Raw genomic sequence first — 57,398 nt, 5'->3', positions numbered from 1 at the left:
CGGCCCGGCTCTGGCGAACACCACCCATGTTGCCTCCATGCCGAAGGGCAAGGCCGAGCACTGCATCTTCATCTGGCTCGGCGGTGGCATGTCCCAGATCGACACCTTCGACCCGAAACGCCGCGGCACCGGCAAGAAGCCGATGGTCGCCGGCTCCGACTATGAGTCGATCCCGACGGTCGTTCCCGGCGTGAACGTGACGGAGCATCTGGGCAACTGCGCGAAGCTGATGGACCGCATGACCGCCGTGCGCACCGTCCACCACGGTTCCGGCCAGGAGCACGCCATCGCCACCAACTTCGTCCACACCGGCCGGCCGATCAGCGGCAGCACCATCTATCCGTCCATCGGCTCGATCGTGGCGCACCAGCGCGGCTCCGCGAACCCGAAGGTGCCCGCCTACATGCTCATCGGCTTCCCCAGCGTCAGCCGCGGCCCGGGCTTCCTTGGCTCGAAGTATGGGAACATCTACCTCACGGACGTGAAGGCCGGCCCCGCCGGGTTCACCCGTCCGGAATACCTCGACACGAAGCGGATGGACGCGCGCAAGCAACTGCTGGAGCCGATCACCGCCGGTGTGCCGAAGGACTCCACCATCGCCGACTATGAATCCGCCCAGGTCGAGGCGCTGCGTCTCGCCGGGCCGGAGTTCATCCGCAACTTCGACCTGTCGAATGAACCGTCCGACATCCGCAACGGCTACGCCGGTGAGTTCGGCGAGCGCTGCCTCGTCGCCCGCCGCCTGATCCAGGACGGCGTGCGTTTCGTGGAGGTCTCCCACAACCCGGGCTGGGTGAACGGCACCGGCTGGGACACCCACAACGCGGGCCAGCTCCAGCAGCACGTCCTCATCCGTGAACTCGACCAGGTGCTTGCCACACTGATCAAGGACCTGGAGCAGAAGAAGCTCCTGGACAAGACGTTGGTCGTGGTCGCCACGGAGTTCGGCCGTCCGCCGGAGTTCGATGGCGGCGGCGGCCGCGGCCACCAGGCAGCCGCCTTCACCATGGTCCTCGCCGGCGGCGGACTCAACCACAAGGGCGCCTACGGCACCACGGACGACCTTTCAAAGAAGATCGCCGAGAAACCGGTCTCCACCCCCGACTTCCACGCCACCATCCACGCCGCGCTCGGCATCAATCCGAGCCACGAGCTGATGGACTCCACGCGCCCGGTGCCCATCACCGATGGCGGTGTGCCCATCGCCGCGTTGTTCACCTAAGCTGTGGCTGGGCCAACCCGGCCCAAGCTGTTACCGAATCCCAATGGAATGCTCCGGACGAAAGTCCGGAGCATTTTTTTGGGGAGCCTGTGATTCTACGGGGGCGGGACCTATCAGACAGCACCCTGAAAAGACGGGGCTGGAAGTCCCGGCATCGGCTTGGGCCAGGATGACCCAGCCACATCCACGTAAAGCCCGCCCCTTCAGATCGCCCTCACTGAAAGATTCTCTCCGTCTTCCACGAATAGCTTCCCCTTCCCGCAAAATCTCCCAGACTGACGCCTGAACCCATGATCCGCCGACTTTCCCCGCTGCTCGCCCTCACCCTCGCCGCCCACGCGCAGGACAAGAAAGCCTATGACAAGGCGAACGATCCGTTCGCCCAGGAGGGCAATCCGCCGCCTTCCATCACGAAGCTCACCCCGGAGCAGGAGGCGGAGATCCTGAAAGGGGTCACCGTGCCGGAGGATTTCGACGTTTCCCTGTTCGCCACGGCTTCCGCCGCGAACTATCCGGTGTTCCTCGCTGCCGCCCCGAACGGCGATCTCTACGTCGCCAGCGACGGCAACGGCGCGCAGGGCAAGGCACCGAAACGCGGACGGGTCATCCGCCTGCGTGACACGGACGGCGACGGCCGTGCGGATGAGACAAAGGTTTTCTGCGAGATCGACTCCCCGCGCGGCGTGCTGTGGGACAACGACCGCCTGTATGTGATCCACCCGCCGCACCTGACGGCCTTCATCGACAAGGACGGCGACGGAGTTGCGGAAGAAAGCAAGCGCCTGGTCAGCGACATCGCCTTCGGCTTCCCGGACCGCCCGGCGGACCACACCACCAACGGCATCAGCATGGGGGTGGACGGCTGGCTCTACATCGCGGGCGGTGACTTCGCCTTCATAAAGGCGACCGGTTCCGATGGAAAGACGCTCCAGCACCGCAACGGCGGCGTCATCCGCGTGAGGCCTGACGGCTCCGACATCCAGATCTACGCGACCGGCACACGGAACATCCTGGAGGTGGCCATCAGCCCGGAGATGGACATGTTCACCCGGGACAATACGAACGACGGCGGCGGCTGGAACGTGCGCTTCCACCAGTTCACCGGCATCGGCGACCACGGCTATCCACGGCTCTATAAGAACTTCGGCGACGAGATCATCCAGCCCATCGCGGACTACGGCGGTGGCTCCGGCTGCGGCGCGGTGTACATCGACGAGCCGGGCTTCGGGGAGTGGAACAATGCGCCGTTCACCGCGGACTGGGGCACCGGCGCGCTGTGGCGCCACAGCCTGAAAATCAAGAGCGCCGCCTTCACTGAGACCGAACCGCCGAAGCCGTTCATCAAGCTCTACCGCCCGACCGATGGTGACGTGGACGCCATGAGCCGCGTCTATCTGGCGAGCTGGAAAGGCGCGACTTTCAACTGGGAAGGTCCGGAAGTCGGCTTCATCGTGCAGGTGAAGCCGAAGGGCTTCACGCCCGAACCGCTGCCGGATTTCCGCAAGGCATCCGACGCGGACCTGGTGAAGCTTTGCGAATCCGAAAGCTATCGCCGCCGGATTGAGGCGCAGCGTGAGCTGATGCGCCGGGGACTGCCAGACGCCGCGGTCAGCGGGCTCACCGCGCTCGCCGCGGATCCCGCGAAGCCCATCGCCGCGCGTGCCGCCGCCCTTCTGGCCTTCACTCATTTCCCGGAAAAGGGCAAGGCACTCTCTGAGGCTATCGCAAAGCTCCCCGCCGATCCCGCGTTTGATGCCTTGGTCGCCCGCGGTACCGCCGAAGACGCGGACTGGGTGGCGAAGAAACATGATGGCAGCTTCACCATCCCGAAGGGTTGGAAAAACCAGCCCTCCACCCTGGTGCAGCTCAACCGGATGATCTCCGCCTCCCCGGCGTGGAACCGCGCCACACGGAAAGCGGTCTTCAATCTCACGCTGGGCAACTCCGACACGCTCGTCCGCCACACCGCCGTCCAGGCGCTGGCAAAGATGCAGGACCATGAGTTGGCCTTCAGCTATCTGGCGGATGCCGCCGGTGACACCACGGAGCCGGGCAACACCACGGGCGGACCGCAACACGATCCGGAATCCCGCGGTCGACCGGACGCCCTGCAGGCCCTCGCCCGCATGCACAAGCCGGAGGTTGTCACCGGTCTGATCGGATGGCTGGGCAAGACCAAGGACCTGGAAGAACGCCAGGGCATCCTCTCCGCCCTCTGCCGCCTTTATTTCCACGACGGCGAATGGAAGGGCGACTCCTGGGGCACCCGTCCGGACACGCGCGGACCGTACTACCAACCGGAGGCATGGAGCGAGACGCCACGCGTGGCGGAAGCGCTCAAGGAAGCCCTCGCCGGTGCCGGTGCGGAGGAATCCGCCTTCCTGGTGAAGGAAATGAACCGCAACCGCATCCAGTCCAACGACGCGCTGGAGAAGGTTCTCTCGCTGGCCGAAAAAGACCCGAAACTGATGCCGGATGCCGCCGCCCAGCTCGCCACCGCCGAGACCATCCCGGTCAAGGCCATCCCCCTGCTCATCACCGCCGCCAACACGGACCCGGCCTCCATGGAGCCGACCGCCGCCGCCACCCTGCTGATGAACGTCATCATTTCCCTGTCGAAGACGGACAGCACCGAGGGCATCGTCGCATGCCTCCAGACGCTGGAGACACTCTCGAAGGTGTCCGGCGCGCGGAAGGAAAATGAGGCCGCGCAGAACGCCTTCCTCGACTCCCAGAAGCTGGAGAACCACCACCACGCACTGGAGGAAGAGGCCGCGAAGGTCGGGACGCCCGCCGCACGCTGGGCGGATGCCGCGCTCCTCAAGCTCAGCGCGCGCAAGGACGGAACGCCGGAATCCCGCGCCGCCGCCACCAACGCGCTGGACGAGGGATGGAAGGACACGAAGCGCCGCGTGCAGATCCTCCGCGCCGTCGCCCAGCTCAAGCACAACCATTATGCGGACAAGGTGCTCGCCGCCCTGGACGATCCTGACAAGGAGGTGGCCAAGGTCGCGCAGAACGCCGCCAAGGGCATGAAACTGGAGAAGAAAACCGCCGCCAGCGGCCCGCTCGTCGGCTCGCTGAAAAACGAGGAGGTCATCAAACGGATCATGAAAACGAAGGGTGACGCCGCCGCCGGTGAGCAGATCTTCAACCGCGTCTCCTGCAACACCTGCCACACCACGGAAGAGAGCCAGCCGCAGAAAGGCCCCTACCTTGGCAACATCGCCCAGACCTACAAGCGGGCCGAACTGGCCGAGGCCATCCTTGATCCGAACAAGACGGTTTCCCAAGGCTTCGCCACCAACGCCATCACCACCAAGGACGGCCACAGCCACGTCGGCTTTGTGACGTTCGAAAGCGCGGAGAAAGTGACCCTGCGGGACATCACCGGAAAGGAAACCAACATCGACGCCAAGAACATCGCCAGCCGCGAGAAGCCGCCGATCTCGATGATGCCGCCCGGCCTCGCCGCCAGCCTCACCATCAAGGAATTCGCCGGCCTGCTCGACTATCTGGAAGCGCTGTCGAAGAAGTGATCCTCGGTGAAGCGAGGATGCCAGCCCCACTTGTCACGCATCCATGAATCCCCGGCTCCCCATCCTCTACCTCACCGTGCCCGCGCTGGCCGTGTGGGTGGGATGGGCCACCGCCGGACGCGGAGAAGGAGGAACGGAGAAAGGAAAGGCATCCCGCTCGTCCCATCACCGGGAGAGTGATTCCCGCGCATCCGGCAAGCCATGGACGTCCGATGATTTCCTCCGCGCCATCCGTGCGCGGACCCCGGATCCCGCCGAGCCGCCGCCGGATCCCCTCCTCGCCGTACTGGCGGACTGGACGGATGAAGAAATCCGCGCCGCGCTGGAGGAAAGCCTGCTCCACCCGGAGTTGCTCCTCCACAGTGCGGGCAAGCTGGGACTCACCCCGCTGCTGTTCAGCGGACTCATCGGCAGGGATTTCGATTCCGCGATGGGTTTTTTCGACGGACTGACGCCGGAAAAGGCATCCAACCTTTCCTGGATCCTCCTTTGCCGTTGGCCTGCGGAACGCGCCGCGGAAGGGATGGAATTCCTCCGCACGAAACGCGGATTGTACGATGCCGGACTGCACCAGCACATCATCGACATCAACCTGACCACTGCGGCTTCAAAAGGTGTGGGAGAGATGACGGCCCTCATGCGCGGACTGAGGGCGGATGGATTCGAAGTGGGTTTCCACACCCTCCACATCGGCGGCCTGGGTGTGCTTCCCGGCGTCACCTTTCCGGAGGGATTCGACTTTCCCGGACTGCTGTCCTCGGCGGAGGTCGCCTTCACCACAGAGGGATCGGCGGCGGCGGCAGGTTCCATCTTCGGCAGTTGGATGAAGCGTGACCGGGAAGCCGCTTTCCAGTGGCTGCAGGAGAACCACGGCGACAAGGCGCTTACCTATGTTTCCAGCCGTCTGGGCATCGAGCCGGAAACCCAGGCATGGTTCAATGGAAAAATGGTCGCCATGGAGCCCGGTCCGCGTGCGGAACTGCTCAACCTCAGATCATCCTCCTGGATCGATGAACCCGCCTTCGCCGTCCGCACCCTGAACGCCGCCAAAGATACCCCCATCCACCGGGAGGTCCTGGGTTACGCCGTGCAGGGTTTATTTTACGGAAAGCACCGCCAGACACTCCGGCTGCTGGAGCAGATCCCGGAGCCGGAGGAACGCCTCCGCTTTCTGGAAACCGTGCAGCCCATCAATCCCAGCCGCCCCATCTACACGGATCCTGATGCGGCGAAGGATGATACCTTCCGCGAGAAACTCCGCGAGTGGGGCGCTGGTGACGCGCGTGTGGATGCCATCCTGAAACGCTTCGAGAAGGAGGAACAGGAATGAAACACGGCATACCGCTGCTCCATCCCGCCCTATTGTCCGTGCTTGCCGCCGGTGGCATCCTCATCGGCAGGCAACTCCATTCCGCCCCGCCTGCATCCGGTGGCACGGAGAGCGCCACAGACATTCCCGCGCCCGTCCGTCCGGGCCGCCCCACAGCAGCAGCGTCCCCCTCCCCCGCTCACGATCTCGCCGGTCTTCGCCGTCTGCGGGAAAACCAATCAAAAGGAGAATTCCCGGAAAGTCTTGCACTCGCCCGCATTCCCACGCCCGCGCTGAAGGAGATGATCCTCGCCCAGCACGCCTTCCTGTCCGCTGCGGTACCGTCCAGGGAACTGATGGCGCATTGGGACCTGATCGGACTCGCCGCTGTGGAACTCTACCGCCGGGATGACGCCGCCACTCATGAGTGGGCATCCGCCATCCCATCGGAAATTCTCCGCGAGTATCTCCTCCGTGCGATCATCACAGGTGCAGCGAAAGACCAGCCGCTGCTCGCGAAGACATGGCTCGACACCTATCAATCCACGGAAAAGGACTACCTCCGGCGGGTGGTTGGCGAGAACGTCCTGAAGGGGGCGCTGGAGCGCGGGGATCCGGCGGAGGCCCTCCGCCTCATCGCCTTGTTCGATCTCAAGGAACCTTCTTTCCACGGCGTCACCTACCCGGATGGCTTCGATTTCGCCGGTCTGTTCACCACCCTCTCCGGAAAGGCCAATCTCTCGGCCCCGCTTTACCAATGGGCGATACGGAATCCGGACGCAGCATGGGCGGCCACCCGAAACCGACTCCAGGACAAGAGCCTCGGGCCGGATTCCCACGGAGGGCCATTCCCTTCCATCTTCAATGCCCATCTGCTGCGGGACGGCACGGAGCTAGGCACAGCCTGGGCCACCGCCCGCCTCGCGGAACTCCCGCCTTCGGACCGTGCAGCCTGCCTGGCGGATATCGCCACCTCCGCCCGCAGCATCTCCGTGGGTGCCGTCGCCGCGCTCGCCGGCGCACTCCCTCCCGCGGACCGGAAGATCCTCGCCTCTGCCCTGACGAAGAACATCCATGAAAGGGACAAGGCCTTCGCGGTCATGGAAGTCATCCCCCGCGGGGACATGCTCCGCCAACTGGCCACCGTCTATGACGGAAACCGTAGGACGCTCGAACCCGATCCGCCCGATCCCGGGGAAGATCCTCTTCCTGACTACGCCATCCAGCAGCTGAACCGTCTCCGCCTCTTCTTCACCGATGCGGAAAAGCGCTTCTCCCTCACGCCGGAGGAAGTCACCCGGATGAAGGCCGTTCCGGAGAAGTGACGGAAGACACGCTCAGGCATCGCTTCAGAACTCAGGAGGGCCGTTCAGCTTCTCGCACTTCTCCGGCTGGCCTTCGATGAAGTCCACCACCTGCTTCTGCGCGCGGAGCTTTTCCTGGAGTGCTTTGATCGGAACGTTGCGGACGGCCACGCCGTCCTTGGAGGCCATGGCTGCGGCCACGCCTGCCGCGTGGCCGGTGATCATCCAGACACTTTCCAACCGCAGCGTACAGAAGGCCACATGGGTGAAGCTCGCCGCGCCGGGCACCAGCAGATTGTCCGCCTGCCCTGCCTTGGGGGTCAGGGAACGGTAGGGAATCTGGAAGGCGTAGCCCATCCGCCAGATCCGCCCTTCATTGACAAACTCCGTCTCTGAAACCGCGAGACGCTGAACGTGGTGGCTGTCGATGAAATGGCTGCTGATGCCGATGCTGTCTTCCTTCCTCCGGTCATCCTGCACATCCTGCTGGCGGACGACGTATTCGCCGCGCATGCGCCGTGCCTCGCGGACATACAACTGGTAGGGAAGGTTCCCGTTGTCCGTGAACTCATCCTTGTGGAGGCCGATGGTCTTCGCCTCCGCACGGATGTTCTCCGGGACGGATGCGTCGTTGCCCAGGAAGTGGATGAGGCCGAGCGAGTAGTCCATGTGATCATCGAAGATCTCCTTACGCTTCTCGTAGCTGGCGTCCGCCCACTCGAACTGACCGCCGAAGTGACCCAGCGAAAAGATCGCCGCCTGGCTGTTGTTCATCTCGAACTTGCCGTTGCGCCGGGCGTAGAGATCGATGACGTCCTCGAACCTGGTCTTCTGCCCCTGTGTGGTCCGGGATTTCAACCAGGCCGCAAGCATGGCGTAGCGCTTCGGATCGTAGTTTTCCGGAGCGGGGAAAGGAACCCGCAGCGCCGGGTCCTTGGCCACCGTGAAGCGGAAGTTGTAGTTCATCGGCGCCGGATGGGCGTCACCTTCCTTGAGGTCCTTCGCCCAGGCCGTGATGCCGGGAAGGAGCTTGCCGTCGGCATCGACGGTCGGCGCCTTGCGCGGGGTCTTGTCGAAGCGGACGCCCGCGGCCTCCTCGCCGAACTCCGCCTTCGCTTCCCGGCCGATGCGGTAGTCCACACCGGCACGGGCCATGAGGTCACCTTCGTAGCTGGCATCGATGAAAACCTTTCCATGCACGACGGATCCGTCGGCGAGGGTGATGGAGGTGATGCGGCCCCCTTCCTTGGCTACCTTCTCGACACGTGCCCCCTGGTGGATGCCGACTCCGGACTTCGCCAGCATGGCGTCATACGCCTTCTGCGCCACGCTCGATTCAAAGTAGTATTCGGGGCTGTCGCCCTTTCCGTAGTGCTTGCCCAGTTCGCGGTAGAACTCGTCGGCGAATCCACCGATGGTCCATTTCAGCATGTGCTCGGACTCCGCGGTGTTGATGCCGCTGGTGGAGAGTCCGCCGACATGCTTTTCAGGCTCGATGAGGATGACATCCGCGCCTTCACGGGCGGCGGTGATGGCGGCGGCGATGCCGCATGGAACACCGCTGTAGACGACGATGTCCGTGCGGATTTCCCGGGCGGATGCACCGGCGATGGTGCCACTGAGCAGGAGTGTCAGGTACTTGTTCATGAATGTTCAGTCTGGGTGGAGAATGCCGCGGCGGAGCGCTTCGGAGGTGGCTTCCGCCCGGGTGGAGACTCCGAGCTTCTGGTAGATCTGCTGGAGGTGATGTTTCGTACCCTCGCTCGTCAGGCCCAGGATCACGGCCATTTCCTTGGTGCTGAGGCCTTTTGAAACAAGATCGAGGACCTCCACCTGACGCGCGGTCAGCTCGGGTTGCTTGGCACGCTCCGCGGCGAGACGGGCGACAGGAGCGGAAAGCCAGCGCTTCCCTTCGAACACCGCACGGATGGCCGCGACCAGTTCGGGGCGCTTCGAGCCCTTGAGAAGGTAGCCGCCGACACCTGCCTGCAGCGCGCGGTGGATGTCCTCTTCGCTCTCAAAGGTGGAAATGATCAGGATGCGTGCACCCGGGTGCCGGGAGATGATGCGCCGGGCGGCTTCGATGCCTCCCATCCCCGGCATCCGCAGATCGATCAGCGCCACGTCCGGACGGTGTTCGTCGTACTTCCTGACCGCTTCCTCACCGTCCTCCGCCGTCGCCACGACTTCAAACCCCGGCTCAAGCCCCAGGAGCGCGGTCAGCCCCGCGATGACAATCGCGTGATCATCGGCAAGCAGGAGACGGACGGGATTTTTCATGCGCAATCAGGAACGGGAGCGATGGGGACGGTGACACTGACAACGGTGCCGGCCGGGGATGTATCGACACCGAACGCCCCCCCGAGACGAAGGACACGGTTCCTCATGGAACTGAGGCCGAAATGGCCATCCGTCGGCCCGGGTATCTTTCCCGGATCAAAGCCGCGGCCATTGTCCCTGATGACGAGCAGCATGCTGTCCTCCACCTGCTTGAGGGAAACGCGGATCTCTGACGCGGCGCCGTGCCGGATCGCATTGTGGATGGCTTCCTGGCAGATGCGGAGGAGGTGCGAGCGCGACCGCTCGGGGAGGCCCGGCAGATCCTCCCCGGCTTCGATGGTGATTCCGCAGTTGTGGTCCGCGGACTGTTCTCCGGCGACGGAGCGGAGCGCGGAGGGGAGATCCTGATTGAGCAGGACACTGGGGGTCAGATCCCACACCGCGCGGCGGAGATCCTCATAGCTGCGGTTGATCAGACGCCGGGCGAGCAGGCGGTGGGTTTCCGCCGCTGGCGATGCGTCGAGCGAATCAGCGAGTTCCATCTGCACGACGGCTCCGGACAACGATTGGGAAAGGGTGTCGTGGAGATCCCCGGCCAGCCGGGCACGTTCCTCCAGCAGGACCCGCTGTTCATGGCGGGCGCGGATCTCCCTCACCAGCAGGGCGCTGCGCGCAGCCACGCGGCGACGCAGGGAGATGACCCAGAGCAAGGAAAGCAGGAGGCAGAAGAGGATCACCCCGGCGACCACCGCGAAACGCCGCGGAGTCCACCACGAAGGGGCCGACAGCACCTTGATCCCCGCCATGGTGGGAAGATGGATCTCAAACCGGTCGAGCGCCCGCCCCCCCGCCGTGGTGGACCGTCCGGTGAAGACGAACTTCGCCACTCCGGTGACCTCGATCAAGCTACCGGGAAGCACCTCCGGGGAAAGCGCTCCCCCGGGAGGAAACACCACATCGAACATCACACCTTCGGACTCAACCTGGATGAGACCATGGGTGCCGCTGCGCCCGGAACTCCTGAACACGCCGGTGGTGCTGACCAGAAGCGCGTCCCGGTCTTTGATCGGAGCCTCGTTCAGCAGGAGATCCGCGGAGACCAGCTCCGGAAGTGGTGGCGCACCGGGACGGAAATCACCGTAGGACGATTCATCGAGGATCACCCGGCCGCGGTCCGGACTGAGAAAGCCCACACAATCCACCCGGTCACCGATGGCGGGCATCTCCCCCGCGGCCGGATAGGAAAGGATGCCGCCGGTATCATCCTGGATCACCACCGCTTCATCGGACCACCGCAGGGTGACCGTTCCGGAAATCCGCTGCCTGCGGTTTTCAAATCCCTCCGGCACGGTGGACAGGAGCTGCCCGATGGGAGTGACCGGCAGTTTCCCCGTGTCGGAGGGAGGAGAAAGGACCTCGATCTGTGTGGGGTCCTGGACAACCACGAAGGTCGAGTAGGGTTGGAGATTCGCACTGGTCCAGGACATCGAGACACCGTGGACCCGCACACGGGTATCCGGCTTCAACGCGGCCATGGAGACGTCGTCAAACCTCGCCAGCCACACCGCCAGCCGGCTCCCTGGAGGCCCGAGGGAAAGGATGAGCCGGGGCGGCTCCAGTTTCGTGTCAACATGCGCTTCACGGATCACGCCGGAGAACTCGACATGGCAAAGCCGGCCCGCACCTCCCAGCAATGCCTCCGGTGTGAACGGGAGCGGCGCGGGAAGACCTGCCATCCTGCCGGGAATGAGTTTCTCCACCTTTACCCTCGGGGTGGGTGGAGGGTTCACCATCGTGACACCTTCGATCACCACCTCCTGCCCGGGCACCAGGCCGATCATCAGTTGGTTGGCGGTGCCGGGGGCATCCGCCACCAGACCGCCGGTTTCGTCCTGCATGGTGAAGTCGTTGAACTCGTCGCCGCGGTTGTAGGTGACGACGCCCCGGATGCGCACCGGCGTGGGGTACAGCATTTCCGCGCGGTTCAGCCGGTAGAGATCCTTCGCCTGCGTGACCACCGGGATCTCCTGCCCCTGGCAGGTCATCGCCAGGGTGAGCAGTGATATCCATGATCGGGACAAGGGCATGTCCCCCTATCTAGCACGGCCACGACCCACCGGGGGAAGCCGCAAATACCAACCGTTCGGGGGGTGGACGATCCGGAGCCAGACATGATCCAATCCATCCGAATAAATCCAAAAGCCGCTCCTTCATGAAAATTCCCACCGCCACCATCCTCCTTTCCGTTATCCTCTCCGGAACCTCCGCCACTCTCCATGGGGCCACCGTCAATGCCTTCTGGTCCGCCCAGACCGAACAGGATGCAATCGCCAATGGGGGATCCTTCAACCCCGACGCAACGGCCTCCACCTTTCCGGTGACCCCGGGCATCTCGCTCGCCGGCACCCATGTGATCGCGGGCGGCGGCATGCCCGGCGGTGCGGCGACATTCCAGGATTTCCAGGGCAATACATGGAATGGCGTCGCCAACGCAACCGGTGCTGGATTCGCATTCGGCTGGAACGGCACCACCACCGTGGGCTCGGATGCACTTACGATCTCCCTCAATCTCACCAACATCCAGAATCTGATGATACGGATGGACGTCCGCTCCGCGCAGGGCGGAAGCGAACCACGCGCCTCCGCATTCAGCGCGATCGAGTACAGCATCGGAGGGGGCGCCTTCACATCCGTACCGGGAGCGAATCTGGGGAACTTCACGAACAACAGCTATGTTGCGATGAACTACAACCTGTCGTCCCTCGATGCGATCGAAGGACAATCAGACGTCCAGATCCGCTTCACCGTCGGGCACGCAGGGAACACCACCAGCTTCCGCTTCGACAACATCCAGCTCACCGCGGACGCCGTTCCGGAGCCTGCATTCCTCAGCTCCCTCCTGATGGGTGCCGGGCTCCTCACGTTCCGCAGAAAGCGTTTGTGAGAAGGCTGGCAGGCGGGGCTTCTTTCCGCCGATCCACCCGGGGCCGGGCCCTATTCCAGACCAGACGGAAGGCGCATTGCATCATGTGGAATGATACCCCGTGCGCCGGGAGAAATCAGCTTTACTTTCAAGGCATGCGGAATTAGCGAACGGATGGCTCCGAAAAACCCATTCCATGCCGCCTTCAAAACTTCTCCTGCCCTCATTGACGGCCGCCATGAGTGTCGCCCCGGCACTTGCGCTGGATCTTGACGCGAATGGCTTGGGTGACGTCTGGGAAGCGCGCTACCATGCCACCGGTCTCGCCGCGTCCGATGACACGGACGGGGACGGCCAGAGCAACGCCGCCGAATCCGCCGCAGGCACGGATCCCCGTGACGCCTCCTCCCGCCACACGGTGACCATCACCATGGATGGCACCGCCATCTCCCTCACCGCGCTGACCCAGCCCGGAAAGAAATATCAGGTTGTGTCCGGACCAAGCCCGGCCGGTCCGTGGGATCCCGTCGGTGAACCCCACATTGCGACAAGCGCAGGCAGCCACGTTTTCACACCGGCCGCCGGAGACACCCAGGGGTTCTACCGTGTGGTGGCCAGCGACACCGACTCTGACAACGACGGCGTGGACAACTGGTCGGAGATCCAGCTATCAGGGTTCGATCCGGATAACGGCACCTCCTTCCCGTCGGCATCCGCCGGGAATGACCTGGCGGTTGCCACGGCGATGGTGCAGGCATGGCGCGGCAACGCGCTGACGGTGACAGCCACCGCAGCGGCGGCCTATGAGAAGGAGAATGAGCTGGCGGTGATCACGTACACCCTGCCCGGCGCCACGCCGTATCCATTCACCATTTTCCTGCGTACCGACGGCGAAGCGGATTCAACGAAGTCCTCCGCATCCGCCGCGGATTTCACCCTCCGGGATGGGAACGACCAGCCCGTCACCCATCGTCTGGTCATCCACGCCGGAGCCACCAGCGCCACGTTGAGCGTGAAGCCGCTGCCCGATGCCCTGACCGAGGTCCCGGAGCATCTCAACATCACCGTCGCAGGAACCCCGCAGAGTGCGGCGGTATCCATCCGGGACGCGAAACCCACCCTTGCGAACCAACGCCTGCTCATCGCCTACCTGCGCCCGCTCGATGGCGTCGATTCCAAAGGCAGCGGCATCGCGACCGTGCGGCTTCCCGGTGACAACGACGTGGCGACCGTCACCGTCAGCTTCTCCAACCTGAACTCACCGGTCAACTCGACCCAGGTGCTCAACGCGGCCTCCTCCATCCTGCAGTCCGTGCAGCCGGTGAACTACGGTGGCCAGCAGTGGCTGCTGCGTGCGAGCCAGTCCTTCCTCAAGGACCAGGAAGTCCTGGATGCGCTGCTCGCGGGCAATGTGAAGCTGGGCGTCTTCACCCAGGCGCATGTCACCGGCGAGATCGAGGGCAACTTCCAGCCCACCTCCGGCTCCACGGAATTCCAGCCACCCTCCACCCCCGGACCGATCGACCCGCTGGCGGATGCGGAATTGGAACGGGACATCGCACGCTTCCTCACCCAGGCGACCTTCGGTCCGACGTTGGAATCGATCAACGACATGAAGGCCCGCGTGGCCAATGCGGGCGGCGACCGCATCGCCGCCTACAGCCAATGGATCGACGAACAGTTGGGAATGGTTCCGCCGTCGCTCCTGACCTACACCACGGCCGCGAACGCAGAGGAATGGTCGATCCGCGGAGCCGACTATTCCGTCCTCCAGATCAACCGCCGCCGCGGTTGGTGGCTGCTGGCGATGGCCTCCAAGAGCCAGCTCAAGGAGCGCTTCGGGTTCGCGCTGAGTGAAATCTTCGTGATTTCGGAGAACGACGCGATCGTCAACAACCGTGCCTACGGTGCCGCGAACTATTATGACATGCTGCGCGGTGCGGCCTCCGGCGACTTCCGGACGGTCCTCGAGAACGTGTCCAGGAGCCCCATGATGGGCTACTACCTGTCCCACCTGCGGAACTCCAAGGCGACCTATGACAGCGGCGGCAACCTGCTGGTTTCCCCGGACGAAAACTACGCGCGGGAGATCATGCAGTTGTTCTCGATCGGACTGGTCGCCCTGCACCCGGATGGTTCGCTGAAACTGGACGGCAATGGCTCGCCGATCCCGACGTATGACCAGACGGACATCACGGAGATGGCACGGGTGTTCACCGGCTGGTCGTTCTCCAAGCGCAACAGTTCCACAAGTCCCACCCCGGTCGACAACAACACGTTCAACCAGAACAACGGCAGCAGCTACTTCGAGGCCCAGTGGACGAACCCGATGAAGGTGTTCGCCGCTAACCACGATACCGGCGCGAAGTCGATGATCGGCCTTTCGCTCCCTTCCGGACAGACCGGAGATCAGGATCTGGCGGCTGTCCTCAACCACCTGAACGTCCATCCCAACACGGCGCCGTTCATCTGCCGGAGATTGATCCAGCGCCTCGTCACCGCGAATCCGTCCGCCGGTTACCTCTACCGCGTTTCCGAGGAATTCCGCACCACGGGTGGAAATTTCCCCGCCGTGATCCGGAAGATCCTGCTGGATCCGGAAGCGCGCTCACCGCAGGACGCGATCACCCTGGCCAGCTCCGGCAAGGTCAAGGAGCCGATCATCCGCGCCACCGCATTCCTCCGGGCCTTCGGCGCGAAATCCACCATGCCGCTCACCGACCTGCTTGCGTTCGGGTACCCGGAGGACGAAGTGGACAAGTTCACCGCGGGCATCGGCCGTTACCAGCTCAACTCCACGGCGACCACGGTCGGGCAGTCGCCGCTCGCCGCGCCCAATGTCTTCAACTGGTTCCTTCCCGACTACTCCCCTCCCGGTGTCCTGTCCGCCAACGGCCTGTTGTCTCCGGAACTCCAGATCGCGAACGAGACCAGCACGGTGAACGCGACCAATTTCCTCTACAACGGCATCTACGCAAGCGGGGGGCTCTCGACCACCGTCGGATACACCGGCCAGACGTCGCAACGGATCTTCTCGGATTTCACCCCTCTGGAAGCGCTCTACATGGCGGTGATGGACACCAACAACGACGGCACCATCACCAGTCTGGACACGGGAGCGTTCAACAACACCACCGCCATCACCAATGCCTGCGACGCGGTGCTTGAACGCATCGACCTGCTGCTGTGCGCGGGCGAGCTGAAGGCGCGCTTTGGAAACTCCCCCGGCAAGCCGCGGAAGATCATCCACGATGCGATGGTCTCCATCCGCTCGACAAGCAACAACTCGAACAGCGCCTCCAACCAGGCAACCTACATGCGGGACCGCATCAAAACCGGGATCTGGCTGGTCATGTCCTCCCCCGTCTGCGTCACCCAGAAATAACCCGATCTTCCTGCCATGAAAAAACACCAGAAGGAAGACCTCGCCAGCCGCCGGGATTTCATCCGCCAGACGGCCTGCGCGTCGCTCGGCGTCACCGGTCTGGTCAACGCCCTCGCCCAGATGCGCCTCATGACCGCAGCCATGGCCCAAACGCCTCCGGACGGTTCCTACAAGGCGCTGGTCTGCCTGTTCCTGAACGGGGGTCATGATTCGAACAACTTCCTCGTCCCCGCCGGAGATCCCGCGGAAGACGGCATCCGTGCGGATTATGAGACGGGCCGTGGCGTCCTGAAGCTGGACCGCACCACCCTCCGCACCCTGAACGTCCCTGCCACCACCCGCGCCTTCAACCGCTGGCATGGAGGGAGGGTTTCCCCGATGGGCCTCCACCCGGAAGCCAGCCATCTGGCCCAGCTTTTCAATGAAGGCGATCTGGCGGTCATGTGCAACGTGGGCACCCTCGCCTTTCCCGTCGCCAGCCGTGCGGAGTACCTTTCCGGGAACATCCCGCTGCCGCGCCAGCTGTTCTCCCACTCCGACCAGCAGACCCAGTGGCAGTCATCCGTATCCGACAAACCGTTCAGCTCCGGCTGGGGCGGACGGGCTGCGGACCTGCTGCACTCCTCCTACAATGCGGGGACATCGAAGGTTTCGATGTCGATCTCACTGGCGGGCATCAATTCGTTCCAGGTCGGCACGGCCGGGCAGGTTACCCAGTTCGTCGTGAACAGCGGAGGCACGGTCCCGCTCTCCGGATTCGGAACGAACTACACGGACGCGCTCAACACCGACGGCTCCTACAAGACGACGGATTCCGCGAAGCGGCTGAGGGCCTTCGAGGACATCATGCGTCTCACCCATGCGAATCTCCACGAGGAGGAATATAACCGCATCGTGGTGCGGGCGCGCGCCGCCGAAGGAACCATCGGCGCGGCGGTCACCGCGGCCGGGACAACCGGGGTGAACTTCGACTCCATCTTCAGCACCGCCGGGGCGACCACCTCTCTGGGCAACCAGCTCAAGATGATCGCGAAGCTCATCGCCGGCAGGAACGTGCTCGGCAACAACCGGCAGATTTTCTTCTGCCAGATCGGAGGCTTCGACACCCACCAGACGTTGCTCGTTTCCCACGGCAACCTTGTCCGCGAACTGAACAACTCGATCAAGGCATTCTCCCAATCCCTGAAGGAACTTGGCGTGTGGGACAGCGTGGTGACGTTCACCGCTTCCGACTTCAACCGCACCTTCACCCCGAACAACACGGACTCCACCAAGGCGGGGTCCGACCACGGCTGGGGCAGCCATGCCTTTGTCACCGGGGGCGCGGTCAACGGCGGCGACCTCTATGGCAGCTTCCCTTCATTGAAGACGGGCGCGGTGTCCGGCTCGATCGACGCGGGGTCGAACCGCGGCCGGTGGATCCCGGACACTTCGGTGGACCAGTATGCGGCGCGCCTCGCCTCATGGATGGGGGCGGATTCAAACTCGATGGAGGCCGTGTTCCCGAACCTCGGCCGGTTCGACGCCACCACCAGCTCCACCGCCAATCTCGGGTTCCTCTGATGTCCCGCCGGTTCCTCGTTTCCGCTGCCATCGGCGGGCTGCTTCTGGGCGGCTTCCTGTTGACGCGGCAGGCTGACACACCCTCTCCACCACCGGCTCCAAACCAGGAAGCCCGCCGCACCCCGCCACCACCCCGGAGCGCGGAGCCGGAGAAGGTCACCAGGCTTCCCATCGCGGACGGCATCACTCCGCTCAACTCACCTGACTCCCAAGTGGAGGATGATCTGGCCACCATCGAACTGCTGATGTCCGAGTTCAGGAAACACCATGACGGGAACCCCGTCGGCGAGAACGAGGAGATCACCGCCGCCCTGTTGGGCGGAAATCCGAAACGCCTGGCCTATCTTCCCGACAAAGGTCCGCACCTCAATGGGGCGGGACAACTGATCGACCGATGGGGCACCCCCTATTTTTTCCACCAGATATCCGGATCACAGACGGAAATACGCTCCGCGGGCCCGGACAGGGAAATGAACACCGCAGACGATCACCTCCGCTGATCCGACGGCGGGATCAACGCTTCTCAATGACCACCAGGGTGATGTCATCCATCTGCGCGCACTCACCCGTGAATGCCTTGAGTTCCTCCTGCATCCTGAGAAGCACCGCTTCCGCTCCATGAGGAGCCGCGCTCCTGAAAACCTCCGCCATGCGTTCCATGCCGAACTCCTCCTCTTTCGCATCGACGGCTTCCTTCACACCGTCCGTATAGAACAGAACGCAGTCCCCCGCGTGCAGCGGCACCTCCTGATCCTTGGTCACCCGCTCGAAAACCTGACCGCTGTCCACCCCCAGTGCGAGCCCCGGAGAGCGCAGGGACTCGACCGTTCCGGCCGCCGCCCGGTAGCAGAGCGCAGGGTCATGTCCCGCCCTGGACAGCGTGAGGATTCCGGTCATGCCATCGAGGATGCCGTAAGCCATGCTGATGAACATGTCCTCCCGGATGTCCGGGAAAAGCTGGCGGTTCACCAGTCCGAGCGCCTTGGACGGCGAATGCTCGCCCGCCGCCACGGAGCGCAGGGAGCTGCGGCACATGGCCATCAGCAGACCCGCCGGGACACCCTTGCCGGAAACGTCCGCGATGACGATGCCGCACTTCGCATCTCCGAGGTCGATGTAGTCGTAGTAATCACCGCTGATGATGCGGGCAGGCAGGTTGGTTCCGCTGATGCGGAAGCCCGGCACCACCGGGTCCTTCTGCGGGAGCAGCACTTGCTGTACTTCGCGCGCGGTCCGCAGCTCGCTCTCCATCGCCCGTTTTTCACTGGCTTCCCGATGGATGCGCGCGTTGCCGATGGCGAAGGCTGATTGTTCCGCGGCGGATTTGAACACGGCGAAGTCGTTGTCGGAGAAATATCCGTCCTGGTGACGGCGGGCCACCGCCAGCACTCCCATGTCTTTCCCCGCGTGGCGCAGCGGAGCCATCAGCACGGACACGTCCTCCTTGTAAGGAGCATGGATGTCACGGAACGAGGGATGGCCTTTCACATCATCCACCTGGATCACCTCACCCGCCTCCAGGCAATACCCGAGGATCCCGTCCCCGATGCCAACCCGTGACAAACGGATGTAGCTGTCGATCGCGCGCGGATCCTTCTCCGCCTTCTTCCTGACATCCGCCGGAAGACCGATGAGCGGAGGACAGTCCTCCGAAACATAAGACGGGTTCAGGTAGCCACCGTTCTCCTCCGAAACAAAATAGATCGCCCCGCCGGTCGCCTTCACCACCTTGTCGATGCCATCCACGATGATGCGGGAAAGCACGGCCGGGGACGGCTCGTTCTCGATCGACTCCCCCAGGTCATGGAGGAAAGTGAACATCCGGTGCTCCTTCGCATCATGATCCCTGAACCGCACGCGCAACCTGCGGGAATGACGGCGCTGGTTCTGCAGGGCAACCACTAGCACCACGGCCGCGATCACGAACAACAACAGCGCACCTGTGATCGAATGCTGGAGAGGTGTCATCCGTCGCTACGACCCCTCCGTTGCCCCCTGTTTCTCCGCCAGTTCCGCTTCCAGCAGATCCACGACCGTGGAGAATTTCCGGGCATTGCTCTCATTCGCCTGGGAAAGCACTTGGTGGGCTTCCAGCACATGCCGGGCCTGGTTCCCCGCGGAGACACCGTTCTTCGGCGGCTTCAGTGATTTCCGGACCTCCTCCACTTTCCCCCGCCAATCAGCGGAGGGAGGATCGATCTCCATCAAAAAGTCCAATCCAAGATCTTCCAGGGAGCGCCTGTTGCGCTCGCCCGCGTCCGCGATCTGGAGCGTCCCCCCATCAACGACGGAGAGCCTTGCGGCCATCCCTGCGAGAGTCCCCATGAAGGTGGAGTCCATCCCCGTGCAGGCACCGAGGTCAACGACCAGACATCGCTCACCGTTGGAAATCGCGTCGTCACCGAACGCTTTCATTGCCGGACTCGTCAGAAATGAGCCCTTCCCGACACAACGGATCCAACTGAACCGTTCAAAAGTTCCTACCAATATGGGGCATTCGGTGATCACGGGGTGAGTGCGGTACTTCCAACGGCCGGGTGCGGAACACTATAAATCATTCACGCATCCGGTCAACCTTACTTGCGGTTGAATCCAAGGCGGTTTTTCCACCCACCACCTTATTCCCACATGTAGGACTGCTTGCTCGAAAGAGCCTTTCCGTCACGCAGGAGCGTCACCTTCCAACTGATGACCTTGCCACGCTTGAAGTAGTCATCCCCGACCACGGAGAAGACCGCTTTTCCGGAGGATGTCTGCGGGGAAAATTTCTCGGAACGGGTCTTGATCCGGCTGCCGGATGCGCCCTGGCGGTAGTCGAAACGGACCTCAACCGGTCCGGATCCCACGCCATCCGCCTCACTCCAGAGCACGGTGTAGTACTGCCCCAGCCGGTCACGCCTTTCGGCCATGCTCACCGCGCCATGCAGCAGGCGGCTTTTCTCACCGCGCATCATGGGATCATCCAGATCGTCCTCAACCTGATCGCGGAGGTAGAACTGCTTCACGGTCAGTTGGCTGTCCGGCCCCGCACAAGCGCCCAACCCCAACAAGGACAAGAACAGATAGCAGTGTTTCACGCACCCATTCAAGCAGCACGCCCACGGGGATCAAGGATCAAGAACGGAGCAAGCCGGATGATTGACCGGTCCCGGTTCCGGCGTTAGATTATTCACTGCCAATGATCGATACCGCTGCCGACGAGATCAAACTTGAGTTCGATACCCCCCAGTTCCTCCATTCCCTGTTCGCGGATGACGTGCGGAACCTGAACGTGCTGGAAACGATGCTCGAAGTGAAGGCGGTCACCCGCGAAGGATGGATCCTTCTTTCCGGAAAACCGGCTGCATTGGCCAGGGCGAAAGCCGTGTTCGACGACCTGGAAACCGCGCGCCGCAACGGCCGGGAAATAGAGACCCGCGACTTCCGCCTGGCGGTGGAAGCGGCTGCCACGGGCGCTGAAGTCGGCGTGTCCGAGTTGTCCGGAGTGAAGCTGGTCGGCTCGAAGGGACGCAAACCGGTGGTCCCGCGGACGCCCAACCAACTGGCCTACATCCGGGCCATGGAGACCCACGATGTCATCTTCGGGCTCGGCCCCGCGGGAACCGGGAAAACCTACCTGGCGATGGCCATGGCGCTGACCATGCTGAAGAAGAAAGCGATCCAACGCATCGTCCTCACCCGCCCCGCCGTGGAGGCAGGCGAAGCTCTCGGCTTCCTGCCCGGGGACCTCCGTGAAAAGGTGGCTCCCTACCTGCGGCCGCTCTACGACGCCATCCATGACATGCTGGATCCGGAGGAAGCGCAGCGCTACCTGGAGGACGGCACCATTGAAATCGCCCCGCTTGCTTTCATGCGCGGACGCACGCTTTCCCGTTCATTCATCATCCTGGATGAGGCCCAGAACACCACCCGCGAGCAGATGTTCATGACCCTGACCCGTCTTGGAGAGGACTCGCGCATGGTCGTCACCGGCGATGGTTCCCAGGTGGACCTGAAGCCCGGGGTGAGATCCGGCCTTTCGGAAGCGGAACACGCCTTGCAGAGCATCGACGGCATCACCTTCCTGCGCTTCGCGAAGCAGGACATCGTCCGCCACCCGGTCGTCGGACGCATCGTGGAAGCCTACGAGCGCTATCGCGCCTGATCACCTGTCGCGGTCCTTCTCCAAAAAAGAAAAGCCGGTGTCCCTGTGGAGCACCGGCTTTGATGAGGAGATGGTGTGGAACCGCTGGCAGCAGGTTACTCGGATTCTTTCCCCGGGGAAACATCCTCACCGCCCGGAGGGAGCGGAGGCGGGGTGGGTGCTGCAGGGGCCGCAGGAGTGGCGGCGGGTGATGTGCCGGGCGCGGTGGAGGGATCTCCAGTGGCGGCGGGAGCGGGAGGCACCGGTGCGGACGGATCCACGGAAATGACCGGCGGAACGCCTCCCGGAGGCACATCCGTGGGGGTCATGTTCGGCAGCGGCTCGACGATGCCACCTCCCGCAGGGAGCGGTGGATAGACAACCATGCCGCTGGTATCGGTCACCACCGCATTCGGGTCCTGCACCATCACCGCGGGGACAAAGCCCACCTCACCGCTGTCCAGCTCCACCTTCACATAGCTGGAGTCCACTGAGATCACCTTCATCTCCGTGTTCCGGGGAAGAAGTTTGTCGGCATCCGCATCACCTTTCGGGCGCTTGCTGAAAAACGCGGTGTTGTCGATGGCGGCGCGGACGAATTGACCGGCCTTGAAGCTGGAAGCCGTGCTGGTTCCGCTACGGACCGAGCCACCGGCAGCGGAAAGAGGATCGAAGCTCCCGCTGGAGGTGAGCGGGGCGTTCATGGATGCGCACCCCACAAGGGCGAGAGCGGCGGTGGCGGAGAGGACCGGTAAATACTTCATACGCCCGGGAAACCTGCCACGGGAGATATGTCGGGTCAATTTGTTTAAACCATGCCCGATCCGCCGCTATCCCTGAAATTCAGTTCCTGCGGATGATGTGGTTCTCCTCATCAAGGAGGATCTTTTTCGGCACGACCGGGACATCGGAAACAGCGAAGGCCATGATAGCCACCCGCTCGCCTTTCTTGATCCGGTGGGCGGCGCCGCCATTGATGATGATTTCCCTGGAACCGGGAACCCCCGCCTGCACGTAGGTCTCCAGACGGTTGCCGCTGGTGATGGAGGCGACCAGCACCTTCTCACCCTCCCACAGGCCCGCCGCCTCCATGAGCTCGGTGTCGATCTCGATGCTGCCTTCATAGTCCACATCCGAGGACGTGATCATGGCGCGGTGCATCTTTGACTTCAGGACTTGGCGAAGCATGCGCGGAAGGAATCCGCCGATTCCCCGGCAGTCAAGCGATTAGTCCAGACGCACCACCCTCCAGAAGCGCCGGGTTTCCGCCGGATCCGCCGGTGCGGGGAAAATGGTGGTTCCGGAAAGCTGGCTGCCCGCCACCTGATCCACCGGCAGCCATGCCTCCGCAGGGTCCAGCGAGGTGGATGTCTCGATCCGGTAGCTGGTGCCCGGGTTGCTCTCCCACTCCAGCGTGAAAACCGTTTCTCCAGCGACGGCGCGGGTGACGCGGAACGGCCCGTCGTTCTGGTGGATCACCCCGATGGCGTCCAGATCAAACCCGCCGGAGCCTTCGACCGGCCACGGGTCATAAATCGGCTCGCCGCGGCTGTCGCTCGTACTCCCGTCCCCAATGATGTCCACGATCCTGACGAACCGCACGTTCTCCTTGTCCAGAAGCGGCGCATCCAGGATCTCATCCAAATCAAACGGAGTGCCATAGCCGCCCCGGTATTTTCCCGCAAGGTTGTGGATCTCCGTCGCATCGATCCCGCCGAAGCCGCCAGCAGGCTCGACCGTATCCGAAATCGCCGGAAAGCGGTGGTAGTTCACCCCGTCGCTGGAAACTTCCACGAAGGCCAGTTCCAGGAAGGTGTGGTTGAAGGCATTTTCAAAGACGGCGAAGTCCGCGCCCTGTCCGTTGCGGATGGGATGGGGGAAAACGAGGGTCATCCTGCCACCATTCCCAAGGCAGACGATATGCATGGGATCCGTACCTGCCGCTCCCAACGCCAGATCCGGAGTCTTCCAGATCCCATCGACACCCGCGCCATACTGCGGCGGGAGATAACCTTTCGCCCAACCAACGAAGCGGGGGTCCGTATGGCTGATGGCGGTGGAGCCTGGAGCCCCGGCGGGAGGTGGAAAATCACCCGCACCGGCGGCCAGGGGCCACAATGCGGAGAAAATCAGAAGCGCCTTTTTCATGTTCAGAACTCTTTCCGGATGCCGATCTGATACTGCCGGCCCGCCGCAGGATACCAGACTCCATTGTATTTCACCGTCGCATACCGCTCATCGGCGAGGTTGTTCACCCGCCCATAGACGGACCATCCGTCACGACCCTCCCAGCGCACCATGAGGTTCGCAGTGGCATGGGAGGGCAGCTTCGGTTGGTTGTTGGACAGATCGTTCCCCTCGAAGGAACTGCCGGTGTATTGGTATTCCGCCTGTACCAGCCAACGCTCCATGGGACGCCAACCGGCCACGGCGGAGAACTCATGCTGCGGAACAAGGTAGATTTCCTTTCCGGAATATTCGCCGGATCGCTGCCGGGCATCCAGCCAGGTGTGGCGGAACAGAAGATCCCAACGGGCGGAGTTCCAGCCCAGCTCCGTCTCCACCCCGTAGCGGCGGGTTTCCTCGAGGTTCACGTTCAAATTCCGGAGGTAGTCATAGGCGATCTCACCATCGAGCCACTGGACGAATCCATTCAACCGGCACCTCCAGCCGTCCCGCCGCCATTCGCCGCCCAGCTCGACCTGGTGGCCGGTTTCCGCCTCCAGGCGGTCATTGAAAGGCTCCGACATGGGAAAGCCCTGGTAGGAGGCGATCTCATCCGTGGAAGGCAGACGGTAGAGCCGGTCATAGCGCAACCATCCATCCGCGGAATCCCCCTCCCAGCGGAGGCCGAGCTGCAGCGCATGGTTCAGTTCACTACCGCCCCTGTCGAAATTCAAATCCGGGTCCCACGGAAAGCGGATGCTCTCCGCACGGGCGTCCACCCGGGAGCCTTCCAGCCTGCCGGCAAAGCCGAGGTGCCACCCTTGCCATGGTTCCCAGTCCACCGCGGTGGATACCCCATAGACCATGCGTTCGAGGTCCGCGACCGCGGTTTTCCTCTGCCGCTGGATCTCCCGGTATTGGGTGAGATCGAGCGAGTCATGCCGGATGTTCAGCCCGGTCCGGACATCCAGCCCAGCGGTCCGCCAGCTCCATTCCGGGCGGAAGGTGACGGAATCCAGCAGGTTGTCCGTGTGGGATCCGGGGCCGAAGTTCCATGCCTGGTCCCGGCGGGACCACGCCAGCGGCAGGTCCACGCCCATCCCCTGGCCGCCCTTCCAGCCCAGGGTGACATCTGCCTTCCATTGCTCCTGTTCCGAAAAATACTGATCCTCTTGTCCGGCCTGCACGTAGATCGACTGCCGGGGATCGTCCCGGTACCTCGCCTCTGACAATGGTCCGGGAAAGCCGGTGAGTTCATCCGACCAGCCCATGCCCGCATCCACCTCCCATCCGTGGCCGAGCCGCCGGTCCCAACGAAAATGGGCGGACTCCATCTCGCTCATCGCGTTGTCCCGCCAGCCGTCTGAAAAGTTCCTTTCCAGATCGACGCGGATGCCGTCCGCGCCGTACCGGACACCGTAACCCAGGCGCTGGATGGCGAGTCCGTCACTGCCCCCGGCGGCTTCGAGATAACCGCTCCCGTTTCCCGAAGGGGTGCGGGTGACGAGATTGATAACCCCCGCCGCCGCATTGTCTCCGAAACGGGCGGTCTGCGCACCCCGCAGGATCTCCACCCGGACGATCCGGGAAAGGGGCACCTCCAGCAGGGACACCGCCGCCATGTCCGGGCGGTTCACCGGACGCCCATCCACCATCACCAGCACACGGGAAGAGGAATTTTCCCCGAACCCCCGGAGGTGCAGCGCACCCGCCGCAGCATTTCCGGAGGTGCTGGTCAACCGCACGCCGCCCTTCACCGCCAACAATTCCGCCACGGAGCGGACACCGGAGGAGGTGATTTCCTCCTCATCGATGACGGTCGCGTTTCCCGCGAAGTGTGGTGGAAGCACAGCCCCCCGCCATGCTTCCACCACGATTTCAGGCATCACTTCCTCGCCCGTGGCGGAAGCCACGGCGAGCAGGAGCGCCGAAAATACGGCGAGGCTGGAAGATCCCGCCATCGCAAATGGTTGGTTTGGGCTCAGCGCGCCCTGCGGCGGCGCCAGACCAGTGCGCCGCCCATCAACACCATCACGGATGCAACGGGCTCCGGCACGGGATTCACGCTGGGAACGGTCCCATACGCACCATACACCAGACCGTCCCAGGAACCCGGTGCGACCACCCGGAAAGGAGCGGAGACACCGCTGCCTTCCGACCATGAACCATCCGCAACAGGGACACCCGTCGGATATCCGGCCAGTCCACCCGCCACGGACTGCACCCAATACGGCGCGTAGTCAGGGGCCCCGGCGTTCGTTTCCGTCACCCCCATCCAGGTGATGGCGGAGATGAAATAGTTCGGCTCCCCGACCGTGCCGTAGTTGTCCGCGCTGATGGAAAGATCGCTCTCCGCGGAGTCGATGATCTGGAGCAGACCCCAGGTGTCCAACGGAGATCCGCTACTGTAGGTGTAGTAAATTTCGTAGGTGCGGCTCCCGATGTTCGGGGATTCCAGCACGAGGTAGGAAACGTCCGTGCCGGACCCGAGGATGATGTTGGCGGCCCCGGCAAAGCTGGCGGAGAGCAGGGTACACGCAACGGCGAACACCCTGACGATGTTGATTTTCATGTTTTCTCTTCTGATTCTGTGGATGACCCGGACACGAGAAGAGGAAAACCCGCGTGGATGGCACTCGGGCATTCTCCGTCCCAAACCCCTCTTGCGCGGAAGGGCATACACGGCGCCGCATCCGGATGAACGGCACCGGGACGAACGAAACGGGGTGAAGTATTCGGACTCCCGACTGTGGGGGAACGGAATCTCTCCCGCCCTCCCCGCCTCCTTCCCGCCTTCACCCCCGCTCGCGCGGAGATTGGCTGTGTGGGAATTCGTCCATCGGATACCGCAGCGCGACTGTTCCGGGCTCTCACCGGATTCCATGCACCCCGCATCAGGTCATCGGCAGGGAAGACACCAGACCCTGGCGGATCATGCAAGCCCGCAGATTCCGCACGTGCGGAGTACCATGATCAAATCTTCCACGAGCTGAACTCGATCTCGAATCCCTTCCGGTCGGGGGAGAAGGTCGCCTTCATCCCACCGCCATCAGCCTCCCTCTTGTATTCGTCATCGGACACCTTGTGATCCTGCAGGTTCATCCGTTTGATGAATGCCTCGAACTTCTCCCGATCCCCCGGGAACTGCAGGGTATAGTCAAATTCGGAAGGGACCTTGGAGAGATACTTGCTCTCATGGTGACGTGGGACCCAGCCCATCGCCTCAAAAGCGGTGGGTTCCCTGGTGTATCGGCCCATGTATTTGAACGAAGGCAACCAAGCCATCCCGACGACGAACCAGAGGACGCGGCTTCTGAAAAGCCCTCTCATGACAGTGCGTGCGCGATCCATTCCCAAGAGAATGCCCAACCGTCCGATGGAAGCAACTTCCACCAAAACCGGATCCTCCCAACGCGCGAGCGAGGAGAGAAGATCTCGGCATCATGCACCCAATAAGTTTTGATGGACCAACGGGACAGCGAATGGAGCGCCGGCTTCAGCCGGCTTGGCTTCGCTGGCTGGATTCTCCGGAGCCGACTGAAGTCGGCGCTCCATCCCGATGAAGATGCCGGTCTGGAGACCGGCGCTCCCAGCGGGCTTTCTCCAGCAGCCTCAGCGGAACTTCACACCGAGGCCGGTGGCCAGTGCGGCGAGCACTTTCTGGTGCGCGGCATCGACTTCCTCTGCCTTGAGCGTGCGGTCCGCGGCGCGGTAGTGGAAGCGGTAGGCCACGGACTTGCGGTCGGCGGGGAGTTTCACGCCGGTCGGGTCGGTGAAGACGTCGAAGCATTCGGAACCGGTCAGGAGCGGCTCGGCGTGCTTGGCGATCACGGCTTCGATCTGCGCGTTCGCGGTGGCGGCGGGGATTTCCATCGCCGCGTCGCGGGACGAACCCGGGAACTGCGGCAGGTCCTCCACCTGGGTGATGCCGGCCAGGAGCTTGCGCACCTTGGCAAGATCCAGCTCCGCAACATACACGGCGGAGGTGAAGTCGAGCGCGCGTTCCTTCGCCAGCGACAGACGGGCGAAAGCGCCGATGTTCTGGTCATCCGCCTTGATGTCGCTGCCGAGCGCGAAGCCGTCGCGTTCCTTCGGCGTGAAGCGGATGGTCCGGTTCGGCAGGAGGGCGCCGAGGATGCCCTTCAGGTCATAGAGATCCGCGGTGCGGTCGGCCTGTGCCCAGCCGCCGGTGTTGGTGCTGCCGGAGACGAGGATGCCGAGCGTTTCGCTTTCCTGGTCCTTCGCCTTGCCGCCGCCCGCATTGCGGAACACGCGGCCCATTTCGAAGAAGCGGAGCGCCTTCTGCTGCTGGCGCACGTTGCGCGCGGCGCTGGCAACCAGGCCGGGGACGATGCTGGGGCGCATGACGGCGTGGTCCTCGCTGAGCGGGAGTTTCACGCGGATGATGTCGCCATCCTGCAGCGGGCGCAGCGGCAGCCCGTCCGCCACCTGGGCGTCCGAGATGAGCTTGATGGTCTGGCACTCGTAGAGGCCGAGCGCGGCGAGGCGGCGGCGCAAGACCATGTCCGCGTCATACGCCTTGTCCACGGCGCTCTGCGGCACGAAGGCACCGAGAAAACGGGATGGCACGTTGTCCAGGCCATGGACGCGGGCGATCTCCTCGACGAGGTCGATGTGACGCTGGAGGTCCGCACGGAACGACGGGACATCCCAGGTGCCGTCGGTGAGTTTCGACAGGCCCAGACGGGTGAGGATCTCCTCCGCGGCATCCAGTGAGATCGATCCGCCCATGAGCTGGTTGAGCTTCCTTTCATCCAGTGCCACCGGCTTCGTCAGCGCGGGTGCGGTGCCGGAGGCGAAGGTCACGCCGGCATCACCGCCCGCGGTTTCCAGGATGAGCTTCACGGCCAGCGCGGAGGCAGGCAGCACGCCCTGCGGGTCCACCCCACGCTCGAAGCGGTAGGAGGAGTCAGAGGAAAGCGCGGTGCGGCGGGAGGTGCGGCGGATTCCCTGCGGGGTGAACCAGGCGGACTCCAGCAGGATCTCCGTGGTCTCCTCCGTGACGCCGCTCTCCGCGCCACCCATCACGCCGCCGAGGGCTAGCGCGGCTCCGGATTCATCCGAAATGAGCAGGTCGCCGGAGACCAGTTCATGCTCCGATTCATCGAGCGCGCTGAACACCTCGCCGTCGTTGGCGTGGCGGACGACAATCGCGCCGCTGACCTTCGCGGCATCAAAGGCGTGCAGCGGCTGGCCGAGTTCGTGGAGCACGAAGTTCGTGATATCGACGACGTTGTTGATCGGGCGCAGTCCGATGGATTCCAAGCGCTTCTTCAGCCAAGCCGGGCTTTCCTGCACCTTCACACCCTTGATGCGGACAGCGGTGTAGAACGGACAGGCGTCCGTGGCCTCAATGTGGATCACGGCGGCGTCTTCGGAGACCTTTTCCACAGCCGGGATTTCCAGCGGAAGGAAAGGCGTGCGCAGCAGGGTGGCGAGCTCCCGGCCCATGCCACGGTGGCTCAACAGGTCCGGGCGGTTTGGAGTGACCTCCAGCTCCAGCAGGACGTCGGAATCGAACATCTCCTTCACGGGCTTCCCGATGACGGAGTCCTCCGGCAGGATGAGCAGGCCGTCCTCACCCTTCGGCAGGCCGATCTCCTCCGCGGCGCAGAGCATGCCACGGGAATCGACACCGCGCATCTTCGTCTCACCGATAGTGAAACCACCGGGAAGTGCGGCACCGGGCAGGGCGCAGGGCACCTTGTCCCCCACCTTGTAGTTCTTCGCGCCGCAGACGATCTGCCGCAGCGTCCCCTCGCCCACGTCCACCTGAGTGACCTTCAGCTTGTCCGCGTTCGGGTGCTGCACGGCCTCCATGATCTGTGCGACCACGATCTTTTCCGAAGCGATGCCCTTCGTCTCGATGCCTTCGACCTCGACACCCGCGAAGGTGAAGAGGTCATCGATCTCCTTGATCGATTTTCCGGAGAGATTCAGGTGGCTGCCGAGCCAGTTGAGGGACGTTTTCATGACAGGAAGAGGGAAATGCTTTTAAACCGCTAATGGACGCCAATAGACGCGAATGAAATATCCTTATTGGCGTTGATTCGCGTTCATTCGCGGTTCTTTTTTCAGGCGAATTGTTTGAGGAAACGGACGTCGTTTTCGATGAGGAGGCGGATGTCCTTGATGCCCCAGCGGATCATGGCGAGGCGGTCGAGGCCCATGCCGAAGGCGAAGCCGGTGACCTTTTCCGGGTCGAATGCGTTGTCCTTCCGTGCGGCGTTGACGGCGGAGAAAACGGCTGGGTCCACCATGCCGCAGCCGGCGACCTCGATCCAGCGCGGAGCCTGACCCTTGACCTGGAGCTTCACGTCGATCTCGAAGCTCGGTTCGGTGAACGGGAAGAAGTGCGGGCGGAAGCGGACCTCCGTGGTGGTTCCGAACAGTTCCCGCAGGAAATACTCCAGCGTGCCCTTCAGGTCCGGCAGGGAGACATCCTCCGCGACGTAGAGACCCTCGAGCTGGTTGAAGACGGAAAGATGCGTCGCATCGATCTCGTCCCGGCGGTAGGCGGAGCCGGGCGCGATAATGCGCAGCGGCGGCGCCTGCGACTCCATGGTGCGCACCTGCACGCTGGAGGTGTGGGTGCGGAGGAGTTTTCCGGAGTCGAAATAGAAGGTGTCCTTCTCGTTGCGGGCCGGGTGGTCGGCGGGCGTGTTCAGCGCGTCGAAGCAGTGGAACTCATCCTCGATCTCCGGGCCGTCCGCGAGGGCGAAGCCCATGCGGCGGAGGATGCCGATAGCCTCGTCACGGATCTGGGTGAGCGGGTGGAGCGCACCGGTGAGGACCGGGCGGCCGGGCAGGGTCACATCCACGCCGTCGAGGGCCTTCCGGTCCGCCACCTCCTGGAGGGCCGCCTGTTTTTCCTCCAGCGCGGAGGTGATGGCGGCGCGGGCGGCATTGAGCGACTGGCCGAAGGCGGCCTTCTCTTCCTTCGGCACATCCTTGATGCCAGCCTGGGCAAGGGTGAGCGTGCCTTTCTTGCCCAGCACCCCCACGCGGGCGTCTTCGAGCGCGCGCTCGTCTGCTGCGTTGGCGATGCGTTCCAGGGCATCGGTCTGGATGGAGGCGATGGACTCGTTCATGGGAGGCGGACGGCTTAGCCGGTTATTCCGGGGCGGTCAAAGGCTTTGCGCTGGGAGCGCCGGTCTCCAGACCGGCTTGGCAGCCAAGGCCATCAGGGGAAGATGCCGGTCTGGAGACCAGCGGTCCCCGCGTTCACAATGTCGCAGCCACCGAAGGAACCGCGTCCAGAAACGACGGAAACTCCGGCTGCCAGCCTGTGCCCCGCAGCTTCGCCGCGGAGACTTTCTTGTGGGTCCAGCCGCGCTTGCGGTCCGGGTCCCGGGGACCGGACGGCGGCAGCGGCTTTCCGAAGATCTCCGCCAGCCGCCGGTAGCATTCGCCCTGCGCCATCGGGGTGGAGTCGCTGACATTGAAGATACCGCCGCGTTTTTCCCCTGCTGATGCGAGGTGGAAAACCGCCCGCGCCGCATCATCCCGGTGGATCTGGTTGAGGAACCGCCTGCCGTCCTCCTCGATGACGGCCTCCCCGGAGAGGAATTTCTTCAGAATGACGCTGCGCCCGGGACCGTAGATCCCGGAAAGCCGGGCGACGGTGCCGCCAGCCTCCAGCACCACCTTTTCCGCCGCCAGCAGCAAACGCCCGGTTTCCCGCTCCGGCACGGCGGGGCTTTCCTCGGTGACGACCGAGCCATCCGTCTGCGCATAGACGGAGGAGCTGGACGTGAAAAGGAGCGGCACGCCGGGAAATGCGTCCGCCAGATTCCGGCAGCCATCGACATATACCCGCTGGTAGGCCTCCGGTCCACCGCGGCCGGAGGCAGCGCAGTGGACGATGAAGTCCGGCGATGCATCCGCCAGTCCGCGCACGGAGGAAAGGTCACTGACATCCGCCGCACGCGCGCCCTCACCTCCGGAAAGCGAGACCGGCACCACCTCCCAGCCATGCTCCAGGAACACGCGGCCCACCGCCTGTCCAAGATAGCCGTTTCCGATGAGCAGCAGCTTCACTTCCCGGCGGCTTGCTGGAATTTCCCGCGCAACGCGGAGTTGTCCCCATTGCCGATGTTCGTGTGCTGGATGATGAGCACCGAGTAGCGGTCCTTCACCGGGTCGATCCATGCCTGCGTGCCATAGGCACCACCGTGGCCGTAGGACCCGGGGGAAAGCGACGCGGTCACCCCGCCCGGATTCACCACCCGGATCCAGCCGATGCCATAGGCATTCCCCTCCACGAAGCCGACCTTCTCCAGACCGTCCGTGCGGGACTTCGTCATTTCCTGGATGGACTCCGGTTTGAGGAAATTCTGGCCGTTCGCCTCGCCGCCGTTGAGGACCATGGCGAGGAATTTCGAGAAATCCTCAGCCGTGGAGAAAAGCCCGCCGTTCGCACGGGGGTAGCGGCTCGTGTCACCGTATTCCTTGCCTGCCAGCACGCGCGGCACTTCCACCTCCAGACCCACGTCCGTCTTCTTGTAGGCCAGGGCCAGACGCGCCACCTGATCCGCGTTCGGATAAAATGACGTGTCCTTCATGCCCAGCGGGCCGAAGAGGCGTTTCTCCAGGAAGTCGGCGAAGTTCTGCTGGGAAACCACCTCCACGATGCGCCCTCCGACATTGATCCCCGTCTGGCAGTAGGCCCACTTCGTCCCGGGCGCGAATTTCACCGGGCGGGTGGCGGTGAGTTTCATCACCTGGTCCAGGGTGGACAGGCCCATTTCCTCCTCCTTGGTGAGATCCTGGAGCCCGGCTGTGTGGGACATGCACTGGGCGACGGTGACCGTCACCTCCTTGCCCTCCGCATCCTTCAGATCCTTGAACTCCGGCAGGTACTTCGCCACCGGATCATCCAGCGAGATCCGGCCTTCCTCCACCATCATCATGACCGCCACGCCGGTGACAGGCTTCGACATGGAGGCGATCCAGGCGACGGAGTCGGTCTTCATCGGGCGCTTGTTGGCGATGTCCGCCAGACCGGTGGCTCCGGAAGAAAGCACTCTCTCCTTCGAGCCGACGACGGTCACCGCACCGGCCACGTCCTTCGCCTCCACCACCCCTTCGCGGAAGACGGAAAGGGCGGTGTCCAGCGTACCGGCGTTCTCCTTCGCGAATCCGGAGCCCATACAGGCCGCGGCCAACATCATGCGGAATGTCCTCTTCATCGGTTTCCCATGGAGTTACGCAGGAACGGGCCGGATGGCAAAGTTTATCCCTTGTTGCTCGGTGACGGGAACGCCCGCGCGGTCTCAGCGTCCGCCCCGCTTCCCGAAGTCATCGAGCTGCTCGAGGCTCTGGTCGATACGATTCATCCCATTCCTCATCTGCCGTTCCTGGATCTGAACCTGCATGTCGGTATTCGAGGAAATAATCCCCATCAACTCATTGAACCGGTCCGCGTCCCTGTCCCCTCTCAAAAATGTATTGGCTGCCATCATGCTCCCACCGGCCCGCTTCCAGGAGAATGATCAGAGACTCCAGTTGATCGATGGAATCCCGCTCCAAGCGCCTCACGTCGTCCACGACAGGAAGCACCTTGTCCAGCCCTCTCCGGATGCCCGCCAAAACCTCCGCCTCCATGGCCGGATCGAAATTGAGGCCCGCTGCACGGGTCGGCAGACTTTGGAGCAGTTCCCCTGTTTTCTTCTCGGCGAGATCAACTGCGGATCTCATTCTTGAAATGATCCCTTTCGCACGGCCATATCCACCGTCCTTCAGTCTCTGCGGATCGAGGAGGGTATCACTCCCGGCTTTGTTCAGGTCCGCGAGATACTCCTGCTGGATCACCGCGGCGTCATTCATCACCGAACGGGTGAAGGCGGTGAACTTCTCCGCCGTATTCTTCGGTGCGGCGGGTTCCTCGAATTTGAAATCCGAGGCTTTCGGCTGCCCCTCCACATCGAGGAATTCGGAACGGAGTGTCCGGGCGTCCTCCTTCATGCCCTGGATGGCCTGCCGCATGTCTTCAATCTCATTCCGGGGGGATTTGGAGGGTGGACCGAGGAGGGAGCTGGAAGCGACGTTCCTTTTCTCATACTGCCGTTCATCGGATGAGGAAGGCATGGTCCGCTCACCAGCATCCCGTTTTGGTCCGGTGGCCACCCCGGATTGGGAGGCCGCTCCCTTGTCCTTCAGCACCAGAATCAGCACGCTGGGAAGGACGGAGAATAGAACCGCCGAAACCAGATACGACCGGGAGAACCACCTGATGAATGGTTTTCCCAGCGCGGCACCGATCCCACCGCACAATGCCGAGACGATGAGGGCCGCGACCGAACAGACGACGAAATAAGCCACCCACCCGACCATGAAATCGAGAAGGGCAGAACCGGCGCCCGCTTTCAGGGCTTTTTCAGAACAGGCGAGGACCCCTCCGACGGCGGTTAGAAGGAGAGTCGCACCGACAGGTATGAGAAAGGGTTTCAGCGGGTTGCCCGCTCCGTGGCCATGAAGCAACTCCGCGGGTGGGAGGTCATGTGACATCCGGGAAGGGAGCGGTGGAGACCCGGCTGCCCGTGGAACGCCCCCGGCGGTGGCACGAGGGACCACAATCTCCCCGCCACAAGCAGGACAGTTGGAGGAAAGGCCCTCCCACTCCGGTGAAGCGTCAATATGCTGTGCACAATGAATGCAATAAAACGTGGGCATGGCACGGGGGAATTTCATGGTTCACCGGCATGCTCCAACGCCGGTTCCAACCTATTATTGCCCGGGTGAGCGAAAGTCATCATAAATCACGGAGAACCCGGTATTCACACTGCGCGCGTCCGGAGACGTTCAGTTTATAACCTTGCCATCACCACCCATTGCTCCCCTAGTTTCGCAAACTCATGAATCGCCGCCATTTCATCGGAACCGCCCTTGCCGCCGCCATCACCTCGTCCGTCCGGGCCGCCGATGGGAAGCAGCCTCACATCCTGCTGCGGAACGGCTGGCAGAGCATCAACATCGGCGACATCGCCCACCAGATGGGCATGCTGGAACTGCTGGAAAAGCACCTGCCGGATGTGAAGATCAGCTTCTGGGCGAGCAACCTGGAGCACGGTGCGAAGGAACTGGTGCAGAAGCGTTTCCCAAAGACCATCATCCTCAACGGCCGGGACGAAGTGGACGCCGCCTTCAAGGATTGCGATTTCCTCCTCCATGGATCCGGTTCCGGATTCGTGGCACAGACGGACGTCGGCCGCTGGCGCGATGAAACCGGCAAGCCCTACGGCGTGTTCGGCATCTCCTTTTTCAAGAACAACGCAAAGGGCATCGAGATCCTCAATGGCGCGAAGTTCGTCTACTTCCGTGACAGCGTCTCCATGCAGACCGCGAAGGACCAGGGCCTGACCACCCCCATCGCGGAGTTCGGCCCGGACTGTGCCTTCGGAGTGGTGACCCTGCGCAATGACGCGGCGGCGGACGCCTACCTCACGGAACACGGCCTGGAGCATGGCAAGTTCCTCTGCTGCATCCCGCGCTACCGCTGGACCCCGTTCTGGACGGTGAAGAAGGGCCGCGCGTTCGACCCGAAGAAGGACGCCCGCAACCAGGAGATGAAGGACCACGACCACTCCCAGCTCCGGGAGGGCATCATCCAGGTCGTCACGCAGACTGACATGAAAGTGCTCATCTGCTGCGAGGACATGACCCAGATCCCGCTGGGCAAGGAAATGATCTACGACAAGCTGCCGGAAGAGGTGAAAAAGAAATGCGTCTGGCGGGACAGATACTGGCTCACCGACGAGGCGCTGAGCGTCTACAACCGCTCCGCCGGACTTTTCGGGAATGAGATGCACAGTCCCATCATGTGCATCAGCAGTGGCATCCCCGCGATCGTCTGCCGTTTCGACGAGCAGACGACGAAAGGCTTCATGTGGCGGGACATCGGCCTCGACGAGTGGCTTTTCGACCTGGATGACCCGGAGAAATACAAACTCATCGCCCCTACCATCCTTTCCTTGGCGAAGGATCCCGCCGCAGCGAAAGCGAAGGCGGCGAAGGCGCGGGACTTCGTCTTCGCTAAGCAGGCAGAGGAGATTGCCACGCTGAAGAAATCACTACCCTCCGGCTGACACCCCCATGCACAGCCCGGCACGCCTTACCGCATCCGCTCCCGTCCTTCTGGTGAAGGACGTGGTGGCGGCGGCGGATTTCTACCGGGACACGATGGGCTTCCACTACGAGCGCTTCTGGGGTGAACCGCCTACCTTCGTGATCCTCCACCGCGACGGGATGTACGTGATGCTCCGGCAGGCGGAAGACCCCAAGCACGTCGTCCCCCACTGGACGGTGGCGGACAAGCTCTGGAACATCTATTTCTGGGTGTCCGATGTGGATGCCCTCCACGCCGAGTTCGTCTCACGCGGCGCGGTGATCGACTACGGACTATGTGACCAGCCCTATGGTTGCCGGGAATTCGGCACCCAGGATCTGGATGGGCACGACATCGGCTTCGGCCAGACGATGGATTGAGACAAACGGGGCGTCCGCTCCGCTTTCATAACCCTTTCCCGCCACATGCCATTCGCCATCGAGCTGAGATTCGATCCGGAATCGGAAAGGATTGACAGCAAAGGCGCGAAGATCGCGAAGGGAAGAAATCAATCTCTGCGCTGCTTTGCGGCAGTGTTTGGGTGACTTGCCAATGCCGTCGATGGACAAGAGTGTCCATCCTCCTTACTTACGCGAACAAGTGAGTGTGCTGGCGGCCCTGTGATGGTATCTTCCTCACATCGCCACGTGGCTTTCCCTGCCCGCCATGAATGATCCCTTCCAGTTCGATTCGCTCTTCCGGAGCGGCGGTGCCTTCGATGGTTACAACATCCTCGCGGGCCTCATTTTCGGCACCATCGGCTGGGGGGCGCTGCGGTACGGGCGGGCGCTCGAGCGCTGGAAACCGATCGTGATCGGCCTCGCGATGATGGTTTATCCGTATTTTTTCTACAACCGCATCCTGCTGTGGGGAATCGGCACGGGCCTGGCGACGCTGCTCTGGTTCCACCACGACGAGTGAGCGGGGTCCGCATTTCCCTTGTCACGGCGGGCTTTTTCCGGCCTAGACTCCCCCCGCCCATGCCGACCGACGCGATCCTCTCCACCGCCCGACAGTTCCTCGAGGTGGACCCGACCATCCCCGTGACATTGGAGCCGATCAAGCGCGGCGCGTCCGGCCGGACCATCGTCCGTATCAAGTCACCGGTGCATGAACCGTTCATCGGCATCCACTGGACGGACGAGCGGGCGGACAACAAGCAGTTCGTGCCAGTGGCGCATTTCCTGAAAAAAGCCCGGCTGCGGGTGCCGGAGATCCTGCATGAGAACCTGAAACGCCGGGTGGCGCTGGTGGAGGACCTGGGGGACGTGGACCTGCTTTCGCTCAAGGACCGCCCGTTTTCCGAACGCCCGCCGTTCTACCGCTCCGCTCTGGAACAGGTGGACAAGCTGTTCTACGCGAAGCCGCCGAAGGAGTTCGAGCTGATGCCACCGTTCGACGCCGCGCTCTACCGGTGGGAGCAGAACTATTTCATCGAGCATCTGGTGGAGGACTTCCTCGGCATGGACGCCACCCCGCTGAAGGGGCACCCTGCCTTCGCCGCGCTGGCCGAGAAGCTGGGTACGGGGGCGCGCCATCTGGTCCACCGTGATTTCCAGTCGCAGAATCTCCTGATCAAGGAGGGGGCGGTGTATCTCATCGACTTCCAGGGACTGCGCCGCGGCCGCCAGGAGTATGACCTCGCATCCCTCATTTTCGACCCCTATCTGGACCACTCCGCCGATGAGCGGGAGCAACTTCTGGAACTGTGGGAGGATATCGCGGACGAGCGTCCGGAAACCACGCTGTTCCACCAATGCGCCGCCCAGCGGCTGATGCAGGCCCTGGGTGCCTACGGCAACATCCTGAAAAACCGTGGCGATGAATGGTATCGCCCGCACATCGCCACGGCGGCGAAGCTCCTCCGCGAAGTGACCGCGGGCACCGACCTCGAAAAACCGCTCGCCCCTTACCTGGCGGCCATCCCCTGATCCCTCCGTGGCCAAACCGTGCCTCCGCTTCCTCAGCGTGCTGATCGCCTCCGCGGCGGCCGCTTGGTATGCGCTGGAGTTCCTTCCATCCGGTCCGGTGGACCGTTTCCTGGTGAAGGTGATGGCGTCCACCACGGCGAATCCCCCGTTCATCATCGCCGGGGCGGGCACGCAGGATTCCCCGTGGTCGCTGCGGGTGCTGGCCCCTTACCAGAAAGCGGACCCGAAGCACGGGCCTGCCGTCGTATCATTGGGGGATGACAAAGAGGGCATCTTCCAGAGCTCCCCACCGTCTCCCGTGGACCTCGCGGTGGTGCTGAGGAACATGCGGCGGCTGGGAGCGGAAAGGCCCGCCATCTCCGCCCTGCTCGCGTGGGAGGAACCGGAGGTGATCGCGATCAGCGCGCTCGACAGTGCGCTTGAATCCTTCCCTGCGGTGACGACCGCCAGCCCGTTGTCCCGCGGTGCGACCGGCACTCCGATCTCCCCCACTTTCCGCCGCGCATCCATCGCCCCCTCCCAGGTGCGTGGAGACATCACGAAAGTCCCCACCGTCAACCGGCTGCCGCTTCCAGGGGTCATCCTCGGCGGTGACAACGCGTATTCCGGCTTCACCCTGCTGGAGCACGACCCGGGCGGATCACCGATGCTGGCCCGCTGGGATGACCGCTTCGTCCTTTCCTTCCCGCTCGTCTCGGTTCTGGTGGAGCGGGGCCTTCCCTTTGATGGAGTGGAGATCGAGCTGGGGAACTTCATCAAACTCGGTGCCAAGGGTCCCTATATTCCCATCGATGCGACGGGCCGGATTTCCACGGCACCCGGAAAGGCCACCGACTCCCGGATGCTCCGGGCAGAACTGCTGGGGGACATGCAGGAAGGGACTCCGCTCGCGGGACCGGGGCTGGTGATGCTACGCGATGACCAGTCCAACGCGGAGGCTCCGACGAGGGCATTTTCCGCACGGGTGGGCCCGTTGTTGGCCGACATTTCTTCCGGTGCCGGGATGTCCCGGGAGCAAATCCTGACGCGGTCCGAGGATTGGCGGGAGCTGACCATCCTGGGAATCGCCGCGGTGCTGCTGGCGATGCCATTCCGCCGCCGCAGGTTCGGCCGCGGAGTCATCTATGCCGTGGTGGCCGCAGCCGCGCTTGCCATCCATCTCACCGCCTTCCTCACCACCTCCGTGTGGCCGCCGACCCTCGCCGTTCTCGCAGCCGTGGGTGGTGCGTTCTTTGTCAGTCATCTGTTCTTCCGGGACACGGAGAAGGCTCCGGAGGAGCAACCCGCCCCCTCATTACCGGCAGACACCGCACCTGCGGAAGTGGTGGCTCCCGCCGCCGCGGCCGTGGCGGAACCGACCACCCCACCCGCCAAAGAAGCCGCAGCGAAAAAAGTGGCGGCCAGGAAGGCCACCGTCAAAAAGACCACCGCCAAAAAAGCCGCCACGAAGAAGGTGGTGGCGAAGAAAACCCCCGCCAAAAAAGCCGCCGCGAAGAAGTCCGCCGGCAGAAAGAAAAATCCTCCATCATCCTAGCCATCATGAACCCCATCGACAAAGCAGACGCCCTCATCGAGGCGCTTCCCTACCTCCAGGCCTTCCGCGGCAAGACCTTCCTCATCAAGATGGGAGGCTCCGCGATGGAGGACCCGGAACTGGTGAAGAACGTGATGCGGGACATCGTCTTCCTCGAAGTGGCCGGCATCAACCCCATCGTCGTCCACGGCGGCGGAAAGGCGATCTCCGCCGCGATGGAGAAGGCCGGGCTGGAGGCGAAATTCGTCGGCGGCTTCCGCGTCACGACGGACGAAGCGATCGACATCGTCGCCCGCGTGCTTTCCGAGGAGATCAACCCAGGCCTCGTCCGCATGATGCGCGACTTCGGCGGCAAGGCGGTCGGCATCGCGGGAAACAACGTCTTCCTCGGCGAAAAACTCCGAGGCAAGGATGCGGAGGGGAACTCCGTCGATCTGGGCCGGGTGGGCGAAGTCATCGGCTGCCAGCTCGCCAACATGGACGCCGCGCATGACGCGGGCATCGTTCCCGTGATCTCACCTCTGGCCGCGGAGCTGGGCACCGGACGCCCCCTCAACATCAACGCGGATCTCGCCGCCGCCGCGCTGGCGAAGGAACTGCGCGTCGCGAAACTGGTTTATCTCTCCGACGTCCCCGGACTGCTGGCCGACCCGAAGGATCCCACCTCCCTGATCAAGTCCGTGACCCGCAAGGAGGCCGACGGCCTGATCGCGGATGGAACCATCTCCGGCGGCATGATCCCGAAGATCCGCAGCGCGGTGGACGCCCTCAACGCGGGCGTGCGCAAGGTCCACTTCGTGGATGGCCGCCAGCCGCACTCCCTGCTGCTCGAGATCTTCACCGACGGCGGCATCGGCACCGAGGTGGTGAGGTAAGGAGGAGAAGTTTTCAGGAAAGAGAAGAAAGCTGAAAGCTGAATCCAGCGGATCCTTCAAGGCATTCATTTCTTCTCTTCCTTGGCGCCCTTCGCGCCTTGGCGGTGAAATTTCACTTCAGAGCAGGCGCAGGCACGTTGACCAACACCTGATCCGCGATGCCGCGCAGCACCGCCGCATCTTCCGGCTTCACGACGGGCGGGACGAAGGTGTTCTCCGCGACCTTGCCGCCGAAGAGGAAGCCGTAGAAAACGGACGCACCCAGATAGCGGCCTTCCGCGTTGCAGTGCTTGAAGTCGAGGGATGCCACCAGCTTCTCCACCTTCTTCGGCTCGGCCTTCACGATGGTGGTGCCGCCCGTGGCAGGCTCTGCCGCCGGAGCAGGTTGTCCGGCAGGGGCAGGTTCACCGACTGGCGCGGGTTCTTCGACCGCGACCATGGTCTTCTTCACGGTCCATCCCACATTCAGGCTGCCGGGCTGGACGGGAGAGGTGCCGGGCAGCGGTTCCTTGTAGTTGAATGCCGGGTCAGGATACTTGAACGACCAGCGGGGCAGTTTCCGCGCTTCCTGCATGGCGGTGCCGACCGGGACCGTCCGCAGGGAATACTTTTCCGCAAGCTGGCCGTAGGCGGCCACCAGCCCGTCGAACATCTTCTGCTGGTCGAAGCCATCCTTGTAGAGCGGGCAGTCCTCACGGTAGGCCCAGGTCTGGTGGATGACGATCTCCGCCGTGGGCGCGTATTTCCGGATGTAGGCGATCAGCTCGCCGGCATAAGGCTCGAAGGTCTCGAACTGGAAGCTGGTGTTGCTCACCTGCTGGATCGTGACGTAGTCCCACTTCTCCAGTTCCAGTGCCTGGCGCAGGGAAAAGTTCTTCGGCACTTCCTTGGATTTCGGATCCACCTCGTTGCCCCCGGAAGCGATCTTCGGGGCGGAGACATCGTCAGCCAGGGAATGGATGACGCTTCCACGGTAGGGGCTGCCCTGCGGATCCGCCGGATCCAGTTCGAACGCCTTCATGTGGCGGGCGTGGCGCTCGAAGGTGCAGCCACCGAGGTTGGCGCGGAAAAGCAGCAGGTCCTTGCCAGCGGCTTTCGCCATAGCGGGCAGATAGGCGGTCGCGTCATTGGCGAAGCTGTTGCCGATGGTCAGCAGCTTGACTTGGGCCTTCGGTTCCTCCTTGGCCATCAGGGGACCGGCGAGGACAAGCAGGAGGCAGACGAGGGTTTTCGGCAGGCTTCTCATGGGTGGTGGAAGCTACCCTACGTGGACGCACCGCCAAGAAATTTCACCGGCCAGCAGGTTCGATGCCCTTCAGGTCGCCAACGCCAACCCGCTCCCCGGTGCAGGATCAGAACCCATCCCGCCCGTGCGGACGGGTGAAATCCAGCTCCGGCCCGATGGGGACGATGCGGGTGGGGTTGATGTCGCAGTGGGTGAAGTAGTAGTGCCGCTTGATGTGGTCCATGTTCACCGTGTCCGCGATGCCGGGTTGCTGGTAGAGATCCAGCAGGTAGCCCTGCAGGTTGGGATAGTCCGTGATCCGACGGACGTTGCATTTGAAATGCCCGTGATAGACGGCGTCGAAGCGGACGAGGGTGCAGAACAACCGCCAGTCCGTCTCCACGATGCGGTCGCCGAAGAGATACCTGCGCGATGAGAGGCGTTCTTCCAGCCCATCCAGCGCGGCGAAAAGCTTCCGGCACGCCCGCTCGTATGCCTTCTGGGATGAGGCGAATCCGGCACGGTAGACGCCGTTGTTGACCGTATCATAGATGTGGTCGGACAGTTCCTGCTGCTCCGCGGCGATGTCTTCCGGAAACAGGTCCACTGCTCCACCACCCAGCGGACGGAAGGCATCGTTGAACATCCGGCAGATGTCGTCCTCCGAGTTGTTGACGATCCGCCTGAGCTGCCTGTCCCACAACACGGGAACGGTCACGCGCCCCTTGAAATCCGGATCGCTCGCGAAATAGGCCTCCGCGAGGAAGGAGAAGCCGTTGACGGGGTCCGTGGTGAAGCCGTCGCCATCACGGAAGGCCCAGCCGCGCTCGTCACGGATGGGATCGAGGACCGTGAGGCCCACGGCCTTTTCCAGCCCCAGCAGCTTGCGGACGATGACGGCACGGCTTGCCCAAGGGCAGGCAAGCGAGACATAGAGATGATAGCGGCCCGCAGCGACCTCGAAGCGGGCATCCCCATCCTGCTTCACCACGTCGCGGAACTCGTCCTCCTGGCGTTCGAACTCGCCGTCGGCGGACTGCTCATCGGGGAACTGGGCTGGGGCGGACATGGCGGGATTACCTCGAGTTTCATCCCGCCATGCCATGGAGTCAAACGGCCCCGGTCACTTCTTGGTGGCTGGCTTTACGGGTGCCGCCGGTTTTGTGGATTCCGCAGGGGCCGCCGGAGTGGCGGGCGCGGATGCCTGGCCGGAGGTCATCTCCGCGAGGAACTTCTTCGCTCCCGCGCGCTGGGCGTCATCAAGCTTCGTGTCGATCTCCTTGGCGAAGTTCTCGGCTTCCTTTTCCCCCCGCTGGGATGCGAGCGATGCGAAGGCCCACGCCTTTGCCAGGTCCTTCTTGATGCCGGCACCCTGGGCGTGCAGGCGGGCGAGCGCGAGCGTCGCCGGGCCATGCCCTTGTTGGGCGGCGAGGGCATAGAGCTGGCCCGCGTTCTGCAGGCTCTGCTGGACCCCCGCTCCACGCTCGAAGAGGGTGGCGAGATTGTTCTGGGAGGGCGCGTAGCCAGCCTGTGCCGCGCGGGTGAACCAGGCGGCCGCCGCAGGGGCGTCCATGCCGCCGAGCTTTCCGGAAAGATAGAAAAGGCCGAGCTCGTTCTGGGCCTCCACGACACCGCCGGATGCCGCGGCCGCCAGGTGGCCGTAGCCCTTGTTGCGGTCCGGCTTGTCCGCGCCGAAGGCCAGGACGGCCAGGCGGAGGTGCGCCTGGGCGCTGCCATCCTTCGCGGCGGCCTCCAGCACGGTGGTGCCGCGGGCGACATCCTTTTCAACGCCCTTGCCCTCGATGTAGAATTCGGCGGCACGGATCGCGCAGTCCAGTTGTCCGGCGTCCTTGCCTTTTTCATAGGCAGCGAGCGCGGCCTTCAGATCCTTCTTCACGTTCTCCTCGTAGTCACCCAGGGCAAGGTAGGCGGAATACTCCTTCGCTTCGGCGGCTTTCCTGAGCCACTCGCGGCCTTCCTTCTCGTCGCGGAACTTTTCCGGGCCGTTCAGCAGGCGGGATCCCAGCGAACTCATCGCCACGGTTTCCCCCTTCTCAGCGGCCTTCTTGTAGGCTTCCAGCGACTTCGCGGCATCCTGTTTGCCGGGGAAACCAAACTGCCCCTCATAAAGGCGGGCGATGAGCATGAGGGAGGTGACATCACCCTTGTCCGCCGCGGAGGTCCACCACTGGACGGCCTTGTCGAAATCCGGTTCCTTGCTCAGACGGCCACGCATCCAGGCCTCGCCCAGAACACGGCCCGCGACAGTGGGATCGGTCTTGGCGGCGTTTTCGAGAAGTTCACGGGCCTTGGAGCGTTCTTCTTCCTTCTCCGAGACGAGATAGATGAACGACAGGCGGTAGATGGCGTCCTTCTGACCGGCGGCCACCGCCTTGGTGTAGAATTCGACGGCCTTGTCCCTGGAGACATCCGCGCCGCGGCCACTCTCATGGGCGAAGCCGAGGAGGTAGAGGGCATCCGCATTTCCGGTGGCGGCCAGCGGACCGGCCAGCGCAACCGCCTTGTCATGCTCTCCGGCCTTGAACGCGTCCAAGGCTGGCTTCGCCGGTCCCGTCGCATCCGGGACGGTGGCATCCGCAGCCTCCTTGGCGATCTCCGGAGAAATTTCGATGGGGGATGAAACGGCTGCCCGCGCGGCGGCCAAGGCCAGCACGGAGCAGGAAAAGAGGAGGGCGGACTTTTTCAAAAGCATCCCGCGACGCTACCGGTCCGGGGAAAATCCGCAACTACTGAGTTGATCCCGCACGGGCTCCGGTCTCCCAGCGGGAACGAAGTTCCCCGATACAGCGGTCAAGCAGCGGCATGTCAAATTCATGGACGTCCACTCCTCTGCCGAGCCCCTCCAGAAGCAGCACCGTCAGCTCCCCGCCGAGATGCTCCCGGAACTCATCCAGACCCGCGAAAACCCTCCGCTGTCCGCTCTCATCCCGCAGTTCCAGATCAGGGTGGTAGGTACGGAGGGACAGGCCGTCCAGCACCCGCAGCACGCGCTCCGCGGAGGCGGGCTCCAGCAGGCCCACGCGGGCGGAATAGATGGTGTCCAGTGCCAGGCCCACGGCCACCGCCGGGGCATGGGACAGCCGGTAACCGCTCATCGCCTCCAGCTTGTGGGCGGCCCAATGGCCGAAGTCCAGCGGGCGGCTGGAGCCGGTCTCGAAAGGATCCCCGCCGGTGGCGATGTGGCGGGCATGGAGGAGCGCGGATTTCTCCACGCACTGCTCCAGCGTCTCCGGATCCAGGATGGAAAGGGCGGTGAGGTGCTCCTCGATCCATTCGAAAAACGACGCATCCTTCACCAGCGCGACCTTCACAGCCTCAATGAGGCCCGCGCGGCGCGTTTCCTCATCCTGGGTGTGCAGGAAGCGGAAGTCGTTCACCACGGCGAAGGGCACGGAAAACACGCCCACCCAGTTCTTTTTGCCGAAAAAGTTGATGGCACTTTTCACCCCCACCCCGCTGTCATCCTGGGAGAGTGTGGTGGTGGGGAAACGTACCAGACGCACGCCGCGGTGGGCGGTGGCCACGGCATATCCCACCGCATCGAGAAAGGCGCCACCGCCGATGACGAGGGCATAGGAGTGGCGGTCGATGTGCGCGGCATCCAGCTCCGCCCACACCCGGCGCACGACGGAGTCGTCCGCCTTCGCCACCTCTCCACCCGGGACGTTCACCACGCCGCGGAAGTCCAGCGAGCCCGCGCCAAAGTAGCCGGTGATGCTTTTCACCAGTCCCGGCCATGCGGCGGAAACCGCTTCCTCGAGGAACACGATGACCCGCCGGCCACCTCCTTCGGCGAGGATTTCCATGAGATCGGCATTGTCCGCGGCGAAGGCATCACGCGTGAAAACGATACGGTGCTTGAAGGTGACGGGAATCTGGAAATCGTAGCGGGACATCAGCGGACAACGAATTTATGCACCGAATACGCCCGCACGCCACCGTTTCTTCCCATGACTGACACCCGGATTTTGTTTGAAACCAGATGGATCCGCGTCAACCAGGACGGGAAATGGCAGTACGTCCAGCGGCCGTCGTCGGATTTCGCCGTAGGAATCCTCGCCATCACCCCTGATGACGAGGTGGTTCTGGTCGAGCAATTCAGGATTCCGACGGGCGGCCGGGTGATCGAGATCCCCGCCGGACTGGTGGGGGATGAGCCGGATTTCGAAGGTGAATCGTTGGAGGACACCGCCCGCCGGGAATTGCTTGAGGAAACCGGCTACCGCGCCGGAAAGATGGAGTTTCTCACCCGCTCCCCCTCGACGCCAGGACTGGCGCGGGAGTTCATGAACATCTTTCTGGCCACCGACCTGGTGCGCGAAACGGATGGAGGCGGAACGGAGGGAGAGGACATCACCGTCCACCATGTCCCCCTCGCCGGCCTGAGGCAGTGGCTCGCGGAAAAACAGGCTGCGGGCGTGGATGTGGACGCCCGCCTCCCCGCGGCCCTGTGGCTGGCCGGGAGGTAAGGGAATCACTTCTCCTCGAGCAGCCTCTTCAGCACGGGGGCGAAGCGATTGTAGAACAGGCCGAGCAGGATCAGCGCGACACCGAGGGCAATGAAGGCGACGACGCGGGTGAACGCGTTGAAGTCCCATACGTCCCGCACGAACACCTTCAGGATCGCCATGGCCAGCAGGCAGAAGCCGGCCTGGCGGAGTGCAACCAAACGGATGGCCAATCCCGCACTGACCATGCCGAAGCCGAGCACGGTCCACAGCACGGACACCGCATGCCAATCATGACGCCAGACGAGCATCTGGGTGGCCCACATCGAGCCGATGACCGCGGCTGACCAACCGGCCACCGCCGCGGGCCTGCGGTCGGTTTCCTTCCGGAACCATGCGGTCCATACCACCAGACCGACCAACGCGCAGACCACCGCCCAGCCGCGCCACGACGCGTCCGGATTGATCGTCCAGATGTCATGGACTCCTCTCAGCAGCCACAGCACCGCCAGAGCGAGGAAGCCCCACACTTCCGGCATGGTGCGTATTTTCAGCAGGATGGCGGCGGCGAGGAGGAGGATGGCGCTGAAAGCCATACCGTCCCCGAAGAAGCCGGGCGCGAACACGTTCCAGAAAAAGCAGGTCCCGAGGAAAGCGGTTCCACGGAGAATCCAGGCGGTGGCAACGCGCAGCCCCGGCCGCAGGGCTTTCCCGAAGCAAAGCAGCAGAGCCAGCATCGCCAGGGCAGTTCCGGTAACCCACAGGCTGTCCCCCACCGTGGCGTTTCCGAACCGGACCACAGCGGGCAGCACCAGCGCGGCGGAGCAGGGAGCCAAACGGCTGATCCTGCCGAAGATCGCCGCAGCCAGAAGTAGCAGGCTGACGGCAGCCGCCAGCATCAATCCGTGTTGGGCGGCGCCCTCCTGGGTGATTGCCCACGCCACGGTGGCGACGGCAGCCACCGGGTAAACCCAGGCATGCAGACCCGGCAGGGACTTTGAGAAGGCATCGTCATCGGAATGCCGTTCGCGCCAGTGCCACAGTCCCGCGGTGAGGAGGGTGGTGAGCGAGATGGATGCCAGCGGCAGCCATTCCCTCAGATGCAGGGCGGGCCATGCCGAAACCACCACGAAAGCCAGCGCCCCAAAGGCGAGCTCCGGCATCTCCCTGCCACGGGGTGCCAGCAGAAATCCCGCGCAAAGAGCCGCTGCCACCCCTGCCATGGCCAGTGCGGGCCACGGTCCGGGGAGCCACCACGCCCATCCCGCGATGCCCATGACAACCGCGAAGGAAAACACCATCCCCGCGCAGGACCGTGCCATTTCCGGAAAATAGCCGCCCTTCCCGGATGCGGAACCCATACGGAGGGGAATGGATGCCCCCGCGACCAGCAGCGCGGCGACTCCGGCGCTCCAAGGCGGGATCGGGCCAAAGGGAACGAACGGAATCTGCCGGACCAAGGTGAGAAACAATGCCCCGGCGGCGGCCAGAGAGGAAAAGACAAACTCGCTGCGGCCGCGGAACTTCGCGAAGGCGAGGGCCAGCGCCAGCGACTCAAAAGCCAGCCCGAGCGCGAGCTGGAAGCCCTCCAGGCGGATCACCATGGCCAGGCTGAGCAGCGCCAGTCCCTGGAAGACATTCACCCCTCCGGCGATCTCGCTCCGCCGCCTGCCGATGATCCCCAGCGCCAGCAGCACCAGCCCGAACACCGCACAGACCATCCAGTAGTCCTCACCCCGGTAGCGCTGCCACCACAGACCGCTGAACAGCGCGAAGAAGGCCGCATTGTTGCCACCGGTGAACCAGGCCCGGACCCTGCCTCCTATCGTCTCGCGGAACCGGTCGAGCACGCCCGGCAGCGCCAGCATGATCCAGACCGGCGGCAGGAACCACATCACCGCAGGATCCCTGGTACCGCCACCGGATGCCCCCAGCAACTGCCAGCCGAGGAACGCGCCGTAGGTCCCCGCCATGGAGGCCACCCCCGGTCCCATCCAGCCCGGACGCAGCATGAGCAGCACCCCTGCCGCAGCGAGGATGACGCTGGAAACGCAGGTCATCCAGCCGATGGGCTGCAGCATGGTGGAGTACGACGCCAATAGTATTCCGAGGACCGCCGTCGCCCGCGCGTTCCGCAGCCAGGACACCGCCACGATCATCCCGGCGGCCCCGAGCATGAGCATCCCCGCGGCCACGGGGCTGTCGATCACCCGCAGCCGGGCGACATGGTGGGAGGCGAACGTGCAGTAGTAGAAGAAGGACATGCCACCCGCCAGGATGACCTCGCCGAAGCGCCTAAGCGCGGGCTTTGCGGCCAGCCTGCGGCCGGTCTCCATGAGAACACCGGCACAGAGGAACAGCCCGAAAAGACGCACGCCGTTCGGCATCTCGCGGATCCAGTTCTTGTAGGCGAAGTTCCCCAGCAGGATCAGGCCTGTCAGCAGCAGCACGACCCCGAACCTGACCAGCCACACCCGGCCCAGTTGCATTTCGAATCCGCCATCCGTGTCCGGAGTTTGCGCGAGGACGGCTGGGGCAGGAGCCGGGGCCTGCTCAGGGGCCGGGGCCGGTGGCAATGGCGGCGGGGAGATGCCTACGTGTGCTTCTTCCACGGGCGCGGGGGCGACTTCCTCCACCGCCTCCACCATCTCCGGAACGGGAACCGGGACCTCAATGGCGCCGGATTCGAGCTCGGAAAGTTTCCGCCGTATTTCCTGCAGCACCGTCTTGTGCCCGGTCTCCAGTTGGTCCAACCGGACACGGAGAGCCTCGATCTCCCTCTTCCATGCCTCTCCATCTGCTGGTGCCATAGCGGGTAGCCTAGCTGAAATCCGCATTCCGCAACATCGATTTCCGGATCCCAACGGAGTGCTGGCTTCAGCCCAATGCCGTTAAGGATTGGGGACGCACACCGATCCAGTTCGGCATTCTTTAACCACGGATTAAGGGATTAAAACGGATTACACGGATTGTATTGCCACGGGAATTTAAAGAAACCAATCCGTGTAATCCGTTTAATCCTGTAATCCGTGCTCAGAGAAAGCTTTGCAACCGATTGATAACCGAAGGCTCAGGTAATTTCATCGGAGCACACCCCGATTTGAGAGCCGAATCCTTAAAAGCATTGGACTGAAGCCGGCGCTCCATCCGCCTCCGCCCCCCCACCATTTTTCCCAGCGGAAGGTCTCACGACCTTCACTACCCGGCCTGCGGAAACCCAGCCTCGACAAACCACCCTGCCGGAGCGATGGGAATACAGCGCCCGATGAACCCGCAGCCTGTAGCCCGGTCACCTCTCTGCCAGAGCCATGGCGAGGAGATGGCCAGCACCCTCACCCACGCGCTGGGCATGGTGCTGAGCATCGCCGCGCTGGTGGGGATGATCCTGACGGTGTGCAACACGGCCACCGAGGTGGTGTGTGCCTCCATCTTCGGTGGTTCCCTCATCCTGCTCTACGGAGCGTCCACCGCCTACCATGCCTTCAGCGGAGTCAGACTGAAGGGTATTTTCCAATCATTGGACCACGCCTGCATCTACCTGCTCATCGCCGGATCCTACACGCCGGTCATGCTCATCTCCCTGCGCGGACCGTGGGGCTGGACGCTGCTGTGTGTGGTGTGGGCCATGGCACTGGCCGGAGTGGTGATCAAGCTGGTGCTTCCCGGGAGGAAGGACCACTGGATCTCCACCGCGCTCTACGTCGTGATGGGCTGGCTGGCCATCATCGCCATCGGCCCGCTGGTCCGGGCGCTGCCCACCGCGGGCGTCGCATGGCTGGTGGCCGGAGGACTGAGCTACACCTTCGGCGTCGTGTTCTTCCTCTGGAGAACCCTGCGTTACCACCATGCCATCTGGCATCTGTTCGTGCTGGGCGGCAGCGCCTGCCATGTCGCCGCCATCTGGCTTTACGTTTTCCGCTGAACCACCGTGCCGGAGCTTCCCGAAGTCGAGACCACCCGCCGCGGCATCGAGCCGCACGTCACCGGAGCGAAGGTCCGCGAGGTGATCGTGAAACGTCACGACCTCCGGCAGCCGATCAGCCCCACCCTGTCCACCATCGAGGGGCGGAAGATCCTTTCCGTGGCCCGCCGGTCGAAGTACCTGCTCTTCGGGATCGACGACGGTTCATCCGTGATGATCCACCTGGGCATGTCCGGCAGCCTGCGGGTGATCGCCCCTGGGGAGGCCTGGAAAAAGCACGACCATGTGGGCATCACGCTATCCAACGGAAAGCAGCTCCGTTTCCATGATCCGCGGCGCTTCGGACTGGCACTCCATTTCACCCTGCCGCCGGAGGAACATCCGTTGCTGAAAGGCCTGGGTCCGGAACCGTTGGAGGAGACCTTCGGTGTGAAGTATCTCCGCTCCGCCTGCTCCACCCGCAAGGCCGCTATCAAGCTGGTCATCATGGATGCGAAGGTGGTGGTGGGCGTGGGGAACATCTACGCCTCGGAATCCCTGTTCCGCGCCGGCATCTTGCCCCAGACTGCGGCGAACACCCTCACCCTGCCACGGCTGAAGCGGCTCACCTCCGCCATCAAGGAGGTGCTGGCGGACTCCATCGAGCAGGGCGGCACGACCCTGCGGGACTTTCTCAAGTCGGACGGCGAGCCGGGCTACTTCCGGCAGAAACTCTTCGTCTATGAACGGAAGGGCGAACCCTGTCTGAAATGCGGCACGCCCATCCGCCACGCGGTCATGGGCCAGCGGTCCACCTATTGGTGCCCGAAGTGCCAGAGGTGATCCGTCACTTCCATGCTGTTAAGCATTCCGCTGTCGAATCGGGTTATTATCCCTGAGCCCTCGATTATCAATCGGTTGCAAAGCTTTCTCTGGACACGGATTAAAGGATTAAGCGGATTACACGGATTGGTTTCTTCAAAAAATCCGTAACATTACAATCCGTGCAATCCGCTTAATCCTTTAATCCGTGGTTGAGAAATGCCGGACCGGACCGGTGTGCGTCCCCAATCCCTAACGGCATTGGATTCACTTCTCCTTGATCAGGTCCGCCATGTGACCGCCGTGGGCGGTGACCCATTTGCCCTTGCGGATGACCTTCGTGAAGCCGAGGCCGGACTTCGCCGCAGCCTCGAAGACATCCCACGCCTGGGAGGCCAGGATGCCGGAAACGATGAGATCACCTCCCGGAGCGACCGACTTTGCGATCACCGGCCAGGCCTGGATGAGCACGGTGGAGAAGATGTTGGCCAGAACGACGTCGTAGCCCTTCTTGCCCGGCTTCCACTTGAGGATGTCCTGCTCCTTCACGTCGATGCCATCGATCTGGTTGCGCTCCGCATTCCGCTCCGCAACGGTGACGGCGAAGGGATCGAAATCGCAGGCATACACCGGGCCGGAGCCGAGCTTCCGCGCGGCGATGGCGAGGAGACCGGTACCGGTGCCGAGGTCGCCCACGGTCCAGTTGGTGCCTTTCCTCTTCCGCGCCACATCCACCAGCAGGCGGAGGCAGGTGGAGGTGGTCGCGTGATCGCCGGTGCCGAAGGCCATTTCCGGCGGGATGATGATCAGCTCGCGGTTCGGGTGCTCCTTTTTCAGGGCATCCAGTTCCTTCTTCCGGGTCTCCGAGGTGAGGACGAAAACATCGCGCACCTTCAGCGGCTTCGGAGCCTCCACCGGCTTCTGCCATTCACTGCTCACCAGCTTGCGCACGCTGCCGCCGAACTGCTTCACGATGGCGTCCGCTTCCTTCTTCGAGTCGCAATAAACCTGCACGCGCACGGATTTCCCGCCCTTGAGGAAATCGAGCACGAAGTTGGGGTTGCCATGGAAGCGGTCTTCCCAGGCATCGATCCACTTGGCGGCGGAGAGTTTCGACCAGACGAACATGGATCGGTTCTAACCGGAAGCCGCGGTCTGCCAAATCCGAAAATCAAACTTCCGGCAGGAAAGGCAGTTCCCGCTCCGGACGGACGCCATACCAGCCCGGGATGAGCTGGGGTGCCCAGTCCTGGCAGGCGCAGAGCACCGCGGAGATCGCCTCAAGCTGTTCCCTCCGGCAGATGTGGAAGTCCATGCCCTGATCCCCCTTCAGGTCCCAGTCCCCGCAGCCCGTCGCCTTCACCCCGCCGATGAATGTCCGTTCCGCTTCCTCCAACGAATCGACCGCGCTCGGCGAGACCCGCGACTGGTAACGCTGCCAGTAGGACGGAACCGGCCCGTCCACGGCGTCTTCACCGAAAAACGCGGCCGCCACCACCTTGTAGATCTCGAACTCCGCGCTGTCCGCATCCTCACCCACCCACGCCCGGATGGTGAAACTGCGGTCCGCCATGTGGCGCACCACCGGCGTGCGTCCCTCCCGATACCAGAAATCCCGTCCGTCCGCGTCCATATCATGGATCTAGCCCGTTCCCGCGCCCCGCGCAGCAAAACAAAAGAACCTCCCGAAAACGGGAGGTTGGAGCTCCGGGCGGGATTCGAACCCGCAGAACGGTTCCCCGCCGTCTATCTTCGGAAAGATAGCTGCAGCCCGATGAACGGGCCCGGCTGCCCAATCGCCTTCCGGAACAAAAAAACCTCCCGAAAGGGAGGTTGGAGCGGGCGATGAGATTCGAACTCACGACATCCACCTTGGCAAGGTGGCGCTCTACCACTGAGCTACGCCCGCGACGCTGATTGCGTGCGGGGGGTTTCTACATCGGCAGAGACCGCGAGCAAGACATTTTTGACAAAAATTTCCATGTTCATTCCATCGGGGCTGGGTTTCCCTTTCCGGGCCAGCATGTCCGACAAACTCGCACAGATCATCGCCACCAAACATCTCGAGGTGGAAGCCCTCCTCCCCCGCGCCGCCCACCTCCGTGCCGCCGCCCTCCAGAGAAATGATTTCAGGGGATTCCGCAGCGCGCTCGACCGCGGACCGGACAAACTGGGCGTCATTGCCGAGGTTAAGAAGGCCTCCCCTTCCGTCGGCCTGATCGATCCGAACTTCGATCCCATCCGGCAGGCGCAGCGCTACATCGACGGCGGGGCGTCCTGCCTCTCCATTCTGACGGACGAAAAGTATTTCCAGGGGTCCCTGAGCTATCTGTCGAAAATTTCGGAATTCTCCACCGCACCGCTGCTGAGGAAGGATTTCACCATCCACCCGATCCAGATCCACGAAGCGGTCATCGCCGGGGCGGATGCCATCCTGCTCATCGTCGCCGCGCTGGATGATGATCTCCTCAGAGGCCTCTATGAGGAGGCGAAATCCTTCCAACTGGACGTGCTGGTGGAAGTCCACAACCTGGAGGAAATGGACCGTGCGCTGGAGTTGGGCGCGGACCTCATCGGCATCAACAACCGGAACCTGAAAACCTTCGAGATCGACCTGGCCACCACCGAAGCCCTCGCCGACGAGGTTCCGGATGAAGTGCTGCTCGTTTCCGAAAGCGGCATCAAGACCCTGGACGACGCGAAGCGCGCGCTGGACGCGGGCGCGAATGCCGTGCTGATCGGTGAATCACTGATGCGCGCGGACGACCCGAGCCGGGGGATTGAGGCTTACCTGGCGCTGTAGGTTTTACGAAACGAAACGCGGAGACGCGAAGGTCGCGGAGAGATACGCGGAGTTGGGTTGGAGAGATTTTTCATCCAACCAAGCCACTCTCGGTTCCAAAAATCTCCGCGATTCTCTCTGCGACCTCCGCGTCTCCGCGTTTCGTTTGATCCTTCAAATCAGACTCACTTCTCCAAGCGGATCGCCGTGGAGCGGCCGTGGGCGTCGAGACCTTCGATGCGGGCGAACTCCTCCACCACGGCAAGGGATTTACGCACGGACTTCTTGTCGAGCTTCACGATGCTGGTGCGGCGCTGGAACTGGTCAGCGCGCAGACCGGAGAAGGAACGGCCACCGCCACCGGTTGGCAGGGTGTGGCTGGGACCGGCGAGGAAGTCACCGACGGCGACCGGCGAGTCGTTTCCGAGGTAGATGGCACCGGCGGTCTTGATCTGCGGCAGCCACTTGTCCTCGTCCGCGACGATGAGCGAGACGTGTTCCGGCGCGAAGGCGTTGGAGATTTCCACCGCATCCGCGAAGGATTTCACATGAAGGAGGAAGGTACCGTTCTTGAGCACTTCCTTGATGATCTTCGGCCGGGAGAGCGTGGGGAGCTGGCGGTCGATGGCCTTGATGACCTTGCCGAGCAGGGCCTTCGAGTCCGTGACGAATCCGACCACACTGTCACCGCCGTGTTCGGCCTGGGCGAGGAGGTCGGAGGCGATGAAGTCGGCATCCCCGGTCTTGTCCGAGACGATGAGGATTTCGCTCGGTCCCGGAAGGAGGTCGATGGACACCGCGCCGATGAGCTGCCGCTTCGCCTCAACGACGAAGGTGTTCCCCGGTCCGAAGATGCGGTCCACGGGCTTCACCGACTTCGTCCCGAGGGCGAGCGCGGCGATGGCCTGCGCCCCGCCGACTTTGATCGCCTCGGTCACGCCAGCAGCCTTGAGAGCGTAGAGGAGCGCGGAATTCACCTTTCCATCCGGACCGCAGGGAGTGGCGGCGACGATCTGAGGGACACCTGCGGCTTTCGCGAAGCCTGCGGTCATCAGCGCGGTCGAAACGAGGGGGGCCTTGCCACCGGGGACATAGACACCCACCCGTTCGAACGGGGTGAAACGTTCACCCACCACCGCTCCTTCGGCGTTCTTCGCGGACCAGTCCTTGCGCAGGCTCTTCTTCGCGAAAGCGGTGATGTTGGCAAGGCTGCGGGCGACGGCTTCCTTTGTCTCAGCGGAGACACTTTCCTCCGCTGCGGCGAACTCCGCCTCGCTGACGAAAAGGGACTTCGGTGTGAGAACCGCGTTGTCGAACCGCTTCGTGTAGGCAAACAGGGCCTGGTCGCCCTTCTCCGCCACTTCGGAAATGATCTGGGCGACAAGATCCCGCACGCCATGCTCCGGGATCGCGCGCCGGTTGAGCTTGCGGACGAACGATGGATAGCCGGGGTCGTTGTAGCTGAGAATCTTCATACCAGGCGGGTCGGGCGCGCACTGTGCCCGGGATTTCCGGTTTCGCCAACCTTGAAAAGCGGATGCTTCCCGGCGGTGGCAGGGGAAGGACGCCAACCCCGAATACCGCCATGAAATTCCTTCCGCGCACCATGGCATGGACGCCGTCCATGTGTTAGGATGAAGGATGCGATTCCGCGTCAGTTCCCAGCTAGAATACCAACTGGAAGATCCCGCCACGTTCTTCTTCGCCCTCAAGTGCATCGAAACCAACGGCCAGCACATCGAGAATGAGTCACTCCTGATCGAGCCGGAGGCCGATACGGATGATTTCACCATCGGCGTGGGGATGAACCGCTTCACCCGTATCCGCACCTCCGGCAGCGGGCCGCTGGCGATCCGCTACCAAGCGGACGTGGAGACCAGCATCCAGCTCACGGATGTTTCCTCGCTGATCGCGGAAGGTCCGCACCTTCTCGTCCCGGACGCGGTTCCCTTTCTTTTCCCCAGCCGCTACTGCCAGTCCGACCGGCTCCGGCAACAGGCGGTCGATCTTTTCGGGCATCTGGAGGATCCCCATGCCATCGCCTCCGGCATCAGCGACTGGGTCTTCGAGCACGTCACCTACCGTAGCGGAACGTCCAACGAACAGTCCTCCGCGGTGGAAACCCTGGAGCAGCGGCAGGGCGTCTGCCGGGATTTCTCCCACCTCGCCATCGGCTTCTGCCGGGCGATGAACATCCCGGCCCGCTACGTGACCTGCTACTCCCACCTGCTGGAGCCTCCGGATTTCCACGCCGTTTTCGAAGTGTTCATCGGCGGGATGTGGTATGTCTTCGATCCCACCCGTCTGGCCCCGCTGAATGGTCTGGTCCGCATCGCCACCGGCCGGGATGCGGCGGATGCCGCCGTGTGCACCATCTTCGGGAACCCCGTCCTCAACAACATCCAGGTCGCCTGTGAGTCGTTGGACGGGGAATTCGCCCCCATCACCCGCGACACGCTGCATGCGGCGAACCAGGTGATCGCCCTGCTCTGAATCCACCCGGAATCCATGGAAATCCTGGACGTCAAAACCGAAACCCGCGAGCGCCTGCACCTGGTGCACGAGTCGCTCTACATCTATTCGGAGCCGGTCCATTTCTCACCCCACCGTCTGGTCCTGCGGCCACGGGAGGGGCACGACGTGCGCCTGCACATGATGACGGTGCAGACATCCCCCCGCTCGGAAATCCACTGGCACCGTGACATCCTGGACAACTCCATCGCGGTGGCGGAGTTCACGGAACCCTCCGCGGAACTCCGCATCCGGAGTGAATTCATGATCGCCCTGCCCGCTCCCGTGGACAAGGAGAGGCCGCCGTTGCTGGTCGCGTATCCGCCGCATGTCGCGGGCATCGATGAACTCATCACCGTACCCTACCGCCAGTTCACCTATCCTCAGGAAGTGGAACGACTGAGGAAATGGTTCGTCGCCAACAATCTCGAGCCACAGACCGGAGAAAGCCGGGCGATCTTTGACGAACTGGCGGCGCTCATCTTCAGCACCGTCCGCTACACGCGGCGGGAGGAACCAGGCGTGCAGTCCCCCATCGCGACCCTGGATTTCGGCAGCGGATCCTGCCGTGACATGGCGGTCCTGATGATCGAGACGAGCCGGGCGATGGGCTATCCCGCGCGGTTCGTGAGCGGCTATCTGGAAAGCGCGAACTCACTGGTGGGCCGCGGCTCCACCCATGCGTGGACGGAGGTTTATCTCCCGGAGAAGGGCTGGACGGGCTATGATCCGTCCACCGGGCGCCGGACCGGTGCGGGCCATGTGGCGGTGGGCGTGAGCCATCATCCGCGCGGCGTCATGCCCGTGACCGGAGGATACAGCGGCAACCCGGGTGTCACTTCCACGCTCAAGGTCGCGATCTCCACCAAGCGGTTGCCGTAAGGAGGGAGGACATTGCGGCGCAGCCGCTATGTCCGCTTCGCTGCCATTCCTGTCCTCCGGCTGCAATGGCGATCAAAGGTGGATCAGTTTTCAGTGTTCAGTTTTCAGGAAATAAAAAACGCTGACTACGAATCCGGGCAGCTTTCAAAAGATCCGTTTCTTTCCTTCGCGGCCTTTGCGCCTTCGCGGTGAATTTTCACTGGCTCGCCAATGCCGCCGGAGGACAGGAGTGTCCTCCCTCCTTACTCAAGCAATGCGTCCACTACGAAAGCGGCGGCCGCGGCGTCCATGTGGCGTCCGTCCGTGTAGCCGATGGCGTCGGCAGGGATGCCGGCGGTCATGTCCCACCACGGCAGGCGGGTCCTTGCGGCAACCGCGCGTGCGATCCTGAGGTCCAGTTCGGTTTCCTTTCCGCCTGCGGGCAGGAGGACGAGCCTCACATCCGCGCCGTTGTATTTCAGCCGGGAAAGGATGCCGCAGATCTCCTCCACCAGCCGTTCCTCGCGGGGATCATGCAACCGGGGC

The 57,398-nt window shown here is 63.3% G+C and carries 47 protein-coding genes, 2 tRNA genes and 1 riboswitch (2 of these 50 only partly in view); of the genes, 21 read left to right on the top strand and 28 right to left on the bottom strand.

What is annotated here, in order from left to right; all coding sequences use genetic code 11:
- From OVA24_RS07290 to OVA24_RS07275, 4 genes are all read left to right on the top strand, one after another.
- Positions 1-1,222, top strand: the 3' portion of a protein-coding gene (locus tag OVA24_RS07290; RefSeq protein ID WP_267674539.1) for a DUF1501 domain-containing protein. Its footprint begins 47 nt before the window's first position; 1,222 of the gene's 1,269 nt are visible here — the last part of the coding sequence; its start codon lies off the left edge, out of view; the stop codon is at positions 1,220-1,222.
- A 290-nt stretch (positions 1,223-1,512) separates the two neighbouring features.
- Complete coding sequence (locus tag OVA24_RS07285) at positions 1,513-4,761, top strand: DUF7133 domain-containing protein (RefSeq protein ID WP_267674538.1); 3,249 nt, start codon at positions 1,513-1,515, stop codon at positions 4,759-4,761.
- Between the two features lie 43 nt (positions 4,762-4,804).
- Positions 4,805-6,091 carry a hypothetical protein gene (locus OVA24_RS07280; RefSeq protein WP_267674537.1) on the top strand — a complete coding sequence of 429 codons (1,287 nt, stop codon included), beginning with the start codon at positions 4,805-4,807 and terminating at the stop codon, positions 6,089-6,091.
- On the top strand, positions 6,088-7,395 hold the full coding sequence (locus OVA24_RS07275) for a hypothetical protein (RefSeq protein ID WP_267674536.1): 1,308 nt from the start codon (positions 6,088-6,090) through the stop codon (positions 7,393-7,395). Before OVA24_RS07280 ends, OVA24_RS07275 begins: the two co-directional genes overlap by 4 nt.
- A 24-nt stretch (positions 7,396-7,419) precedes the next feature.
- Here OVA24_RS07275 and OVA24_RS07270 read toward each other — a convergent pair whose 3' ends face one another.
- From OVA24_RS07270 to OVA24_RS07260, 3 genes are read right to left on the bottom strand one after another with little or no spacing between them, the layout of a single operon-like run.
- Positions 7,420-9,021, bottom strand: a complete 1,602-nt coding sequence (locus OVA24_RS07270; protein ID WP_267674535.1) for an FAD-dependent oxidoreductase — start codon at positions 9,019-9,021, stop codon at positions 7,420-7,422.
- A gap of 6 nt (positions 9,022-9,027) precedes the next feature.
- Entirely contained in the window at positions 9,028-9,654 is a 627-nt protein-coding gene (locus OVA24_RS07265; protein ID WP_267674534.1) for a response regulator transcription factor, read from the bottom strand.
- On the bottom strand, positions 9,651-11,741 hold the full coding sequence (locus OVA24_RS07260) for a sensor histidine kinase (RefSeq protein WP_267674533.1): 2,091 nt from the start codon (positions 11,739-11,741) through the stop codon (positions 9,651-9,653). Before OVA24_RS07260 ends, OVA24_RS07265 begins: the two co-directional genes overlap by 4 nt.
- A gap of 125 nt (positions 11,742-11,866) precedes the next feature.
- Between OVA24_RS07260 and OVA24_RS07255 the strand changes: the two genes are divergently transcribed.
- The 4 genes from OVA24_RS07255 (at position 11,867) to OVA24_RS07240 (ending at position 18,025) form a co-directional block, all read left to right on the top strand.
- A complete protein-coding gene (locus OVA24_RS07255) occupies positions 11,867-12,598 on the top strand; it encodes a PEP-CTERM sorting domain-containing protein (protein WP_267674532.1) in 732 nt (243 codons plus the stop codon).
- A gap of 217 nt (positions 12,599-12,815) precedes the next feature.
- Positions 12,816-15,962 (top strand): DUF1800 family protein, encoded by a 3,147-nt coding sequence (locus tag OVA24_RS07250; protein ID WP_267674531.1) that lies wholly within the window; start codon positions 12,816-12,818, stop codon positions 15,960-15,962.
- A gap of 15 nt (positions 15,963-15,977) precedes the next feature.
- A complete protein-coding gene (locus OVA24_RS07245; RefSeq protein ID WP_267674530.1) occupies positions 15,978-17,525 on the top strand; it encodes a DUF1501 domain-containing protein in 1,548 nt (515 codons plus the stop codon).
- The gene (locus OVA24_RS07240) at positions 17,525-18,025 is read left to right on the top strand and encodes a hypothetical protein (protein WP_267674529.1); all 501 of its coding nucleotides are present in this window, start codon (positions 17,525-17,527) and stop codon (positions 18,023-18,025) included. Before OVA24_RS07245 ends, OVA24_RS07240 begins: the two co-directional genes overlap by 1 nt.
- 13 nt (positions 18,026-18,038) lie before the next feature.
- Here OVA24_RS07240 and OVA24_RS07235 read toward each other — a convergent pair whose 3' ends face one another.
- From OVA24_RS07235 to OVA24_RS07225, 3 genes are all read right to left on the bottom strand, one after another.
- Complete coding sequence (locus OVA24_RS07235; RefSeq protein WP_267674528.1) at positions 18,039-19,493, bottom strand: PP2C family protein-serine/threonine phosphatase; 1,455 nt, start codon at positions 19,491-19,493, stop codon at positions 18,039-18,041.
- A gap of 6 nt (positions 19,494-19,499) precedes the next feature.
- On the bottom strand, positions 19,500-20,033 hold the full coding sequence (locus OVA24_RS07230) for an STAS domain-containing protein (RefSeq protein ID WP_324287891.1): 534 nt from the start codon (positions 20,031-20,033) through the stop codon (positions 19,500-19,502).
- 110 nt (positions 20,034-20,143) lie between these two features.
- Positions 20,144-20,602: a hypothetical protein gene (locus OVA24_RS07225; protein ID WP_267674526.1), complete on the bottom strand. Its 459-nt coding sequence runs from the start codon at positions 20,600-20,602 to the stop codon at positions 20,144-20,146.
- Between the two features lie 101 nt (positions 20,603-20,703).
- On the opposite strand from OVA24_RS07225, the gene OVA24_RS07220 reads away from it, so the two are divergent.
- Positions 20,704-21,669 (top strand): PhoH family protein, encoded by a 966-nt coding sequence (locus OVA24_RS07220; protein WP_267674525.1) that lies wholly within the window; start codon positions 20,704-20,706, stop codon positions 21,667-21,669.
- A 95-nt stretch (positions 21,670-21,764) separates the two neighbouring features.
- Here OVA24_RS07220 and OVA24_RS07215 read toward each other — a convergent pair whose 3' ends face one another.
- The 11 genes from OVA24_RS07215 to OVA24_RS07165 all read right to left on the bottom strand — a co-directional run bounded on the left by OVA24_RS07215 (position 21,765) and on the right by OVA24_RS07165 (position 34,344).
- Positions 21,765-22,352, bottom strand: a complete 588-nt coding sequence (locus tag OVA24_RS07215; RefSeq protein ID WP_267674524.1) for a hypothetical protein — start codon at positions 22,350-22,352, stop codon at positions 21,765-21,767.
- Between the two features lie 139 nt (positions 22,353-22,491).
- Entirely contained in the window at positions 22,492-22,836 is a 345-nt protein-coding gene (locus tag OVA24_RS07210; protein ID WP_267674523.1) for an aspartate 1-decarboxylase, read from the bottom strand.
- Between the two features lie 39 nt (positions 22,837-22,875).
- Positions 22,876-23,796 (bottom strand): hypothetical protein, encoded by a 921-nt coding sequence (locus tag OVA24_RS07205; RefSeq protein WP_267674522.1) that lies wholly within the window; start codon positions 23,794-23,796, stop codon positions 22,876-22,878.
- 2 nt (positions 23,797-23,798) lie between these two features.
- Positions 23,799-25,775, bottom strand: a complete 1,977-nt coding sequence (locus OVA24_RS07200) for a TonB-dependent receptor (RefSeq protein WP_267674521.1) — start codon at positions 25,773-25,775, stop codon at positions 23,799-23,801.
- A 20-nt stretch (positions 25,776-25,795) separates the two neighbouring features.
- The gene (locus OVA24_RS07195; RefSeq protein WP_267674520.1) at positions 25,796-26,386 is read right to left on the bottom strand and encodes a hypothetical protein; all 591 of its coding nucleotides are present in this window, start codon (positions 26,384-26,386) and stop codon (positions 25,796-25,798) included.
- A gap of 159 nt (positions 26,387-26,545) precedes the next feature.
- A riboswitch (cobalamin riboswitch) is annotated at positions 26,546-26,696 on the bottom strand.
- A gap of 91 nt (positions 26,697-26,787) precedes the next feature.
- Positions 26,788-27,144: a hypothetical protein gene (locus OVA24_RS07190; RefSeq protein ID WP_267674519.1), complete on the bottom strand. Its 357-nt coding sequence runs from the start codon at positions 27,142-27,144 to the stop codon at positions 26,788-26,790.
- A 282-nt stretch (positions 27,145-27,426) separates the two neighbouring features.
- On the bottom strand, positions 27,427-29,808 hold the full coding sequence (gene pheT / locus OVA24_RS07185) for a phenylalanine--tRNA ligase subunit beta (protein WP_267674518.1): 2,382 nt from the start codon (positions 29,806-29,808) through the stop codon (positions 27,427-27,429).
- A gap of 101 nt (positions 29,809-29,909) precedes the next feature.
- On the bottom strand, positions 29,910-30,926 hold the full coding sequence (gene pheS, locus OVA24_RS07180; RefSeq protein WP_267674517.1) for a phenylalanine--tRNA ligase subunit alpha: 1,017 nt from the start codon (positions 30,924-30,926) through the stop codon (positions 29,910-29,912).
- 133 nt (positions 30,927-31,059) lie between these two features.
- The gene (locus OVA24_RS07175) at positions 31,060-31,875 is read right to left on the bottom strand and encodes an NAD-dependent epimerase/dehydratase family protein (protein ID WP_267674516.1); all 816 of its coding nucleotides are present in this window, start codon (positions 31,873-31,875) and stop codon (positions 31,060-31,062) included.
- Positions 31,872-33,026, bottom strand: a complete 1,155-nt coding sequence (locus OVA24_RS07170; protein WP_267674515.1) for a serine hydrolase domain-containing protein — start codon at positions 33,024-33,026, stop codon at positions 31,872-31,874. The genes OVA24_RS07175 and OVA24_RS07170 overlap by 4 nt, the downstream gene beginning before the upstream one ends.
- A gap of 217 nt (positions 33,027-33,243) precedes the next feature.
- Complete coding sequence (locus OVA24_RS07165) at positions 33,244-34,344, bottom strand: hypothetical protein (RefSeq protein WP_267674514.1); 1,101 nt, start codon at positions 34,342-34,344, stop codon at positions 33,244-33,246.
- A 347-nt stretch (positions 34,345-34,691) separates the two neighbouring features.
- On the opposite strand from OVA24_RS07165, the gene OVA24_RS07160 reads away from it, so the two are divergent.
- From OVA24_RS07160 to argB, 6 genes are all read left to right on the top strand, one after another.
- On the top strand, positions 34,692-35,921 hold the full coding sequence (locus OVA24_RS07160; protein WP_267674513.1) for a polysaccharide pyruvyl transferase family protein: 1,230 nt from the start codon (positions 34,692-34,694) through the stop codon (positions 35,919-35,921).
- Positions 35,922-35,928: 7 nt separating this feature from the next.
- Positions 35,929-36,321 carry a VOC family protein gene (locus OVA24_RS07155; protein ID WP_267674512.1) on the top strand — a complete coding sequence of 131 codons (393 nt, stop codon included), beginning with the start codon at positions 35,929-35,931 and terminating at the stop codon, positions 36,319-36,321.
- A gap of 286 nt (positions 36,322-36,607) precedes the next feature.
- The gene (locus OVA24_RS07150) at positions 36,608-36,862 is read left to right on the top strand and encodes a hypothetical protein (RefSeq protein ID WP_267674511.1); all 255 of its coding nucleotides are present in this window, start codon (positions 36,608-36,610) and stop codon (positions 36,860-36,862) included.
- Positions 36,863-36,921: 59 nt separating this feature from the next.
- A complete protein-coding gene (locus tag OVA24_RS07145) occupies positions 36,922-37,872 on the top strand; it encodes a phosphotransferase (protein WP_267674510.1) in 951 nt (316 codons plus the stop codon).
- A gap of 7 nt (positions 37,873-37,879) precedes the next feature.
- On the top strand, positions 37,880-39,406 hold the full coding sequence (locus OVA24_RS07140) for a hypothetical protein (RefSeq protein WP_267674509.1): 1,527 nt from the start codon (positions 37,880-37,882) through the stop codon (positions 39,404-39,406).
- A 5-nt stretch (positions 39,407-39,411) separates the two neighbouring features.
- Entirely contained in the window at positions 39,412-40,281 is an 870-nt protein-coding gene (gene argB, locus OVA24_RS07135) for an acetylglutamate kinase (protein ID WP_267674508.1), read from the top strand.
- Between the two features lie 112 nt (positions 40,282-40,393).
- Here the strand turns inward: argB and OVA24_RS07130 are convergent, their stop codons facing one another.
- From OVA24_RS07130 to OVA24_RS07115, 4 genes are all read right to left on the bottom strand, one after another.
- A complete protein-coding gene (locus OVA24_RS07130) occupies positions 40,394-41,527 on the bottom strand; it encodes a DUF4886 domain-containing protein (protein ID WP_267674507.1) in 1,134 nt (377 codons plus the stop codon).
- A gap of 106 nt (positions 41,528-41,633) precedes the next feature.
- Positions 41,634-42,575, bottom strand: a complete 942-nt coding sequence (locus OVA24_RS07125; protein WP_267674506.1) for a glutathione S-transferase family protein — start codon at positions 42,573-42,575, stop codon at positions 41,634-41,636.
- A gap of 54 nt (positions 42,576-42,629) precedes the next feature.
- Positions 42,630-44,219: a tetratricopeptide repeat protein gene (locus OVA24_RS07120; protein WP_267674505.1), complete on the bottom strand. Its 1,590-nt coding sequence runs from the start codon at positions 44,217-44,219 to the stop codon at positions 42,630-42,632.
- 34 nt (positions 44,220-44,253) lie between these two features.
- Positions 44,254-45,423, bottom strand: a complete 1,170-nt coding sequence (locus tag OVA24_RS07115; protein WP_267674504.1) for a 3-dehydroquinate synthase — start codon at positions 45,421-45,423, stop codon at positions 44,254-44,256.
- A gap of 54 nt (positions 45,424-45,477) precedes the next feature.
- On the opposite strand from OVA24_RS07115, the gene OVA24_RS07110 reads away from it, so the two are divergent.
- Positions 45,478-45,996, top strand: coding sequence for an NUDIX hydrolase (locus OVA24_RS07110; protein ID WP_267674502.1), 519 nt, complete (start codon positions 45,478-45,480; stop codon positions 45,994-45,996).
- Between the two features lie 5 nt (positions 45,997-46,001).
- Here the strand turns inward: OVA24_RS07110 and OVA24_RS07105 are convergent, their stop codons facing one another.
- Positions 46,002-48,785 (bottom strand): DUF2339 domain-containing protein, encoded by a 2,784-nt coding sequence (locus OVA24_RS07105; RefSeq protein ID WP_267674501.1) that lies wholly within the window; start codon positions 48,783-48,785, stop codon positions 46,002-46,004.
- 455 nt (positions 48,786-49,240) lie between these two features.
- On the opposite strand from OVA24_RS07105, the gene OVA24_RS07100 reads away from it, so the two are divergent.
- The gene (locus OVA24_RS07100; RefSeq protein ID WP_267674500.1) at positions 49,241-49,897 is read left to right on the top strand and encodes a PAQR family membrane homeostasis protein TrhA; all 657 of its coding nucleotides are present in this window, start codon (positions 49,241-49,243) and stop codon (positions 49,895-49,897) included.
- A 6-nt stretch (positions 49,898-49,903) separates the two neighbouring features.
- Complete coding sequence (gene mutM / locus OVA24_RS07095; protein WP_267674499.1) at positions 49,904-50,719, top strand: bifunctional DNA-formamidopyrimidine glycosylase/DNA-(apurinic or apyrimidinic site) lyase; 816 nt, start codon at positions 49,904-49,906, stop codon at positions 50,717-50,719.
- A 246-nt stretch (positions 50,720-50,965) separates the two neighbouring features.
- Here mutM and OVA24_RS07090 read toward each other — a convergent pair whose 3' ends face one another.
- The 4 genes from OVA24_RS07090 to OVA24_RS07075 form a co-directional block, all read right to left on the bottom strand.
- Positions 50,966-51,826, bottom strand: a complete 861-nt coding sequence (locus OVA24_RS07090; RefSeq protein WP_267674498.1) for a 50S ribosomal protein L11 methyltransferase — start codon at positions 51,824-51,826, stop codon at positions 50,966-50,968.
- A gap of 43 nt (positions 51,827-51,869) precedes the next feature.
- Positions 51,870-52,331, bottom strand: a complete 462-nt coding sequence (locus OVA24_RS07085; protein ID WP_267674497.1) for a hypothetical protein — start codon at positions 52,329-52,331, stop codon at positions 51,870-51,872.
- 67 nt (positions 52,332-52,398) lie between these two features.
- Positions 52,399-52,508 (bottom strand) — tRNA-Ser (locus OVA24_RS07080).
- 24 nt (positions 52,509-52,532) lie between these two features.
- Positions 52,533-52,607: transfer RNA gene (locus OVA24_RS07075), tRNA-Gly, on the bottom strand.
- 114 nt (positions 52,608-52,721) lie between these two features.
- Between OVA24_RS07075 and trpC the strand changes: the two genes are divergently transcribed.
- Positions 52,722-53,501, top strand: a complete 780-nt coding sequence (trpC, locus tag OVA24_RS07070; protein WP_267674496.1) for an indole-3-glycerol phosphate synthase TrpC — start codon at positions 52,722-52,724, stop codon at positions 53,499-53,501.
- Positions 53,502-53,665: 164 nt separating this feature from the next.
- Here the strand turns inward: trpC and hisD are convergent, their stop codons facing one another.
- Positions 53,666-54,955, bottom strand: a complete 1,290-nt coding sequence (hisD, locus tag OVA24_RS07065) for a histidinol dehydrogenase (protein ID WP_267674494.1) — start codon at positions 54,953-54,955, stop codon at positions 53,666-53,668.
- A gap of 166 nt (positions 54,956-55,121) precedes the next feature.
- On the opposite strand from hisD, the gene OVA24_RS07060 reads away from it, so the two are divergent.
- A complete protein-coding gene (locus OVA24_RS07060) occupies positions 55,122-55,973 on the top strand; it encodes a transglutaminase-like domain-containing protein (protein WP_267674493.1) in 852 nt (283 codons plus the stop codon).
- Positions 55,974-55,988: 15 nt separating this feature from the next.
- Entirely contained in the window at positions 55,989-56,873 is an 885-nt protein-coding gene (locus tag OVA24_RS07055; protein ID WP_267674492.1) for a transglutaminase family protein, read from the top strand.
- 242 nt (positions 56,874-57,115) lie between these two features.
- Here the strand turns inward: OVA24_RS07055 and OVA24_RS07050 are convergent, their stop codons facing one another.
- A protein-coding gene (locus OVA24_RS07050) for a hypothetical protein (protein WP_267674491.1) crosses the window boundary here: on the bottom strand, positions 57,116-57,398 show its 3' end. It continues 536 nt past the right edge of the window; 283 of the gene's 819 nt are visible here — the last part of the coding sequence; its start codon lies beyond the right edge, outside the window; it ends in the stop codon at positions 57,116-57,118.

This window comes from Luteolibacter sp. SL250 (assembly GCF_026625605.1).
Classification (GTDB): domain Bacteria; phylum Verrucomicrobiota; class Verrucomicrobiia; order Verrucomicrobiales; family Akkermansiaceae; genus Luteolibacter.
The sequence above is the reverse complement of the archived record's forward strand: the minus strand, read 5'-3'. Positions and strand labels throughout refer to the sequence as shown.

What these genes read in the sequence shown, in the direction of transcription:
- OVA24_RS07285 (WP_267674538.1), top strand. Translation starts at nt 1,513, where the DNA reads ATGATCCGCCGACTTTCCCCGCTGCTCGCCCTCACCCTCGCCGCCCAC.
- OVA24_RS07280 (WP_267674537.1), top strand. Translation starts at nt 4,805, where the DNA reads ATGAATCCCCGGCTCCCCATCCTCTACCTCACCGTGCCCGCGCTGGCC.
- OVA24_RS07275 (WP_267674536.1), top strand. Translation starts at nt 6,088, where the DNA reads ATGAAACACGGCATACCGCTGCTCCATCCCGCCCTATTGTCCGTGCTT.
- OVA24_RS07270 (WP_267674535.1), bottom strand. Translation starts at nt 9,021, where the DNA reads ATGAACAAGTACCTGACACTCCTGCTCAGTGGCACCATCGCCGGTGCA.
- OVA24_RS07265 (WP_267674534.1), bottom strand. Translation starts at nt 9,654, where the DNA reads ATGAAAAATCCCGTCCGTCTCCTGCTTGCCGATGATCACGCGATTGTC.
- OVA24_RS07260 (WP_267674533.1), bottom strand. Translation starts at nt 11,741, where the DNA reads ATGCCCTTGTCCCGATCATGGATATCACTGCTCACCCTGGCGATGACC.
- OVA24_RS07255 (WP_267674532.1), top strand. Translation starts at nt 11,867, where the DNA reads ATGAAAATTCCCACCGCCACCATCCTCCTTTCCGTTATCCTCTCCGGA.
- OVA24_RS07250 (WP_267674531.1), top strand. Translation starts at nt 12,816, where the DNA reads ATGAGTGTCGCCCCGGCACTTGCGCTGGATCTTGACGCGAATGGCTTG.
- OVA24_RS07245 (WP_267674530.1), top strand. Translation starts at nt 15,978, where the DNA reads ATGAAAAAACACCAGAAGGAAGACCTCGCCAGCCGCCGGGATTTCATC.
- OVA24_RS07240 (WP_267674529.1), top strand. Translation starts at nt 17,525, where the DNA reads ATGTCCCGCCGGTTCCTCGTTTCCGCTGCCATCGGCGGGCTGCTTCTG.
- OVA24_RS07235 (WP_267674528.1), bottom strand. Translation starts at nt 19,493, where the DNA reads ATGACACCTCTCCAGCATTCGATCACAGGTGCGCTGTTGTTGTTCGTG.
- OVA24_RS07220 (WP_267674525.1), top strand. Translation starts at nt 20,704, where the DNA reads ATGATCGATACCGCTGCCGACGAGATCAAACTTGAGTTCGATACCCCC.
- OVA24_RS07215 (WP_267674524.1), bottom strand. Translation starts at nt 22,352, where the DNA reads ATGAACGCCCCGCTCACCTCCAGCGGGAGCTTCGATCCTCTTTCCGCT.
- OVA24_RS07210 (WP_267674523.1), bottom strand. Translation starts at nt 22,836, where the DNA reads ATGCTTCGCCAAGTCCTGAAGTCAAAGATGCACCGCGCCATGATCACG.
- OVA24_RS07205 (WP_267674522.1), bottom strand. Translation starts at nt 23,796, where the DNA reads ATGAAAAAGGCGCTTCTGATTTTCTCCGCATTGTGGCCCCTGGCCGCC.
- OVA24_RS07200 (WP_267674521.1), bottom strand. Translation starts at nt 25,775, where the DNA reads ATGGCGGGATCTTCCAGCCTCGCCGTATTTTCGGCGCTCCTGCTCGCC.
- OVA24_RS07195 (WP_267674520.1), bottom strand. Translation starts at nt 26,386, where the DNA reads ATGAAAATCAACATCGTCAGGGTGTTCGCCGTTGCGTGTACCCTGCTC.
- OVA24_RS07190 (WP_267674519.1), bottom strand. Translation starts at nt 27,144, where the DNA reads ATGAGAGGGCTTTTCAGAAGCCGCGTCCTCTGGTTCGTCGTCGGGATG.
- pheT (WP_267674518.1), bottom strand. Translation starts at nt 29,808, where the DNA reads ATGAAAACGTCCCTCAACTGGCTCGGCAGCCACCTGAATCTCTCCGGA.
- pheS (WP_267674517.1), bottom strand. Translation starts at nt 30,926, where the DNA reads ATGAACGAGTCCATCGCCTCCATCCAGACCGATGCCCTGGAACGCATC.
- OVA24_RS07170 (WP_267674515.1), bottom strand. Translation starts at nt 33,026, where the DNA reads ATGAAGAGGACATTCCGCATGATGTTGGCCGCGGCCTGTATGGGCTCC.
- OVA24_RS07165 (WP_267674514.1), bottom strand. Translation starts at nt 34,344, where the DNA reads ATGTCACATGACCTCCCACCCGCGGAGTTGCTTCATGGCCACGGAGCG.
- OVA24_RS07160 (WP_267674513.1), top strand. Translation starts at nt 34,692, where the DNA reads ATGAATCGCCGCCATTTCATCGGAACCGCCCTTGCCGCCGCCATCACC.
- OVA24_RS07155 (WP_267674512.1), top strand. Translation starts at nt 35,929, where the DNA reads ATGCACAGCCCGGCACGCCTTACCGCATCCGCTCCCGTCCTTCTGGTG.
- OVA24_RS07150 (WP_267674511.1), top strand. Translation starts at nt 36,608, where the DNA reads ATGAATGATCCCTTCCAGTTCGATTCGCTCTTCCGGAGCGGCGGTGCC.
- OVA24_RS07145 (WP_267674510.1), top strand. Translation starts at nt 36,922, where the DNA reads ATGCCGACCGACGCGATCCTCTCCACCGCCCGACAGTTCCTCGAGGTG.
- argB (WP_267674508.1), top strand. Translation starts at nt 39,412, where the DNA reads ATGAACCCCATCGACAAAGCAGACGCCCTCATCGAGGCGCTTCCCTAC.
- OVA24_RS07130 (WP_267674507.1), bottom strand. Translation starts at nt 41,527, where the DNA reads ATGAGAAGCCTGCCGAAAACCCTCGTCTGCCTCCTGCTTGTCCTCGCC.
- OVA24_RS07125 (WP_267674506.1), bottom strand. Translation starts at nt 42,575, where the DNA reads ATGTCCGCCCCAGCCCAGTTCCCCGATGAGCAGTCCGCCGACGGCGAG.
- OVA24_RS07120 (WP_267674505.1), bottom strand. Translation starts at nt 44,219, where the DNA reads ATGCTTTTGAAAAAGTCCGCCCTCCTCTTTTCCTGCTCCGTGCTGGCC.
- OVA24_RS07115 (WP_267674504.1), bottom strand. Translation starts at nt 45,423, where the DNA reads ATGTCCCGCTACGATTTCCAGATTCCCGTCACCTTCAAGCACCGTATC.
- OVA24_RS07110 (WP_267674502.1), top strand. Translation starts at nt 45,478, where the DNA reads ATGACTGACACCCGGATTTTGTTTGAAACCAGATGGATCCGCGTCAAC.
- OVA24_RS07105 (WP_267674501.1), bottom strand. Translation starts at nt 48,785, where the DNA reads ATGGCACCAGCAGATGGAGAGGCATGGAAGAGGGAGATCGAGGCTCTC.
- OVA24_RS07100 (WP_267674500.1), top strand. Translation starts at nt 49,241, where the DNA reads ATGAACCCGCAGCCTGTAGCCCGGTCACCTCTCTGCCAGAGCCATGGC.
- OVA24_RS07090 (WP_267674498.1), bottom strand. Translation starts at nt 51,826, where the DNA reads ATGTTCGTCTGGTCGAAACTCTCCGCCGCCAAGTGGATCGATGCCTGG.
- OVA24_RS07085 (WP_267674497.1), bottom strand. Translation starts at nt 52,331, where the DNA reads ATGGACGCGGACGGACGGGATTTCTGGTATCGGGAGGGACGCACGCCG.
- trpC (WP_267674496.1), top strand. Translation starts at nt 52,722, where the DNA reads ATGTCCGACAAACTCGCACAGATCATCGCCACCAAACATCTCGAGGTG.
- hisD (WP_267674494.1), bottom strand. Translation starts at nt 54,955, where the DNA reads ATGAAGATTCTCAGCTACAACGACCCCGGCTATCCATCGTTCGTCCGC.
- OVA24_RS07060 (WP_267674493.1), top strand. Translation starts at nt 55,122, where the DNA reads ATGCGATTCCGCGTCAGTTCCCAGCTAGAATACCAACTGGAAGATCCC.
- OVA24_RS07055 (WP_267674492.1), top strand. Translation starts at nt 55,989, where the DNA reads ATGGAAATCCTGGACGTCAAAACCGAAACCCGCGAGCGCCTGCACCTG.